The 55,955-nt window shown below is 54.7% G+C and carries 58 protein-coding genes, 1 pseudogene and 1 riboswitch (2 of these 60 cut by a window edge); of the genes and pseudogenes, 39 read left to right on the top strand and 20 right to left on the bottom strand.

Features of this window, described 5'->3' with window-relative positions:
* From prc to kdgR, 3 genes are all read left to right on the top strand, one after another.
* On the top strand, positions 1-306 hold the final stretch of the coding sequence (gene prc, locus ACWPW2_RS11420) for a carboxy terminal-processing peptidase (RefSeq protein ID WP_454123086.1). The gene continues 1,743 nt to the left of window position 1, outside the view; the window shows 306 of its 2,049 coding nt (coding positions 1,744-2,049); the start codon falls outside the window, past its left edge; it ends in the stop codon at positions 304-306.
* A gap of 195 nt (positions 307-501) precedes the next feature.
* The gene (gene htpX / locus ACWPW2_RS11415; protein ID WP_094419640.1) at positions 502-1,383 is read left to right on the top strand and encodes a protease HtpX; all 882 of its coding nucleotides are present in this window, start codon (positions 502-504) and stop codon (positions 1,381-1,383) included.
* 258 nt (positions 1,384-1,641) lie between these two features.
* On the top strand, positions 1,642-2,433 hold the full coding sequence (gene kdgR / locus ACWPW2_RS11410; protein ID WP_023480031.1) for a DNA-binding transcriptional regulator KdgR: 792 nt from the start codon (positions 1,642-1,644) through the stop codon (positions 2,431-2,433).
* Between the two features lie 48 nt (positions 2,434-2,481).
* Here the strand turns inward: kdgR and ACWPW2_RS11405 are convergent, their stop codons facing one another.
* The gene (locus ACWPW2_RS11405; RefSeq protein WP_023480149.1) at positions 2,482-2,721 is read right to left on the bottom strand and encodes a YobH family protein; all 240 of its coding nucleotides are present in this window, start codon (positions 2,719-2,721) and stop codon (positions 2,482-2,484) included.
* A 162-nt stretch (positions 2,722-2,883) separates the two neighbouring features.
* Here ACWPW2_RS11405 and mgrB point away from each other — a divergent pair, with 162 nt between their 5' ends.
* From mgrB to rlmA, 6 genes and pseudogenes are all read left to right on the top strand, one after another.
* Complete coding sequence (gene mgrB, locus ACWPW2_RS11400; RefSeq protein ID WP_023480134.1) at positions 2,884-3,027, top strand: PhoP/PhoQ regulator MgrB; 144 nt, start codon at positions 2,884-2,886, stop codon at positions 3,025-3,027.
* Positions 3,028-3,101: 74 nt separating this feature from the next.
* Positions 3,102-3,392, top strand: a complete 291-nt coding sequence (locus ACWPW2_RS11395; RefSeq protein ID WP_023480174.1) for a YebO family protein — start codon at positions 3,102-3,104, stop codon at positions 3,390-3,392.
* 18 nt (positions 3,393-3,410) lie between these two features.
* Positions 3,411-4,400, top strand: a complete 990-nt coding sequence (locus tag ACWPW2_RS11390; protein ID WP_454123082.1) for an MBL fold metallo-hydrolase — start codon at positions 3,411-3,413, stop codon at positions 4,398-4,400.
* Positions 4,401-4,911: 511 nt separating this feature from the next.
* A pseudogene (locus tag ACWPW2_RS11385) lies at positions 4,912-5,052 on the top strand (DUF2627 domain-containing protein).
* 12 nt (positions 5,053-5,064) lie between these two features.
* Positions 5,065-5,274, top strand: coding sequence for a transcription antiterminator/RNA stability regulator CspE (gene cspE, locus ACWPW2_RS11380; RefSeq protein ID WP_001062678.1), 210 nt, complete (start codon positions 5,065-5,067; stop codon positions 5,272-5,274).
* A 146-nt stretch (positions 5,275-5,420) separates the two neighbouring features.
* On the top strand, positions 5,421-6,236 hold the full coding sequence (gene rlmA / locus ACWPW2_RS11375; RefSeq protein ID WP_454123080.1) for a 23S rRNA (guanine(745)-N(1))-methyltransferase: 816 nt from the start codon (positions 5,421-5,423) through the stop codon (positions 6,234-6,236).
* On the opposite strand, the gene mntP is transcribed toward rlmA, so the two are convergent.
* The 5 genes from mntP to manX form a co-directional block, all read right to left on the bottom strand.
* Positions 6,233-6,799, bottom strand: coding sequence for a manganese efflux pump MntP (gene mntP / locus ACWPW2_RS11370; RefSeq protein ID WP_076770016.1), 567 nt, complete (start codon positions 6,797-6,799; stop codon positions 6,233-6,235). The two genes, rlmA and mntP, sit on opposite strands and share 4 nt — an antisense overlap.
* Before the next feature lie 6 nt (positions 6,800-6,805).
* Positions 6,806-6,980: riboswitch (yybP-ykoY riboswitch) on the bottom strand.
* A 196-nt stretch (positions 6,981-7,176) separates the two neighbouring features.
* A complete protein-coding gene (locus ACWPW2_RS11365) occupies positions 7,177-7,635 on the bottom strand; it encodes a DUF986 family protein (protein ID WP_023480119.1) in 459 nt (152 codons plus the stop codon).
* Between the two features lie 58 nt (positions 7,636-7,693).
* A complete protein-coding gene (locus tag ACWPW2_RS11360) occupies positions 7,694-8,545 on the bottom strand; it encodes a PTS mannose transporter subunit IID (RefSeq protein ID WP_023480044.1) in 852 nt (283 codons plus the stop codon).
* 12 nt (positions 8,546-8,557) lie between these two features.
* Positions 8,558-9,358 carry a PTS mannose/fructose/sorbose transporter subunit IIC gene (locus ACWPW2_RS11355; protein ID WP_454123077.1) on the bottom strand — a complete coding sequence of 267 codons (801 nt, stop codon included), beginning with the start codon at positions 9,356-9,358 and terminating at the stop codon, positions 8,558-8,560.
* A 63-nt stretch (positions 9,359-9,421) separates the two neighbouring features.
* Complete coding sequence (gene manX, locus ACWPW2_RS11350; RefSeq protein WP_023480026.1) at positions 9,422-10,396, bottom strand: PTS mannose transporter subunit IIAB; 975 nt, start codon at positions 10,394-10,396, stop codon at positions 9,422-9,424.
* A 309-nt stretch (positions 10,397-10,705) separates the two neighbouring features.
* Between manX and ACWPW2_RS11345 the strand changes: the two genes are divergently transcribed.
* Both ACWPW2_RS11345 and yoaE read left to right on the top strand, forming a co-directional pair.
* Positions 10,706-10,864, top strand: a complete 159-nt coding sequence (locus ACWPW2_RS11345; RefSeq protein ID WP_376748464.1) for a protein YoaL — start codon at positions 10,706-10,708, stop codon at positions 10,862-10,864.
* On the top strand, positions 10,852-12,411 hold the full coding sequence (yoaE, locus tag ACWPW2_RS11340) for a CNNM family cation transport protein YoaE (RefSeq protein WP_023480087.1): 1,560 nt from the start codon (positions 10,852-10,854) through the stop codon (positions 12,409-12,411). The genes ACWPW2_RS11345 and yoaE overlap by 13 nt, the downstream gene beginning before the upstream one ends.
* On the opposite strand, the gene ACWPW2_RS11335 is transcribed toward yoaE, so the two are convergent.
* The 4 genes from ACWPW2_RS11335 to pabB form a co-directional block, all read right to left on the bottom strand.
* Positions 12,393-14,006, bottom strand: a complete 1,614-nt coding sequence (locus ACWPW2_RS11335; protein WP_454123074.1) for an EAL domain-containing protein — start codon at positions 14,004-14,006, stop codon at positions 12,393-12,395. The two genes, yoaE and ACWPW2_RS11335, sit on opposite strands and share 19 nt — an antisense overlap.
* A gap of 165 nt (positions 14,007-14,171) precedes the next feature.
* Entirely contained in the window at positions 14,172-15,536 is a 1,365-nt protein-coding gene (sdaA, locus tag ACWPW2_RS11330) for an L-serine ammonia-lyase (RefSeq protein WP_279793260.1), read from the bottom strand.
* Between the two features lie 175 nt (positions 15,537-15,711).
* Positions 15,712-16,290, bottom strand: coding sequence for a CoA pyrophosphatase (locus ACWPW2_RS11325; RefSeq protein WP_023480029.1), 579 nt, complete (start codon positions 16,288-16,290; stop codon positions 15,712-15,714).
* Between the two features lie 3 nt (positions 16,291-16,293).
* Entirely contained in the window at positions 16,294-17,643 is a 1,350-nt protein-coding gene (gene pabB / locus ACWPW2_RS11320; protein WP_454123071.1) for an aminodeoxychorismate synthase component 1, read from the bottom strand.
* Between the two features lie 84 nt (positions 17,644-17,727).
* Here pabB and ACWPW2_RS11315 point away from each other — a divergent pair, with 84 nt between their 5' ends.
* Entirely contained in the window at positions 17,728-17,916 is a 189-nt protein-coding gene (locus tag ACWPW2_RS11315) for a YoaH family protein (protein ID WP_023480153.1), read from the top strand.
* Here ACWPW2_RS11315 and ACWPW2_RS11310 read toward each other — a convergent pair whose 3' ends face one another.
* Positions 17,917-18,261, bottom strand: a complete 345-nt coding sequence (locus tag ACWPW2_RS11310; protein WP_023480033.1) for a RidA family protein — start codon at positions 18,259-18,261, stop codon at positions 17,917-17,919. It lies immediately after the preceding gene.
* A gap of 112 nt (positions 18,262-18,373) precedes the next feature.
* Between ACWPW2_RS11310 and ACWPW2_RS11305 the strand changes: the two genes are divergently transcribed.
* The 5 genes from ACWPW2_RS11305 (at position 18,374) to rnd (ending at position 24,753) form a co-directional block, all read left to right on the top strand.
* Positions 18,374-20,284, top strand: coding sequence for an ATP-dependent DNA helicase (locus ACWPW2_RS11305; protein ID WP_023480085.1), 1,911 nt, complete (start codon positions 18,374-18,376; stop codon positions 20,282-20,284).
* Positions 20,285-20,342: 58 nt separating this feature from the next.
* Positions 20,343-21,038 (top strand): tRNA (adenosine(37)-N6)-threonylcarbamoyltransferase complex dimerization subunit type 1 TsaB, encoded by a 696-nt coding sequence (gene tsaB / locus ACWPW2_RS11300; protein ID WP_454123068.1) that lies wholly within the window; start codon positions 20,343-20,345, stop codon positions 21,036-21,038.
* 36 nt (positions 21,039-21,074) lie between these two features.
* On the top strand, positions 21,075-21,662 hold the full coding sequence (locus ACWPW2_RS11295) for a Slp family lipoprotein (protein ID WP_023480101.1): 588 nt from the start codon (positions 21,075-21,077) through the stop codon (positions 21,660-21,662).
* Between the two features lie 205 nt (positions 21,663-21,867).
* On the top strand, positions 21,868-23,553 hold the full coding sequence (gene fadD / locus ACWPW2_RS11290; RefSeq protein ID WP_023480068.1) for a long-chain-fatty-acid--CoA ligase FadD: 1,686 nt from the start codon (positions 21,868-21,870) through the stop codon (positions 23,551-23,553).
* 72 nt (positions 23,554-23,625) lie between these two features.
* Entirely contained in the window at positions 23,626-24,753 is a 1,128-nt protein-coding gene (gene rnd, locus ACWPW2_RS11285) for a ribonuclease D (RefSeq protein WP_454123066.1), read from the top strand.
* Between the two features lie 86 nt (positions 24,754-24,839).
* Here rnd and minE read toward each other — a convergent pair whose 3' ends face one another.
* The 3 genes from minE to minC are packed head-to-tail and all read right to left on the bottom strand — an operon-like array spanning position 24,840 to position 26,640.
* Complete coding sequence (gene minE / locus ACWPW2_RS11280) at positions 24,840-25,106, bottom strand: cell division topological specificity factor MinE (protein WP_004384978.1); 267 nt, start codon at positions 25,104-25,106, stop codon at positions 24,840-24,842.
* Between the two features lie 3 nt (positions 25,107-25,109).
* Positions 25,110-25,922, bottom strand: a complete 813-nt coding sequence (minD, locus tag ACWPW2_RS11275) for a septum site-determining protein MinD (protein ID WP_454123063.1) — start codon at positions 25,920-25,922, stop codon at positions 25,110-25,112.
* A 22-nt stretch (positions 25,923-25,944) separates the two neighbouring features.
* Complete coding sequence (gene minC / locus ACWPW2_RS11270) at positions 25,945-26,640, bottom strand: septum site-determining protein MinC (RefSeq protein ID WP_124968079.1); 696 nt, start codon at positions 26,638-26,640, stop codon at positions 25,945-25,947.
* Positions 26,641-26,762: 122 nt separating this feature from the next.
* Between minC and ACWPW2_RS11265 the strand changes: the two genes are divergently transcribed.
* The 3 genes from ACWPW2_RS11265 to ACWPW2_RS11255 all read left to right on the top strand — a co-directional run bounded on the left by ACWPW2_RS11265 (position 26,763) and on the right by ACWPW2_RS11255 (position 28,376).
* Positions 26,763-27,038 (top strand): YcgL domain-containing protein, encoded by a 276-nt coding sequence (locus ACWPW2_RS11265; protein ID WP_454123060.1) that lies wholly within the window; start codon positions 26,763-26,765, stop codon positions 27,036-27,038.
* 140 nt (positions 27,039-27,178) lie between these two features.
* Complete coding sequence (locus ACWPW2_RS11260; protein WP_023480083.1) at positions 27,179-27,838, top strand: fumarylacetoacetate hydrolase family protein; 660 nt, start codon at positions 27,179-27,181, stop codon at positions 27,836-27,838.
* A 91-nt stretch (positions 27,839-27,929) separates the two neighbouring features.
* Positions 27,930-28,376: a YcgN family cysteine cluster protein gene (locus tag ACWPW2_RS11255; RefSeq protein WP_023480182.1), complete on the top strand. Its 447-nt coding sequence runs from the start codon at positions 27,930-27,932 to the stop codon at positions 28,374-28,376.
* 59 nt (positions 28,377-28,435) lie between these two features.
* On the opposite strand, the gene dsbB is transcribed toward ACWPW2_RS11255, so the two are convergent.
* The gene (gene dsbB / locus ACWPW2_RS11250; protein ID WP_124968081.1) at positions 28,436-28,966 is read right to left on the bottom strand and encodes a disulfide bond formation protein DsbB; all 531 of its coding nucleotides are present in this window, start codon (positions 28,964-28,966) and stop codon (positions 28,436-28,438) included.
* Between the two features lie 306 nt (positions 28,967-29,272).
* Between dsbB and fadR the strand changes: the two genes are divergently transcribed.
* On the top strand, positions 29,273-29,992 hold the full coding sequence (gene fadR, locus ACWPW2_RS11245; protein ID WP_023480058.1) for a fatty acid metabolism transcriptional regulator FadR: 720 nt from the start codon (positions 29,273-29,275) through the stop codon (positions 29,990-29,992).
* A 35-nt stretch (positions 29,993-30,027) separates the two neighbouring features.
* On the opposite strand, the gene ACWPW2_RS11240 is transcribed toward fadR, so the two are convergent.
* On the bottom strand, positions 30,028-31,560 hold the full coding sequence (locus ACWPW2_RS11240; RefSeq protein WP_023480055.1) for a SpoVR family protein: 1,533 nt from the start codon (positions 31,558-31,560) through the stop codon (positions 30,028-30,030).
* 320 nt (positions 31,561-31,880) lie between these two features.
* On the opposite strand from ACWPW2_RS11240, the gene ACWPW2_RS11235 reads away from it, so the two are divergent.
* Positions 31,881-33,179, top strand: a complete 1,299-nt coding sequence (locus ACWPW2_RS11235; protein WP_076770002.1) for a D-amino acid dehydrogenase — start codon at positions 31,881-31,883, stop codon at positions 33,177-33,179.
* Between the two features lie 18 nt (positions 33,180-33,197).
* On the top strand, positions 33,198-34,268 hold the full coding sequence (gene dadX, locus ACWPW2_RS11230) for a catabolic alanine racemase DadX (protein WP_279793284.1): 1,071 nt from the start codon (positions 33,198-33,200) through the stop codon (positions 34,266-34,268).
* Between the two features lie 15 nt (positions 34,269-34,283).
* On the opposite strand, the gene ACWPW2_RS11225 is transcribed toward dadX, so the two are convergent.
* Complete coding sequence (locus ACWPW2_RS11225) at positions 34,284-36,017, bottom strand: potassium/proton antiporter (RefSeq protein ID WP_454123056.1); 1,734 nt, start codon at positions 36,015-36,017, stop codon at positions 34,284-34,286.
* 113 nt (positions 36,018-36,130) lie between these two features.
* On the bottom strand, positions 36,131-37,042 hold the full coding sequence (ldcA, locus tag ACWPW2_RS11220; protein WP_454123054.1) for a muramoyltetrapeptide carboxypeptidase: 912 nt from the start codon (positions 37,040-37,042) through the stop codon (positions 36,131-36,133).
* A gap of 101 nt (positions 37,043-37,143) precedes the next feature.
* Between ldcA and emtA the strand changes: the two genes are divergently transcribed.
* Entirely contained in the window at positions 37,144-37,758 is a 615-nt protein-coding gene (gene emtA, locus ACWPW2_RS11215; protein ID WP_023480169.1) for a membrane-bound lytic murein transglycosylase EmtA, read from the top strand.
* On the opposite strand, the gene ycgR is transcribed toward emtA, so the two are convergent.
* Positions 37,759-38,490, bottom strand: coding sequence for a flagellar brake protein YcgR (gene ycgR, locus ACWPW2_RS11210; protein WP_124968086.1), 732 nt, complete (start codon positions 38,488-38,490; stop codon positions 37,759-37,761).
* A 209-nt stretch (positions 38,491-38,699) separates the two neighbouring features.
* On the opposite strand from ycgR, the gene ACWPW2_RS11205 reads away from it, so the two are divergent.
* A complete protein-coding gene (locus ACWPW2_RS11205) occupies positions 38,700-38,951 on the top strand; it encodes a GlsB/YeaQ/YmgE family stress response membrane protein (protein ID WP_023480073.1) in 252 nt (83 codons plus the stop codon).
* 51 nt (positions 38,952-39,002) lie between these two features.
* Here ACWPW2_RS11205 and ACWPW2_RS11200 read toward each other — a convergent pair whose 3' ends face one another.
* Complete coding sequence (locus tag ACWPW2_RS11200) at positions 39,003-40,706, bottom strand: alpha,alpha-trehalase (RefSeq protein WP_454123051.1); 1,704 nt, start codon at positions 40,704-40,706, stop codon at positions 39,003-39,005.
* 967 nt (positions 40,707-41,673) lie between these two features.
* On the opposite strand from ACWPW2_RS11200, the gene ACWPW2_RS11195 reads away from it, so the two are divergent.
* The 14 genes from ACWPW2_RS11195 to ACWPW2_RS11130 all read left to right on the top strand — a co-directional run.
* Positions 41,674-42,165 carry a hypothetical protein gene (locus ACWPW2_RS11195; protein ID WP_023480118.1) on the top strand — a complete coding sequence of 164 codons (492 nt, stop codon included), beginning with the start codon at positions 41,674-41,676 and terminating at the stop codon, positions 42,163-42,165.
* 23 nt (positions 42,166-42,188) lie between these two features.
* The gene (gene tssJ, locus ACWPW2_RS11190; RefSeq protein WP_023480035.1) at positions 42,189-42,695 is read left to right on the top strand and encodes a type VI secretion system lipoprotein TssJ; all 507 of its coding nucleotides are present in this window, start codon (positions 42,189-42,191) and stop codon (positions 42,693-42,695) included.
* Between the two features lie 23 nt (positions 42,696-42,718).
* The gene (gene tssK, locus ACWPW2_RS11185; RefSeq protein ID WP_023480188.1) at positions 42,719-44,062 is read left to right on the top strand and encodes a type VI secretion system baseplate subunit TssK; all 1,344 of its coding nucleotides are present in this window, start codon (positions 42,719-42,721) and stop codon (positions 44,060-44,062) included.
* A 17-nt stretch (positions 44,063-44,079) separates the two neighbouring features.
* The gene (locus tag ACWPW2_RS11180) at positions 44,080-45,318 is read left to right on the top strand and encodes a DotU family type VI secretion system protein (protein ID WP_454123048.1); all 1,239 of its coding nucleotides are present in this window, start codon (positions 44,080-44,082) and stop codon (positions 45,316-45,318) included.
* 3 nt (positions 45,319-45,321) lie between these two features.
* Entirely contained in the window at positions 45,322-48,933 is a 3,612-nt protein-coding gene (tssM, locus tag ACWPW2_RS11175) for a type VI secretion system membrane subunit TssM (protein ID WP_454123046.1), read from the top strand.
* 18 nt (positions 48,934-48,951) lie between these two features.
* Positions 48,952-49,662, top strand: coding sequence for a type VI secretion system-associated protein TagF (tagF, locus tag ACWPW2_RS11170; RefSeq protein WP_023480097.1), 711 nt, complete (start codon positions 48,952-48,954; stop codon positions 49,660-49,662).
* An 11-nt stretch (positions 49,663-49,673) separates the two neighbouring features.
* The gene (tssA, locus tag ACWPW2_RS11165) at positions 49,674-50,690 is read left to right on the top strand and encodes a type VI secretion system protein TssA (protein WP_023480159.1); all 1,017 of its coding nucleotides are present in this window, start codon (positions 49,674-49,676) and stop codon (positions 50,688-50,690) included.
* A 74-nt stretch (positions 50,691-50,764) separates the two neighbouring features.
* Positions 50,765-51,289 (top strand): type VI secretion system contractile sheath small subunit, encoded by a 525-nt coding sequence (gene tssB, locus ACWPW2_RS11160; protein WP_023480163.1) that lies wholly within the window; start codon positions 50,765-50,767, stop codon positions 51,287-51,289.
* A gap of 3 nt (positions 51,290-51,292) precedes the next feature.
* Positions 51,293-52,795, top strand: coding sequence for a type VI secretion system contractile sheath large subunit (tssC, locus tag ACWPW2_RS11155; protein WP_023480123.1), 1,503 nt, complete (start codon positions 51,293-51,295; stop codon positions 52,793-52,795).
* A gap of 67 nt (positions 52,796-52,862) precedes the next feature.
* Positions 52,863-53,294: a Rap1a/Tai family immunity protein gene (locus ACWPW2_RS11150; protein WP_454123042.1), complete on the top strand. Its 432-nt coding sequence runs from the start codon at positions 52,863-52,865 to the stop codon at positions 53,292-53,294.
* On the top strand, positions 53,291-53,662 hold the full coding sequence (locus ACWPW2_RS11145; RefSeq protein WP_454123040.1) for a T6SS effector amidase Tae4 family protein: 372 nt from the start codon (positions 53,291-53,293) through the stop codon (positions 53,660-53,662). Before ACWPW2_RS11150 ends, ACWPW2_RS11145 begins: the two co-directional genes overlap by 4 nt.
* 326 nt (positions 53,663-53,988) lie before the next feature.
* On the top strand, positions 53,989-54,471 hold the full coding sequence (locus tag ACWPW2_RS11140) for an Hcp family type VI secretion system effector (RefSeq protein WP_023480099.1): 483 nt from the start codon (positions 53,989-53,991) through the stop codon (positions 54,469-54,471).
* A 201-nt stretch (positions 54,472-54,672) separates the two neighbouring features.
* On the top strand, positions 54,673-55,506 hold the full coding sequence (locus ACWPW2_RS11135) for a peptidoglycan-binding protein (protein ID WP_454123038.1): 834 nt from the start codon (positions 54,673-54,675) through the stop codon (positions 55,504-55,506).
* 3 nt (positions 55,507-55,509) lie between these two features.
* A protein-coding gene (locus tag ACWPW2_RS11130) for a lysozyme inhibitor LprI family protein (RefSeq protein ID WP_454123036.1) crosses the window boundary here: on the top strand, positions 55,510-55,955 show its 5' portion. The gene runs 349 nt beyond the window's last position; only the first 446 of its 795 coding nucleotides appear in the window; it begins with the start codon at positions 55,510-55,512; its stop codon lies off the right edge, out of view.

Raw genomic sequence — 55,955 nt, 5'->3', positions numbered from 1 at the left:
GATCCTGAATTCCAGTACATCAATAAGGACATCGCGCGTTTTGAAGCCCTGAAAGCGAAACGCGATATGGTCTCGCTGAACCTGGCGCAGCGTGAAAAAGAGAATGCTGAGGATGATGCTATTCGTCTTTCGCGTCTCAACGATCGCTTCAAGCGCGAAGGCAAGCTGCCGTTGAAGAAACTGGACGATTTGCCGAAGGATTATCAGGAGCCGGATCCCTATCTTGATGAGACGGTGCATATCGCGCTCGACCTGGCGCATCTTGAAAAAGACCAGCCCGCGGAATCAACCGCCTCTGCTAAGTAACTCTTCCCAACAGGCACAAGAAATTGTGCCTGTTTTTTTAACAACACCTCCTCCTCGTAAGCATCCTGCTACAAAGTGTAAAGTTGTGTTTTTCTCGTGACTTACGCGGCATTGTTGCTTGAAAATAGCCCGCACGCCCATACGATGTGGATAACCGCATAGTGCGTTTTGTTAAATCGAGGTTAAAAGAAAATTATGATGCGAATCGCGCTCTTCCTGTTGACTAACCTGGCTGTCATGTTGGTGTTCGGCCTTGTGCTTAGCCTGACGGGCATTCAGTCGAGCAGCGTTCAGGGGTTAATGATTATGGCGCTGCTGTTCGGTTTTGGCGGCTCGTTCATTTCGCTGTTGATGTCGAAATGGATGGCGCTGAAATCTGTAGGTGGTGAAGTGATTGAGCAGCCGCGCAACGATATGGAGCGCTGGCTGATGGAGACCGTTGCACAGCAGTCTCGCCAGGCAGGCATTGCGATGCCGCAGGTGGCGATTTATCACGCGCCGGATATTAACGCCTTCGCCACCGGTGCCCGCCGTGATGCTTCCCTGGTCGCCGTCAGTACCGGCCTGTTGCAAAACATGAGCCGCGATGAGGCCGAAGCGGTCATCGCTCATGAAATCAGCCATATTGCCAACGGCGACATGGTGACCATGACGCTGATTCAGGGGATTGTGAACACCTTTGTTATCTTTATCTCGCGCATTATTGCCCAGATTGCCGCAGGCTTCATGGGCGGAGACCGCGATGAGGGCGAAGAGAGCAACGGCAATCCGCTGGTCTACTTTGCCGTTGCGACGGTGCTCGAGCTGGTGTTTGGTATCCTGGCGAGCGTTATCACCATGTGGTTCTCCCGCTACCGTGAATTCCATGCCGATGCGGGTTCAGCCCGTCTGGTAGGACGCGAGAAGATGATCGCTGCGCTGCAAAGGCTGAAAACCAGCTATGAGCCGCAGGAAGCGAGCAGCATGATGGCGTTTTGCATCAACGGTAAGTCAAAATCGCTGAGCGAACTCTTTATGACACACCCGCCGCTGGATAAACGTATTGAAGCGTTGCGTTCGGGGGCATACCTGAAGTAATTACCGCCACCAATCATAAAGCGCGTCCATTGACGCGCTTTTTTTATTGTCATAAACAGCGCTGACCGGCAGGAATACCAGGAGTTGTACGCAGTGAATCCAGCAGATTATCGCGTAATACTTTCTGCCAACCTGGTATCAGGCGTAATGTCGCAGATTTGTAACGAACCAGGCATTCGCGCATTGCGGCGGATGGTCGACGAATTTATAATAAAAACCTATTCTGATTTTTATAAAACACAGGCGATGAGGTAATTAATGGCAATCGCGGATTTGGACAAGCAGCCAGATTCTGTCTCTTCTGTACTGAAGGTCTTTGGCATTCTGCAGGCTTTGGGCGAAGAGCGTGAAATCGGCATTACCGAACTTTCACAGCGCGTCATGATGTCAAAAAGCACCGTTTATCGCTTTTTGCAGACCATGAAATCGTTAGGCTATGTGGCACAGGAAGGGGAGTCAGAGAAATATTCCCTGACGCTGAAGTTATTTGAACTTGGCGCGCGTGCGCTGCAAAACGTTGATTTAATCCGTAGCGCGGATATCCAGATGCGTGAACTCTCTCGCCTGACGAAAGAGACCATCCATCTGGGTGCTCTCGATGAAGACAGCATCGTATATATTCACAAAATCGATTCGATGTATAACCTGCGCATGTATTCGCGTATCGGTCGTCGCAATCCGCTCTATAGTACCGCGATTGGTAAAGTGCTGCTGGCCTGGCGCGATCGCGATGAAGTGAAACAGATTCTGGAAGGTGTTGAATATAAGCGCAGCACCGATCGCACCATTACCAGCACCGAAGATCTGCTGCCGATGCTCGATATCGTTCGCGAGCAGGGCTACGGCGAAGATAATGAAGAGCAGGAAGAGGGATTACGCTGCATCGGTGTACCGGTGTTTGACCGTTTTGGCGTGGTTATCGCCGGTCTGAGCATCTCTTTCCCGACCCTGCGTTTCTCCGAAGAGCGTCTGCACGAATACGTTGCAATGCTGCATCAGGCAGCGCGAAAAATTTCTGAACAGATGGGTTATAACGACTATCCGTTCTGATAATTGTCAAAAAAGCCGCCCCTAAGGGCGGCTTTTTCATGGCAAAAATCAGCCGTTATCAATCACGTTTTCGCTTTTACGCATCAGCGGGCAGTTGGCAAGGCCAAAAAATCCGTTATTTGAATGAACATATTGCGCCGTGCTGGTGCCGCGCGCGGTCGCATATTTACACTGTAAACCAAGGCCTGCTGCATTCTCTTTACTGTTAATTAGCACGCCATAACCGCTCAGCAAGAGCCCGATCCACAACAGCGCGATAACGACAACGCCTCGAATAAGTGTACGCATGTTTGCTCCTTGCACATCGATTAAGTCTGGCATTAAGGCTACGTCTTTTATTGGCTGAAACAAGTCACACATTCCTAAAAATACCGAAAGGGGGTACAGTTACCCGCTGTTTAAGGAAGCCGTGTTAGTGTGGTTACACCTTGAAATGTTTCGGAGAGTGGAGTGAGAAAATTTAGATGGCTGTTGCTGATTGCCGTGGTGGTGGTCTGCCTGCTGCTATGGACTCAAATGATCAATGTGATGTGCGATCAGGATGTACAATTTTTCAGCGGCATCTGTGTCATCAATAAATTCATCCCCTGGTAAGCGCATTTCTGCAGTGAAAGATTTCCTTCCTGAGTGCCAGTGGTAAAATGCCGCGTCTACTTTGAGGGTGTGAAATGAACGAAATCTTAAATTCTGGCGCGTTAAATTTTGCGTCTATGCTGGTTTCTGTGGTGGTTCTGGTTATTGGTCTGGTGCTGTGGTTCTTTATCAATCGTGCCAGTTCACGTACGAACGAACAGATTGAACTGCTGGAAGCGCTACTCGATCAGCAAAAACGGCAAAATGCGCTGCTGCGCCGTCTTTGTGAAGCGAATGAGCCGGAAAAAGCTGCTCTCCCCGATGTCGAAAAAAGTAAGACTAAGGGTGAAGACGAGGAGTTTATCCGGCTGGTGGCTGAACGATAACCTGAAAGGAGGGGAGAGATGGCCTGGAAAAACCCCTGGTATGACCCCGCGCTCTCCCACCATACGCCCGATGGTTTTTGTAACCCGACGGCAGTAGCGCATCAACCCGGCGATGTAAAACGCTGGCGTCAGGAACGCAAAGCTGCCGGGCTTCCCCGTCCACCACTCGCAGGATATGACGCCTTTACTGAAGCCTGGTGGCAAAAAGCCGAGATTGCAGCGGGTGACGATGGCCTCTGGTGGCTTGGTCATGCCTCTGTGCTTTTACGCATGCAGGGAAAATATGTGCTCACCGACCCTGTGTTTTCCCGGCGCGCCTCCCCGCTGCGTTTCGCCGGGCCTCAGCGGCGTACGCCGCCGGCATTGGCCATTGACGATCTTCCCGCCCTGGATGCCATACTTATCTCTCACAACCATTACGATCATCTGGACCGCTGGACAATCCGCGCACTGCTTCGCCGGTTTCCTGAGGTAAGGCTTTTTGTCCCCCTCGGGTTGGGTGACACGCTTCGTCGTTTCGGCGCGCGTTTTGTCACTGAACTGGACTGGTGGCAGCAAGCCTCGCTTGATGACTTACATTTAACCGCTGTTCCCGCTCAGCACTGGAGTATGCGCACCCCGTGGGATCGTAACCGCTCGTTATGGTGCGGCTGGGTTGTTGAATCACGCGCATCGCGTTTCTGGTTTGCAGGTGACACCGGCTACAGCACCACGCTTCTGCAGATCCCGCAACGTCTTGGAAAAATTGATGCACTCGCGCTGCCCGTTGGTGCTTATGCACCGCGCTGGTTCATGTCGATAAACCATATGGATCCCCAAAGTGCGGTGTCGCTGTGGCAGCAATTAGGTTCACCGCTGGCTTTTCCCATCCACTGGGGCGTATTTGAACTGGCCGATGAATCACTGGATGAGCCGGTGCAGGAGTTACGCCGCGCTTTAAGCGAAGCGGGTGAAGAAAATGATAACTTCAGGATCCTGAAAATTGGTCAATATTTATCCCTGCCGTAATTTAAGCCGAGCGCCATAAAAAGTAAGCCGTATTAAAATTGTGCGCTTTTGTTTTACGCGAAACGTTTTATTGCCTTTAAATGATGCAGTGTCATCATAATTTCATTATTTTGGTGCACGCCTGCACTTATTCGCTCAGTAATTATTCATAGTTAACCTGAGCAATAGTTTCGTCCCGGCTCATTAATCATTTAAGAATCTTCCTAATCGAATAAACAGCATAACTATTCGCAGAAAGTTCTTAGCATATAAGCGAAACGCATGAGGGTTCCAGCTACCCTGTAAGTGCATGGAACTGCTTGATGAATAGAAAGAAATGGTCTACGTTTATCGGGTAAACCTGCTGGTGCAGCGGCTGCTATAACGGTCATTGAAGTGAATAAATGAACAGTGGTTGTTTCGATACCCTTAGAATTTGTGCGGTGGATCGAGACATATCTAAAAATGGCTTGCCATAGTTTACGTATTATGTGATAACACGTTGTGGGTCAATCGAGGTACAATTCTGTTTATGTGTGGCATTTTCAGTAAAGAAGTCCTGAGTAAAACGTTTCGTTGAATACAGCTTCTCTGCCGAACCTTATATTAGTGCCTCAAGCAGTAATGTCTCAGTTTTCTCAGTCAATGCCTGCGGGCGAAGTATATACATTAAGGAATTTTGCAAATGGCAAAGATTAAAGGTCAAGTTAAGTGGTTCAACGAGTCTAAAGGTTTTGGTTTCATTACTCCGGCTGACGGCAGCAAAGATGTATTCGTACATTTCTCTGCTATCCAGGGTAACGGCTTCAAAACTCTGGCTGAAGGCCAGAACGTTGAGTTTGAAATTCAGGACGGTCAGAAAGGCCCGGCTGCAGTTAACGTAACTGCTATCTGATTTCGACACCTCTGAGCTTGAGACGCGTTTCGCGTATCAATGTCAGTTATCAAGCCTCGCCACTGTGCGGGGCTTTTTATTTTCCCTGCCGCAACATTTGACGGTACACTTCGCCCTTTGAAAAAGTCTGTCTCCCCGGAGTGTTTATGCCATTCAGTTGCCCCCTTTGCCACGCACCGTTAAGCCGCCACGAGCGCGCATTTATCTGTCCGCAGCGGCATCAGTTCGATATCGCCAAAGAGGGCTACGTCAATCTATTACCCGTCCAGCATAAACGCTCGCGCGATCCCGGTGATAACGCTGAAATGATGCAGGCGCGCCGTGCATTTCTTGACGCCGGACACTATCAGCCGCTGCGCGATAAAATATGCAGCCTGTTTGAAGAGACGTTGCCAGCAGAGGCGACGGCGCTGCTTGATATCGGCTGTGGGGAAGGGTACTACACGCAGGCATTTGCCGCGGTAGGCCGCGCGCGCGGCGCGCAAACTGTAGGTCTCGATGTCTCGAAAGCGGCGATTCGCGCAGCAGCAAAACGCTATCCGCAGGTGATGTTTTGTGTCGCCTCCAGCCACCGCTTGCCCTTTGACGATAACAGCATTGATGGGCTGGTGCGCATTTATGCACCCTGTAAAGCGCAGGAGCTGGCCCGCGTGGTGAAACCGCAGGGCGTGGTAATCACCGCCGCACCCGGGCCGCGCCATTTAATGGAGCTGAAGGGGCTTATTTATGATGAGGTGCAGCTGCACGCGCCAAACAGCGGTGAGATCGAAGGGTTTACGCTTATTTCCGAACAGTCACTCGCTTATGAAATGGAACTGACCGGCGAAGAGGCGGTTGCGCTCCTGCAAATGACGCCGTTTACCTGGCGGGCAAAGCCGGAAGTGTGGCAACAGCTGGCGGCAACAAAAACGTTTCGCTGCCAGACGGATTTCACCATCCACTGCTTACGCCGGGAAAGCTAGCCAGCAAAGTGGCTGTAGAGGATCTGCACGCCGATACCAATAAGCACGACGCCGCCGAGGATCTCGGCGCGTTTGCCGAGTAGCGGGCCGATAAACCGGCCTACCATCATGCCAAGGGTCGACATGATCAGCGTTGCGCAGCCAATTGCCAGCGCGGTAGTGAGAATATTGACCTGCAGGAATGCGAGCCCGACGCCAACGGCCATTGCATCCAGGCTGGTAGCAATCGCGGTGGTGACCAGCAACCAGAAACCGTGGCGGTGCGGCATCTCCGCGTCGCAATCATCATTACCGCGTACGCCTTCCAGTACCATTCTGCTGCCAAGAAACGCCAGCAGCACGAAGGCTATCCAGTGATTCCACTCGAGGACAAATTGTGAGGCGAGCATCCCGAGACCCCAGCCCAGCAAAGGGGTTAAGGTTTCAATTGCGCCGAAGATAAGACCAGTGCGCAGGGCGTCGGAAAATTTAGGATTGCGGAGCGTCGCACCTTTACCGATAGAAGCGGCGAAGGCGTCCATCGACATACCAAAGGCGAGAAGCAGGGTGGCGGATAAATTCATCTGTGCGTCCTGACCGGGAGTTCCATATAACACACCACTGCCCCCAGTAAACAGCAGTTGGTGTGTCAATGGTCTCGCCTGACTGAAAATGTTCAGTCCGTACGTGCCACGTTTTGCAACGAGTATGTTGACACGTACATTTCCGCACGGCGGAAATCGGCTACTCCCCAACGACGGACGCACCTTACCATATTTTTAGAATATAAAACAACAGCAGAAAAATATTCATGGCGGAGCCCGCCGATAACGATTGTCATTTAGCTTGCGACGTGAAAATAACGTTAATAAACATAGGTAATTTCTTACAGGAAATATAGCAGAGGCTATATTAAAGCCTCTTTTTTGTGCAGGGTAAATCGAGAAGGGTATTGTTTAACTTATTGAGTTTTAACCATTACTCTGTAGATTTTTTCGAGGTCGTCTATATTTCGTACACGGATCAGTAATCGTCGCTGCTCTAATTGCATCACCAGTACGCCATCCTCCGATAAATTCATCTCTTTAATACGGTTATATTCAATCCATGCATTAGCAAAGAAGAAACCGTGTGATTTAAAGATGGCTTTCGGGGCGCGAATCCAAAAAAGGTAAATACCCAGCAGCGCCAGCGCAAATAATAACCACATGGTTAATGATGAACCACCGTTGACGCTGTTGTTATAAATCAGAATAACCAGCAGGCCGACAAAAATGGCACCATCGGTACGGCTTCTGCGCAGCAGCGGAACGGTGAGCAACGTTTCGCCTTTGCGACGGGGCATCACCACCTCGTCATACAGCGCAAAAGCCAGCAGGGCGGCGACAAACAGCAGCAGCACGCTATCCGTAATCGTCATCTCATCTCCTTAAATAAAAAACCGGGGGCAATCACGCCCCCGGTTATGACAACGTCGTTTAAAGGCCCAGCAGGCCGATAGCGTAGCCGACAATCCCAATCACGAAGAAGCCGACAATGATCCACAGCGGGTTCACTTTTTTACGCAGCAGCCACATACAGGCGAAGGTCAGCAGCAGCGGCACCAGACCCGGCATCAGCTGGTCGAGGATGGTCTGCACCGTGGTCACCGTGGTTTTACCGGTCTGGTCGGTAATTTCCGATACCACCAGCGGAATATTGACGTGTGTCCACTTGTTGACCAGCGCCCCCATCACAAACAGGCCGAGAATTGACGCCCCCTCGGTCAGTTTTTGCAGGAAACCACCGCCCATATCTTTAACGATATCGATCCCTTTGCGATAACCGTACGCAACGCCGTAATAACGGGTGGCAAGACGCACGATATTAAAGAGGAAGAAGAAGAGCAGTGGGCCGAGCAGGCTGCCGCTCATGGCGATCCCGGCACCGAGCGCTGCAAACACCGGACGCACGGTACCCCAGAAAATTGGGTCGCCAACGCCTGCCAGCGGCCCCATCAGACCCACTTTGATACCGTTAATGGCACCATCGTCGATCTCCGCGCCATTGGCACGCTGCTCTTCCATTGCCAGCGTCACGCCAAGCACCGGCGCTGCAACGTAAGGGTGAGTGTTAAAGAACTCCAGGTGACGCTTAATCGCCTGGCGGCGGGCTTCGTTATTTTCCGGATAGAGGCGTTTAATCGCCGGTACCATCGAGAAGCAGAAGCCGAGCGCCTGCATACGTTCGAAGTTCCATGAGCCCTGGAAGAGGTTAGAACGCAGGAACACGCTGCGAATATCACTCTGGGTGAGCTTTTTCTCAGTCGGAGTTTTCGTCATATCAACCATGTCGTTCACCTGTTAATCCAGTTCGTTATCAAGATCGTTGGTACCTGCGGCCGGCGCAGCGCCGCCTGCAGAGCGGTTATATTTCGGGCTAAGCTGAATGTAGAGGATGGCCATCACTGCGCCGATGACACCCAGTGAAACGAGGTTGAAGTTGGTAAAGGCCGCGGTCACGAAACCAAGGTAGAAGAACGGCATCAGATAGCCTGCGCGCATCATATTGATGACCATCGCATAACCGACCACCACGATCATGCCACCGGCGATATTCAGACCGCTGGTCACCACTTCCGGAATGGCGTTGAGCATGTTCTGCACTTCGCTGGTACCGACAGAGATAGCCACAATCACCGCCGGGATGGCGATACGCATCGCTTGCAGGAACAGGGAGGAGACGTGGATCCAGGAGAGGGCGGTAAGGTTACCGTTATCTGCGGCTTTATCTGCCGCGTGCTGGAAACCAACGGTAATGGTACGCACGATAATGGTCAGCACCTGGCCTGCCGCTGCCAGCGGGATCGCCAGCGCAATACCGGCACCAATACTCTGGTGGCCGCCAATGACCAGAATGGTGGAAATAATCGACGCCAGCGCGGCATCCGGCGCGACCGCCGCACCGATATTCATCCAGCCGAGGGCGATCATCTCAAGCGTACCGCCGATGATGATACCGGTTTTCATATCACCCAGAACGATACCGACTAACGTACATGCCACCAACGGACGGTGGAACTGGAACTCGTCAAGTATCGACTCCATACCGGCAATACATGCGACGACGAACACCAGCACAATCTGAAGAGTGGTAATCTCCATTGTACTTCTCCTATAGCTAAATCAGACGTAAGTGTGAAAACTGAGTCAATCAGGTCGTCGCGGTTACTTCGCCACTTTGCTGATCAAATCCATCATTTTCAGTTTCGGATCGTTTGAAACTTTACGGACTTCCAGCTCAATGCCGCGATCGTTGAGTTTGCGAAACGCCTCAATATCTTTCTCATCGACGGAAACAGCATTGTTTACCTGGGTTTTGCCCTGACGATACGCCATACCGCCAATATTAACCGAGGTAATTTTCACGCCGCCCTCGACGATGCGCTCGACATCGGTAGGGTTGGTGAAGAGCAGCATTACGCGTTCACCGGCATATTTCGGGTTGTTATAAACGCGGATCATTTTTGCGACGTCGACAACGTGAGCCGTTACGCCCGGCGGTGCGACCTGCGTCAGCAACGTTTTACGCACGTTATCTGCGGCCACCTCATCGCTGACAACAATAATGCGGTTGACGTTGGTCTCTTTCGTCCAGCGAGTGGCGACCTGGCCGTGGATTAAGCGGTCATCAATACGCGCCAGACCGATGACCATATAGTCGTTCGGGCCCATTGGTTTCGCGGGGGTAGCGGCTTTCGGGGCTGCCGTCGGCTGAACCGCAGCGGGAGCGGGTTTTTCCACCGGCTGCGCTTTCAGCGCCTTCACGCCTTCGCGTCCGGTCTCAACGGCCAGCGCTACCAGCTCATCGAAGGTTGGGTTGTCATCACGCGCCATCAGGGTTTCGACCAGCATCGGAATGTTGACGCCGGCGATCACTTCATAATGCTCTTTATCGACGACAATGCGGCTGGCGGCATTAAACGGGCTGCCACCCCATGTATCAACGAGAAACAGCACGCCCTGATTAGTATCCAGCTTTGCCAGCTGCGCCTGATACTTTTCGATCAGTGTTTCCGCGTTCTCGCCGGGAACAAAATCGATCCATCCGACATTCTCCTGCTCGCCGAGCAGCATCTCGGCGGTTTTAAGCAGTTGTTCTGCCGCCCAACCATGTGTGCCTATAACAATAGCAATAGTCACTTGCTACCTCCTTATTCTTGTCGTTAACATCCACGCGATGGATGTATTGTGAATCGGCACCAAAAAAGCGAATCGATTCAGAGATAAACTCAAAGAGAAGTTTAGGAACTTTCGCGAATTATTTTAGAGAGTGAAAAAATAATTTATGTGATGAAGATCCGTAATTTAGGTTTCATAAAATTGAAATTTTGTAGCGCAAAATATCCATACATTTTGCAAAGTCTGGTAAATCTTTGCCAGCTACCCAGGCTCTTTGCTATGTTTAACCTCCGTTTAAGTTACCAGGAGTAAAGGGCAGTAGCCCATCGTATGGATCGTCACCGACGTCAGTTCACTTTTTGGCCGTCCCGCGCCACGCATTCCGGTGAATTTCACCCCCTTTCAAATAGAGTCAATGTCATCACGCCTGCGCATTTTCGCGCGCCGTCTACTGTTTTCCTGAACAGGAGCCTGTCATGGAATTCTTAATGGATCCGCAGATTTGGATCGGTTTGTTGACGCTGGTTGTACTGGAAATCGTGCTGGGTATCGATAACCTGGTCTTTATCGCCATTCTGGCCGATAAACTGCCGCCGAAGCAGCGCGATAAAGCACGTTTGATCGGTCTGTCGCTGGCGCTGGTGATGCGGCTTGGCCTGCTGTCGTTGATCTCATGGATGGTCACGCTCACCCAGCCACTCTTCTCTGTGTGGAACCTTACCTTCTCCGGCCGTGATTTAATCATGCTGCTGGGCGGTATTTTCTTACTGTTTAAGGCCACTACGGAGCTTCATGAACGGCTGGAAAACCGCGATCACGATGGCGGGCACGGCAAAGGCTACGCTAGCTTCTGGGTGGTGGTGACGCAGATCGTTATTCTCGATGCGGTCTTCTCACTCGATGCGGTGATCACCGCAGTCGGTATGGTCAATCACCTGCCGGTGATGATGGCGGCGGTAGTGATCGCCATGGCGGTAATGCTGCTGGCCTCGAAGCCGTTGACAAGGTTTGTGAACCAGCATCCGACGGTCGTGGTGCTCTGTCTGAGCTTCCTGCTGATGATTGGTCTGAGCCTGGTCGCAGAGGGCTTTGGCTTCCATATTCCGAAAGGCTACCTCTACGCCGCGATTGGCTTCTCAATCATCATTGAGTTCTTTAACCAGGTTGCGCGCCGTAACTTTCTGCGCAACCAGTCGCGCCTGCCGCTGCGTGCGCGCACCGCAGATGCGATTGTGCGTCTGATGGGCGGTCGTCGTCAGAATACGACGCAAACCGAGACGGACAGCGATGCTTCCGTAACAGTGCCGGAAGGCGCATTTGCGGAAGAGGAGCGCTATATGATCAACGGCGTGCTGACGCTGGCTTCCCGTTCCCTGCGTAGCATTATGACGCCGCGCGGTGATATCAGCTGGGTGGATGCCAACCTGAGCGTTGATGAGATCCGCCAGCAGTTGCTCTCCTCCCCGCACAGCCTTTTCCCGGTCTGCCGTGGTGAACTGGATGAAGTGATCGGTATTGTGCGCGCCAAAGAGCTGCTGGTGTCGCTGGAAGAGGGCGTCGATGTTGCCGCGATTGCATCTGAATCGCCGGCGATTGTGGTGCCGGAAACCCTCGACCCGATCAAGCTGCTGGCGGTCTTGCGCCGCGCGCGCGGCAGCTTCGTGATTGTTACCAATGAGTTTGGTGTCGTGCAGGGACTGGTGACGCCGCTGGACGTGCTGGAGGCGATTGCCGGTGAATTCCCTGATGCGGACGAAACGCCGGAAATTATTGCCGACGGCGACGGCTGGCTGGTGAAGGGCACCACCGACCTGCACGCGCTGCAACACACGCTGGATCTCGATAACTTCGTCAATGAAGAGGAAGATATCGCTACCGTTGCAGGCCTTGTCATTGCCGCGCGCGGGCAGATCCCGCCGGTGGGCGAAACTTTTGCCATTGCGCCGTTGCATATCACCGTGATGGAAGCGAACGACTACCGGGTCGATCTGGTGCGTATTGTTAAAGAGCAACCGGCTCACGACGAAGAGGAGTGATCCTCAATCGTCATCAGCGGTGCCAGCCGGTCGTCATGCGCGGCTGGCGTCGCATTCCCGGCTAACCACGCCGGGAAATTCTCAATAGGCATCGGCTGTGCAAAGAGATATCCCTGCAATGACTGAACCCCCTGCTGACGCAAATATTGCGCCTGCTGCGGGGTTTCTACCCCTTCCGCCACCAGTTCAATATCCAGCCGCTGCGCAAGCGCGATAATAATGTCGGTCACCCTGGAGTTCACCGCATCGGTGCCGATCGCCGCGGTATAGGATTTGTCGATTTTCAGAATGTCCGGTTGCAGCTTCTCCAGCCAGCTCAGCGAGCTATTACCGGTGCCGAAATCATCAATCGCGATCTTCACGCCGTTATGATGCAGCTCGCGCATCATGCGCGGATCCACATCCTGCAACGCATCACGCTCGGTCAACTCAATAATCAACTGCTGAACAGGATGGTGAACAAACCACAACCGGTGCAGATCTTTCAGTAACTCGCCATCGCGCAGATGGCTGGGGGCGGCATTAATGCCGATATGAAAGTGGGCGTCGTCCGGAAAGAGGTGGCGGTGCGCCTGCACCTCAGTCAGCACATAGCGGGTCAGCGGGGCGATCAGGTGCTGCGCCTCGGCGATAGGAATAAACACCTCTGGCGAAATCGCGCCCTGGCGCGGGTTGTGCCAGCGCAGCAGGATCTCCACGCCGACGCACTTCAGGCTCTGGGCATGCAGTACCGGCTGGCAGAAGAGCGCAAATTCGCAGCCCGTTAAGCCAAGGTTAATCTCGCGGGCGAAGCTCATACGGCTGGCGGTGGTAAACCAGGTAATCACGCTGGTTAATAGCGCAATCATCAGCGCCAGCGGCAGTTGTGAAGGCAGGTGTTGCAGCGCCAGCCGCGTTGCACCCGGGCCGCTCACGCTCACTGAAAGAGGGAAGAATTGCGAGGTGCGCTGATAGCGCTTCTCATTTTCGGCCAGCGGTAAGCTTTCCAGCAGACCTTTTCCCTGTACCAGATGCCGCCCGGCGACGGAGATCGCAACACGGGTGATAAGCGGCGGCTGCGGCTCGAGCATTAAGCGGCTCAGCAGTTCAATATTGACCACTTCCATCACGCCGCTCTGCCCGTCGGCGGCCGTAGGGAACCAGACGATCAGCACCGGGCGATCTTTCAGCAGGGATTGATCCGTGGAGAGGACCAACAACGTGGTTTTCGCCGGCAGGCTCGGTTGCAACTGATGGACAGGAACATGACGATCGCCAAAGATGCTCGAGCAGTAGAGGATCCCATCGTGGACCAGCGTAATGGAGCGCACCGTCTGCAGGCTGGCGGCGATTTTGCGCAGTTGCAGATGCACCCCGTCACAGGGTTTGCCGACCAGCGGCGAAACCATCTTACGGGTCGATTCCAGCGGCAGCAGCAGGCGATCAAAATTCACCACCGCATGATGGGTAAAAGAGGCGACGCGCTGCTGGTTGAGGTTGCGCTCGGAAATAAAGCGAAAGGCGAGGGTCAATATCAGCGCGACAATGCCCGCCAGCACGCAAACCGTGGCGCGCCGCTGTCGATAGCTTTTGATGATCCGCTGAGCCGTTTGCATGCGCCGATCGCCCGTATTATCCCTGGCCTGATTGCCATGCCAGCACAGTTGAAGTGTAGCGGGGAATTGCTCAGCTTATGCACAAACGGCGGGGAATATTCTCGAACTGTGGCGTAGCGGGTAAAAAAAACGCCGTTCGGTTGAACGGCGCTGAGGGCGGTGAGTTTAGTCGCACTGCACTTTGATCGCCAGACCACCGCGCGAGGTTTCACGGTACTTGGCGTTCATATCTTTCCCGGTCTCGTACATGGTTTCGATAACCTTGTCGAGAGAGACGCGCGGCGCGCTGGTACGGCGCATCGCCATCCGCGCGGCGTTAATCGCTTTTACCGAGGCAATGGCGTTACGCTCAATGCAGGGAACCTGCACCTGGCCGGCGACCGGATCGCAGGTCAGACCGAGGTTGTGCTCCATACCAATCTCTGCGGCAACGCAAACCTGCTCCGGGCTGGCGCCCAGCAGCTCTGCCAGACCCGCAGCCGCCATCGAGCAGGCAACGCCCACTTCGCCCTGGCAGCCCACTTCCGCGCCGGAAATCGAGGCGTTCATTTTATAGAGCGCACCAATCGCTCCGGCGGCGAGGAAGTAGCGAATATAGATATCCGGGCTGACGGACTCAATAAAGTGGTCGTAATAAGCGAGCACCGCCGGCACGATACCGCAGGCACCGTTGGTCGGAGCCGTCACGACGCGACCGCCCGCCGCATTCTCTTCGTTAACCGCGAGGGCAAACATGTTCACCCAGTCCACGACGATCATCGGATCGTTGGAGAGCTTATCGCTGGAGACCAGCAAACGGCGCAGGGCTGAAGCACGACGCGGCACGCGCAGCGGACCCGGCAACACGCCTTCAGTGTTCATGCCGCGATCGATACAGGCGCGCATGGTGGTCCAGACGTTGGCGAAGTACTCTTCGATCTCTTTTTTCGAGTGCAGCGCCAGTTCGTTCTGCATCACCATCCCGGAGAGAGAAAGCCCGGTCTGTTTGCAGTACTCCAGCATCTGCGTCGCAGAGTTGAACGGGTAAGGCACAGAAACAGAATCGAGCGTCTCTTTGCCAAAATGCTCTTCATCAACGATAAAGCCACCGCCGATGGAGTAGTAGGTTTTGCTGTATACGGCCTCATCGCCGTTCAGGGCGGTAATGCGCATGCCGTTTTCGTGCAGCGACAGGTTATCGCTGTGAAAACGCATGCCGTCGTTCTGCGGGAAGTCGACTTCATGGCGACCCTGTGCCAGCAGCAAGCGCCCACGGTTTTCCACATCGCGGATAAAACCGGGGATCGCATCAATATCGACAGTGGCCGGCTCGTTGCCCGCCAGACCCATAATAATGGCGATATCGGTATGGTGTCCTTTCCCGGTAAGGGAGAGTGAGCCGTAAACATCCACCACTACGCGGGTGGTGTTTTCCAGCAATCCTTTTTCGACCAGATCATCGACGAACTGCTTCCCGGCCTTCATCGGGCCAACAGTGTGGGAAGAGGAGGGACCAATTCCCACTTTGAACATGTCGAATAGACTAATCACATTTACACTCCTGACAGGGTTACTGGGTTTCCAGTAACGATGTAATAACTGCGCATAGTGTAAGAGGGAAGGGTGCCAGCAGGTTAACTATTCACATGAATTAAACTAATCGCTGGCCTCTATTAAACTAATAGCGAGTGCGCCGTCACAAAGTGCGCAAAACAGAGTATAGCGCTTATGGACGCACGCCGATTTGCAGCGCCAGCGAGCGGATAATTCCCGCCGTCATGCCCCAGACAAAATAATGCTGATACCAGGATAACCATACCCGGTGGGCATTGCCGTGGCGATGTACATCCAGCGGATGATAACGCCCAAGCCGCAACGCTTCGGCAAGCGGCATTTCAAACACCGCCGCCACTTCATCTTCACTGGCGCGCCAGGGGAGATCCGGCGGAATAATGCCGACCACTGGCGTAACCTGAAAGCCGGTCACGCTATCAACCGGCGGCAGGACGCCAATCACCTCGACCGACTCCGGCGGGATCGCTACCTCTTCCTGCGCTTCACGCAGCGCGGCGGCGATTAGCGAGGCGTCGGTGCTGTCGACCGCGCCGCCGGGAAAGGCGACCTGGCCGGCATGTTTTCGCAGCATGGCTGAGCGCTGCGTCAGCAGCAGGCCCGGCTCTTCACGCCGCACAATCGGCACCAGCACCGCTGCCTGGCGCGCATTCAGGGTGGCGACATTAAGCTGCGGGCGCATCAGCTGAAAGCGTGATAAAAAGTTATCCAGAGTTAACACTGGTTGCTCCACGAATTACCTCTCAAGTTGCCGCAGGATACGGTTAACTTTATCAAAGGTTTCCTGATATTCCGCATCTTCGTCGCTGTCGGCGACAATTCCGCCGCCCGCCGAGCAGTAAAGTTGCCCGTCACAGGCGGTAATCGTACGGATGGTGATACTGGTGTCCATATTGCCGCAGACGCTGAGGTAGCCGATGCTGCCGCACCAGGCATTGCGGCGGTGCGGCTCCAGTTCATCGATAATCGCCATTGCCCGTACTTTCGGCGCACCGGTGATCGACCCGCCGGGAAACGCCGCGCGAAGCAGATCGCTGGCGTGTCGTCCGGGCGGCAGCTTCGCCGTCACGGTGCTCACCAGGTGATGCACCGCCGGGAAGGGTTCCACCACAAACAGCTCCGGCACCCGCACCGAGCCCGGCACCGCTACGCGACCGATATCGTTGCGCATCAGATCAACAATCATCACATTCTCGGCGCGATCTTTTGGCGAGGCGGCAAGGCGGGCGGCCTGCTCAGCATCCGCTTGCGGATCCGCAAGACGCGGCAGGGTGCCTTTAATCGGGCGGGTTTCAATCTCATCACCCGTCAGGCGAATAAAACGCTCCGGCGACAGGCTGAGGATCGCCCCCTGCGGCAAACGCAGGAAGGCGCTGAACGGCGCGCGATTCTCACTATTCAGGCGCACAAACGCCTGCCACTCATCGCCGCTATAACTCGCCTGAAAACGTTGTGCGAGGTTGACCTGATAGCAGTCGCCGCTGCGCAGCCAGGCCTGCACCTGGCGAAACTTTTCGCCATACTCTGCGCGGCTCATATTGGCCTGCCAGGCGGAGGTTAAGCGAAACCCGGGCTGTGGCGTCGCGCTCTGCGACTCAAGCCAGGCCAGGCGCGCATTGACATCTCCGTGACTCAACAGCGTTACGCGCTGTAATGTGTGGTCAACAATCAGCGCCCAGTCATAGATACCGACCGCCATATCGGGGATGGCAATATCCTTTGCGGCCAGTGCGGGCAGTTTTTCAAAGCGGCGGCCGAGATCATAACCAAACAGGCCCAGCGCGCCGCCCTGGAAAGGAAGGTCATTCCCGGGTTCAGCGTGCAGGCCGCACGCATCCAGCGCCTGTTGCAAGAGCCCAAGCGGATCGCCTTGCGAAGCGAGTCCGTCGTGATAAGTGATATGGCCCTGCGTTGTCAGCGTCGTGAGCGGATCGGCGACTAAAATATCAAAACGGTTATGGGGATGATCGGCATGCCCGGAATGGAGCAGCATCGCCCACGGCTGCGCGCTGAGCGGTGCGAAATAGAACTCCGCGGCGTCGCGGCGCCACGGAAGCGAGAGTTGGGCAGGCGTTAACTGTTTCATGATTCCTGGCTCTTGAGCGTCTTCGCTGGCGTAGTGCACAGACGCGTGGAATAATTAGCGCCGATAATTTATCAGGAGTTGACCATGTTTGCAGGATTACCCGCCCTCAGTCACGAACAGCAGCAGAAAGCAGTCGAACGTATTCAGGAGCTTATGGCCGGCGGCATGAGCAGCGGCGAGGCCATTACCCTGGTGGCGCAAGAGCTGCGCGCCAGTCATACCGGTGAGCGGATCGTGGCGCGCTTTGAAGATGAGGAAGACGAGGAGGAGTAATTACACCGCCGCGATAATCTTAATCTCAACTTTATAACGCGGATTCATCAGCTTCGCCTGCACGGTGCAGCGCACCGGTGCATGGCCCGCCACCACCCACGCATCCCAGGCCTTATTCATCGCTGCAAAATCATCGCTATCGGCAAGAAAAATAGTGGCGTCGAGGATCCGTGACTTATCGCTGCCCTGTTTTTCGAGCACCGCGTCAATCTGCGCCAGCGTGTTAGCCGTCTGCTCAAAGGCGTCGGCGTCGAGGTTTTCCGGCACGCCAGTGTAGTAAAGCGTCTGGTTATGGATCACCACATCAGACCAGCGGGCTTCCGCGTCAATACGCACAATTGTCATCACCTTTTCCTTCCTGGTTACATAGATTCGCCGGGAAGAGTGCCACAAAAACCTGGCTGGCGTAAATCCGCGCACCCTGACATAATCACTGGCGATTTAACCAGGGGGTAGTGTGACGGACGATTTTGCAACAGACGGCCAGCTTGCCAAAGCGATACCGGGATTTAAACCGCGCGAACCGCAGCGCCAGATGGCTTACGCCGTGACCGAAGCGATTGAAAAAACGCAGCCGCTAGTGGTGGAAGCGGGGACCGGGACCGGTAAAACCTACGCCTACCTTGCGCCCGCATTGCGCGCCGGGAAGAAAGTGATCATCTCCACCGGTTCGAAAGCCTTGCAGGATCAGCTCTATAGCCGCGATCTGCCCACCGTCTCAAAAGCGCTGGAGTACACCGGGCGCACGGCGCTGCTCAAAGGCCGTTCAAACTACCTCTGTATCGAGCGTCTCGAACAGCAAGCGATTGCCGGTGGCGATCTGCCGGTGCAGACGCTGAGCGATGTCATTCTGCTGCGCTCCTGGTCTAACCAGACCAAAGATGGCGACATCAGCACCTGCGTCAGCGTGGCCGAAGATTCTGCCGCCTGGCCGCTGGTCACTAGTACCAACGATAACTGTCTGGGCAGCGACTGCCCGATGTACAAAGAGTGCTTCGTGGTGAAGGCACGTAAAAAAGCGATGGAAGCCGACGTTGTCGTCGTCAACCACCACCTTTTTCTCGCCGACATGGTGGTGAAAGAGAGCGGTTTCGGTGAGCTGATCCCGGAAGCTGAGGTGATGATCTTTGACGAAGCGCACCAGCTGCCCGATATCGCCAGCCAATATTTTGGCCAGTCGCTCTCCAGCCGCCAGCTGCTCGATCTGGCAAAAGATTTCACCATCGCCTACCGCACCGATTTACGCGATACCGCGCAGTTGCAGAAGTGCGCCGACCGGCTGGCGCAAAGCGCGCAGGACTTCCGCCTGCAGCTCGGCGAGCCGGGTTATCGCGGCAACCTGCGCGAACTGCTGGCCGATGCGCGGATTCAGCGTGCGCTGCTGCTGCTCGATGACGCGCTCGAACTCTGTTACGACGTGGCAAAACTCTCCCTCGGTCGTTCAGCGGTGCTGGACGCCGCTTTTGAGCGCGCCACGGTTTACCGCGCCCGCCTCAAGCGGCTGAAAGAGTTCAACCAGCCGGGGTTCAGCTACTGGTATGAGTGCACCTCGCGCAACTTTACGCTGGCGCTGACGCCGCTGACCGTCGCCGATAAATTCCAGGAAGTGATGAAAGAGAAGAAGGGGAGCTGGATCTTTACCTCCGCGACCCTGTCGGTCAACGACGATCTGCACCACTTCACCGCGCGGTTAGGCATCGACGAAGCCGAGTCGCTGCTGCTGCCGAGCCCCTTCGATTACCCGCGCCAGGCGCTGCTCTGCGTACCGCGCAATTTGCCGCAGACCAACCAGCCCGGCTCCGCGCGCCAGTTGGCGGCGATGTTAAGGCCGATGATTGAGGCCAACAACGGTCGCTGCTTTATGCTCTGTACCTCGCACGCCATGATGCGCGATCTCGCGGAACAGTTCCGTGCCACTCTCAGCCTGCCGGTACTGTTGCAGGGTGAAACCAGTAAAGGGCAGTTGCTGCAACAGTTTGTTGACGCCGGTAACGCACTGCTGGTTGCCACCAGCAGCTTCTGGGAGGGCGTCGACGTGCGCGGCGATACGCTTTCGCTGGTGATCATCGATAAGCTGCCGTTTACCTCGCCGGACGATCCGCTGCTGAAAGCGCGGATGGAAGATTGCCGTCTGCGCGGCGGCGATCCCTTCGATGAAGTGCAGCTCCCGGATGCGGTCATCACGCTCAAGCAGGGCGTCGGTCGCCTGATCCGCGATATTGACGATCGCGGCGTGCTGGTGATTTGCGATAACCGGCTGGTGATGCGCCCCTACGGCGCGGTGTTTCTCGCCAGCCTGCCGCCGGCACCGCGCACGCGCGATATCCGCCGCGCGGTGGAGTTTCTTGCCCGGCCCGCAGCGGAGTAATTTTCCGCGAAGTGTGGTAAGATGCGCGCCATTTTGTTGAATCTGGACTGCTATACCCATGCGAATTCTGGCTATTGATACCGCCACAGAAGCCTGTTCTGTCGCCCTTTGGAATGACGGTACGACCTTCGCTCACTTCGAACTTTGCCCTCGTGAACATACACAACGGATTCTGCCGCTGGTCAGAGCCGCCCTTGCCGACGCCGATGTTAAGCTTACCGATCTCGACGCGCTGGCCTTTGGCCGCGGGCCGGGCAGCTTCACCGGCGTGCGTATCGGTATTGGTATCGCACAGGGCCTGGCGCTCGGCGCGGAGCTGCCGATGATTGGCGTTTCGACGCTGGCGACGATGGCGCAGGGTGCCTGGCGCAAAACCGGCGCGACCCGCGTGCTGGCCGCCATTGATGCCCGCATGGGTGAAGTCTACTGGGCTGAGTATCAGCGTGATGCCGATGGCGTCTGGCACGGTGAAGAGACGGAAGCGGTGCTGAAGCCTGAGGCGGTAAGCGAGCGTCTGCAGCAGCTTGATGGCAGCTGGGCGATGGTTGGCACCGGCTGGGGCGCATGGCCTGAATTAGCAGCGAATAGTCCTCTTACGCTGACCGATGGCGAGATGTTACTGCCCACGGCGGAAGATATGTTGCCCATCGCGCGCCAGCTATTTGCCGCGCAAAAATGGGTTGCCGTTGAACAGGCGGAACCGGTTTATTTGCGTAACGAAGTGGCGTGGAAGAAACTTCCTGGCCGGGAATGAATCTCAGTAGTACTAACTGAGTTAAGGGGTCGCATGATGGCGGGTCAAAAAGGGTTTATGCAGCTGTTGCTGGCAGGGCTGGTAACGGTAGCGTTGAGTGGGTGCGTGACGGTGCCCGATGCGATCAAGGGCACCAGCCCGACACCGCAGCAAGATTTAGTGCGGGTGATGAATGCGCCAACGCTCTATGTCGGCCAGGAAGGGCGTTTCGGCGGGAAAGTGATCAATGTGATCAATCAGCAGGGCAAAACCCGACTGGAGATCGCCTCTGTCCCGCTGGATGAAGGCGCCCGCCCGGTGCTGGGCGAGCCCTCTGTCGGGCGAATCTATGCCGACATCAACGGCTTTGTTGACCCGGTCGATTTTCGTAACCAGCTGGTCACCGTGGTCGGGCCGATTACCGGTACCGAAGCGGGTAAAGTGGGCAGCGCCTCCTACACCTACATGGTGATGCAGGTGAACGGCTACAAACGCTGGCGCTTGCAGCAGCAAATCATGATGCCGCCGCAGCCGCTCGACCCGTGGTTCTCCGGCCCGGGAGCCTATCCGTGGCGCACAGGCTACGGTCCATGGGGCTGGTATCCGCCCGAACCCGCTCGTGTACAAACGGTCGTAACAGAGTAATTTCTTGTTTTGACAGGAAAAATAAACAGCGGCCCGGCCGCTGTTTTTGTTTCCTGTATTAGATGACAAAAATAATTAGTGACGCGCTTCGCAACCTTCCGTCCGGTTAATTTTCAAACTGGTACGCTGAGTTAATATAATGTTAATTTCTTGTTTATTAACTGGGGCTGCGATGACAACAAACACTCATTTTAGAGGTGATGCATTGAAAAAGGTTTGGTTAAATCGTTATCCCGCCGACGTACCTGCGGAGATCAACCCTGACCGTTATCAATCCCTGGTTGAATTATTTGAACACTCAGCAGCCCGTTATGCCGATCAGCCGGCGTTTATCAACATGGGCGAGGTGATGACCTTCCGTAAACTGGAGGAGCGCAGCCGGGCATTTGCCGCCTACCTTCAGGAGGGGCTTGGCCTGCAAAAAGGCGATCGCGTAGCGCTGATGATGCCGAACCTGCTGCAATACCCCGTTGCGCTGTTCGGGATTTTGCGTGCCGGGATGATTGTGGTAAACGTTAACCCGCTCTACACACCCCGCGAGCTTGAGCATCAGCTTAACGACAGCGGCGCGGCAGCAATCGTCATTGTCTCCAACTTTGCCCACACGCTGGAGAAGATTGTCGACAAAACCCAGGTGCGGCACGTCATCCTGACCCGCATGGGCGATCAGCTCTCGACGGCGAAAGGGACGGTGGTCAACTTTGTCGTTAAATATATCAAACGGCTGGTGCCGAAATATCATCTGCCAGATGCCATCTCGTTTCGCCGCGCGCTGCAAAACGGCTACCGCATGCAGTATGTTAAGCCGGAGCTGGTACCCGAAGACCTGGCGTTTCTGCAATACACCGGTGGCACCACCGGCGTGGCAAAAGGGGCGATGCTGACCCACCGTAATATGCTGGCTAACCTCGAACAGGTGAACGCCACTTACGGGCCGCTGCTGCATCGCGGCAAAGAGTTGGTGGTCACCGCGCTGCCGCTTTATCACATCTTTGCCTTGACCATGAACTGCCTGCTGTTTATCGAACTGGGCGGGCAGAACCTGCTGATCACCAACCCGCGCGATATTCCGGGGCTGGTGAAAGAGTTGGGCAAATACCCTTTCACCGCCATGACTGGCGTGAACACGCTGTTTAACGCGCTGCTTAATAATGACGATTTCAGAAAGCTCGACTTCTCCTCGCTGCACCTTTCCGCTGGCGGTGGGATGCCGGTGCAGCAGGCGGTGGCGGATCGTTGGGTCAAACTGACCGGGCAGTATCTGCTCGAAGGGTATGGCCTGACCGAATGCTCGCCGCTGGTGAGCGTCAACCCACATGACATTGACTACCACAGCGGCAGCATCGGCCTGCCGGTGCCGTCGACCGAAGCGAAGCTGGTGGATGACGACAATAATGAAGTCGCGCCGGGCGAACCGGGCGAGCTCTGCATTAAAGGGCCGCAGGTGATGCTCGGCTACTGGCAGCGTCCTGATTCAACGGATGAGATCCTGCGTGATGGCTGGCTGCATACCGGTGATATTGCGGTGATGGATGACGAGGGCTTCCTGCGCATTGTCGATCGCAAAAAAGATATGATTCTGGTCTCCGGTTTCAACGTCTATCCGAACGAGATCGAAGATGTGGTGATGCAGCATCCCGGCGTGCTTGAAGTGGCTGCCGTTGGCGTGCCGTCCGCGAATAGCGGCGAAGCGGTCAAGCTGTTTGTGGTGAAAAAAGAGGCTTCCGTGACTGAGGAGGCGCTGATCGCTTTCTGCCGCCGACAGCTTACCGGCTACAAGGTGCCGAAGCAGGTGGAGTTCCGCCCGGAGCTGCCGAAATCGAACGTCGGAAAGATTTTGCGACGAGAATTACGTGACGAAGCGCGTGCCAAAGTGGACAATAACGCCTGAGCTATCCGTTAGCCTCCCGAACGCCGGTTAAAGCCGGCGTTTTTTATGGGCGCAAACTGAAGAGAAAATGATTTGAATTACCAGATGATAACGACGAACGACGCGCTGGCAGCGATATGTGAAGCCGCCAGTGCGTTTCCAGCCATTGCCCTCGATACAGAATTTGTCCGCACCCGCACCTACTACCCGCAACTGGGTCTGTTGCAGATGTATGACGGCGAGCGTGTCACGCTTATCGATCCGCTGACCATTACCGACTGGACGCCGTTTCGCGATCTGCTCACCAATACGGCAATCACCAAGTATCTGCATGCGGGAAGCGAAGATCTGGAAGTGTTCCTCAATACGTTTGGCGTGCAGCCGCAGCCGATGATTGATACGCAGATCCTCGCGGCATTCTGCGGTCGTCCGATGTCATGGGGCTTTGCCTCAATGGTGGAGGAGTTTACCGGAACGGCGATTGATAAAAGCGAATCCCGCACCGACTGGCTGGCGCGTCCGCTGACCGAGCGTCAGTGTGACTATGCGGCGGCGGATGTCTGGTATCTGCTGCCTATCGCCGGAAAACTGCTGGCGGAAACCGAGCAGGCGGGCCGACTGGCTGCCGCGCTCGATGAGTGTCGTTTAATGATGCAGCGCCGCCAGGAAGTACTGGCACCGGATGAGGCATGGCGTGAAATCACCAATGCCTGGCAGCTGCGCCCGCGCCAGCTGGCCTGTTTGCAACTGCTGGCATCCTGGCGTCTTCGCAAGGCGCGCGAACGCGACATGGCAGTGAATTTTGTCGTGCGCGAAGAGCATCTCTGGGCAGTGGCGCGCTATATGCCGGGCAGCCTCGGCGAGCTGGATAGCCTTGGTCTCTCCGGCAGCGAAATCCGTTTTCACGGTAAAACCCTGGTGGCACTGGTGGCGCAGGCGCAGGAGTTGCCGGAAGAATCACTGCCTGAACCGCTGCGTAATTTGATGGATATGCCCGGCTATCGCAAAGCGTTTAAAGCGATTAAAGCGCAGGTGCAGACAATCAGTGAAAGCGAAAATATTAGCGTTGAGCTGCTGGCTTCGCGTCGGCAGATTAATCAGTTATTAAACTGGCACTGGAAATTAAAGACGCAAAATAGCCTGCCGGAATTAATCAGCGGCTGGCGCGGTGAATTGATGGCCGATCGTCTGAACGCGTTATTAGCAGAGTATCCGCAATAAGGCTGTAAATAATTACAGTGTATTTGAGCGAATAAATAAAAAGGCAGAATCTCTTCTGCCTTTTTTTATTGCCCTTATTGCGAAGACTATTTCGTCTCTTCCGCTTCTGGCAACGTGACGTTCAACTCCAGAATAGAAATATCGTCCCCTTTCTGCTCCAGCTGTACGGTGACCATCTCCGGATCGATCTGTACATATTTGCAGATGACTTCCAGAATATCGCGCTTCAGCTGCGGCAAATAGTGGGGTTCAGCGTCGCTGCGGCGGCGCTCTGCAACAATAATCTGCAGGCGTTCTTTAGCGATGCTGGCGGTATTCTTTTTTCTGGAGAGAAAAAAGTCGAGTAATGCCATAACTTATCCTCCGAACAGGCGTTTGAGGAAACCTTTCTTCTCTTCTTCAATGAAGCGGAAAGGACGTTCTTCTCCCAGCAGACGTTCCACGGCATCGGCATACGCTTTACCGGCGTCAGCATTGGCATCCAGAATAACTGGCTCGCCCTGGTTGGAGGCCCGCAGTACAGACTGATCTTCCGGGATCACGCCAATCAGTTTGATGCGCAGAATTTCCAGCACATCTTCCATGCTCAACATGTCGCCACGGTTAACGCGGCCAGGGTTGTAGCGGGTGAGCAGCAGATGCTCTTTAATCGGCTCTTCACCTCTCTCCGCACGACGTGATTTGGAAGCCAGAATCCCCAGAATACGGTCAGAGTCACGCACGGACGATACTTCGGGGTTAGTGGTGATAATGGCTTCATCGGCGAAGTAGAGCGCCATCAGCGCGCCGGTTTCGATGCCAGCCGGTGAGTCGCAGACGATAAAGTCGAAGTCCATTTTTTTCAGATCTTCTAATACCTTATCAACGCCTTCACGGGTGAGGGCGTCTTTGTCGCGCGTCTGCGATGCCGGGAGAATATAGAGGTTTTCAGTGCGCTTATCTTTGATCAACGCTTGATTCAGCGTTGCGTCGCCCTGGATAACGTTAACGAAATCGTACACAACGCGGCGCTCGCAGCCCATGATCAGGTCAAGGTTACGAAGGCCAATATCGAAGTCGATAACGACCGTTTTCTTGCCCTTCTGGGCTAAACCAGTAGCGATGGCCGCGCTGGAGGTGGTCTTGCCAACGCCCCCTTTACCCGAAGTAACAACAATAATGCGTGCCATAGGAGTTCCTTGTTAAAAGGGCTTAATCTAAGGGTTGAATTGTCAAAGCGTTACCTGCCAGTTGCAGACGCGCCGCTTTGCCATAAAATTCGGCCGGGATTTGATCGCTCAGCCAGTACTCACCCGCAATGGAGACCAGCTCCGGCGTCAGGTGGGTACAAAATATTTGTGCTTCATCATCACCGCTTGCGCCTGCCAGCGCGCGCCCGCGCATCATGCCGTAGACGTGGATATTGCCATCGGCAATGAGCTCCGCGCCTGCGCTCACGTGGCTGGTGACAATCAGGTCGCAGTTCTGCGCATAAATGCGCTGACCGGAGCGCACCGGGGTATCAATCAGCCGTGTTTTAATCGCCGGCGTGGCGACGGATACCGGTTCAGCAACGGGCTCCTGACGCGGTTGCGCTTTCTCTTTGCCTTCCGACAGGATAGGAAAACCGGCGCGTTCAATTTCCGCTTTCAGTTCAGCGTCTTTGCAGCCGCTAATACCAACAACATGCAGGCCGGTGGCAGCAATGCTTTTTTGCAATTGCGGCCAGTCAATCGGACCTACCAGTGCTGAGACATTCACCACCACGGGAGCATGCTGCAAAAATGCAGGAGCCTGAGCGATTTTGTCTTCTAACGCCTGACGAATAACCTCGGGTTTTGCATCATGCAAATGAACCACAGATAAGGTAAAACTACTGCCTTTAAGCTCGATGGGCGTGTTTGACATCCTGACCTTACTCATTTTGCTCTAAACACCCGAAAACGGGGTGATATTCTGAAGACTACCGGGCATGTTATAGTCCCTGTTATATTCAGGCAAGTAACCACCTCCTAATTCCGAGTAAAAGTATGTTTTGTGTGATCTATCGAAGTGCCAGGCGTGAACAGACTTATCTGTATGTCGAGAAAAGAGACGATTTTTCCCGCGTGCCGGAAACATTAATGCAAAGTTTCGGCCAACCGCAGTTAGCAATGATTTTACCGCTCGACGGCAGTAAAAAATTAGCCGGCGCGGATCTGGAAAAAGTAAAAGCCGCGCTCAGCGAGCAGGGATATTATTTACAGATGCCACCGCCGCCGGAAAATTTACTTAAAGCCCATCTCGCGGCGAACGCTAAGCAATAACCCTCTCTAAAGGCGGCGGATTATTCCACCGCCTTTTTTTAACTCACTTAATCCCTCTCATTTTGCGATTTGACAAACCGCCGGGCGGCGCGGATAGTCATTTTTCGCTCATGTTCAACGTGTTACCGGAGAGGCAAAACATGTATCAACATCATAACTGGCAGGGCGCTCTGCTGGATTACCCGGTGAGTAAAGTGGTGTGCGTCGGCAGTAACTATGCGAAGCATATAAAGGAGATGGGCAGTGCGACGCCGGAAGAGCCGGTGCTGTTTATTAAACCTGAATCCGCATTGTGCGACCTTCGCCAGCCGCTGGTGCTGCCGACTGAGCTTGGCTCGGTGCATCATGAAATTGAACTGGCGGTGTTAATTGGTGCAACGCTGCGCCATGCCACCGAAGATCATGTTCAACAAGCGATAGCGGGCTACGGCGTGGCGCTGGATCTGACCGCGCGCGACCTGCAAAGCAAACTGAAAAAAGCAGGGCAGCCGTGGGAGAAAGCGAAAGGGTTTGATAACGCTTGTCCCATCTCGGGTTTTATCCCCGCCGCTCAGTTTGAGGGCGATCCGCAAAACAGCTCGCTGGAGCTGAAAATTAACGGCGAGATCCGCCAGCAGGGCAGCACTTCAGACATGATCCACAAAATCGTGCCGCTGATTGCCTATATGAGTAAATTTTTCACCCTGAAAGCCGGGGATGTGATCCTCACCGGTACGCCGGAAGGCGTCGGGCCGCTCAGCAGTGGTGATGAACTCGAGCTGCGTCTCAACGAACACTCTCTCTCGACCCGCGTGCTTTAATGCTTTTGCCGCTCATTCGGGCGGCAAAACTTGCATCCCTCTGCCAGAGTGGTTATAAGGTGCACCCTGGTTACCAACGGCGGATTTTATCATGAGCGACACTCCTTTCTGGCAAAGCAAAACTCTCGACCAAATGACGGACGCGGAGTGGGAGTCGCTCTGTGACGGCTGCGGGCAGTGCTGCCTGCACAAACTGATGGATGAAGATACCGACGAGATCTACTTCACCAACGTCGCCTGCCGCCAGTTAAATATCAAAACCTGCCAGTGTCGTAACTACGAGCGCCGTTTCGAATATGAACCGGACTGCATCAAGCTGACCCGTGAGAATCTGCCGACCTTCGAATGGCTGCCGCCAAGCTGCGCCTACCGCTTGCTGGCTGAGGGGAAAAATTTGCCGGTCTGGCACCCGCTGCGCACCGGGTCAAAAGCGGCGATGCACGCTGAACGTATTTCGGTTCGCCATATTGCGGTGAAAGAGTCAGAAGTGCGCGACTGGCAAGCCCATATCCTGAATAAGCCAGACTGGGCGGATTAAGGCTCTGCTTCCCATCACTGCTTTTATCAATAAAAAACGCTCCCGAAGGAGCGTTTTTTTTACCGGCCAAACAGGTCGCGTTTCTTCGGCTTAAAGAACTGCGCAATCAGCACCAGCAGTGCCACCACCAGATAGGCGACAAAGATCCCCAGCAGCCACTGTGGCATGTCGAGGTTCAGAAATTCCCACTGACGCTGCGCGCAATCGCCGGAGGCGACAAATACCTGCGGCAGCCATTTATCCAGCGGCAACCAGCTTGGGAAGCGCGCGGCGAAATCGCAGGTCATAAAAGGGGAGGGGTGAAGCTGGATCTGCGTGTGTTCCCACGCCAGCTGGATGCCGCGAATGGCGCTATAGATCCAGATGGCAAGGGCGGCAAAGCGAAGCGGCGTTTTTGGCGCAATGGCACCGACAATACCGGCACCCATCACACCAAACAGGGCGCAGCGCTCGTAAATGCATAACACGCACGGTTTCAGCAACATGACATGCTGGAACCACAGCGCTGTCATCTCAAGCGCAAAGGCGGTTAACGCCATCAGCAGCCAGGCGCCGCGCCCGTGTGAGCACTTATTTAAATATCGCAACATAATCATTTCCCTGGAGATGCGTAGAGACCGCAGTGTAAACGAAATCAATCTCAAGGCCACTAGCGGGGGCAAAATAATGCGTAATGGAATGTTTAGTCAGCAAAAAGTAAAACATCGCCTACGTCATTTTGGTCGATTTACAGTTAATTATTTGGATTTAAGGCATATTTGCGCGAAATATTCATGTAACAAATTCGCCAAAATAAAACGTTGATCGCCTTTTTTCTTCCACCCCTACGCTACCTGCCCACTGCATGCTTTGGTATGATGAGTGCTCATTGCTTAGCTGTGTTATGGAAATCTTATATGGTCATTAAGGCGCAGAGCCCGGCGGGTTTCGCGGAAGAGTACATCATCGAAAGTATCTGGAATAGTCGCTTTCCTCCCGGGTCGATTCTTCCTGCTGAACGCGAGCTCTCTGAACTGATTGGCGTCACTCGTACCACACTGCGTGAAGTTCTGCAGCGACTTGCCCGGGATGGCTGGCTTACTATCCAGCATGGCAAACCGACAAAAGTGAATAACTTCTGGGAAACCTCAGGTCTGAATATTTTGGAAACGCTGGCACGTCTGGATCACGAAAGCGTACCGCAGTTGATCGATAACTTGCTGTCCGTGCGTACCAACATTTCCACGATTTTCATTCGTACTGCGTTTCGCCAGCATCCTGAAGATGCGTTAAAGGTGCTCGCTACCGCGCGTGCAGTAGAAGATCACGCCGATGCGTTTGCTGAACTGGATTACAACATTTTTCGCGGGCTGGCGTTTGCTTCCGGCAACCCGATCTATGGTCTGATCCTGAACGGCATGAAAGGGCTCTATACCCGCATTGGTCGCCACTACTTCTCCAGCCCGGAAGCGCGTAGCCTGGCACTCGGGTTTTATCATCGGTTGGCAGAGATCTGCGAGCATGCCCAGCACGACCAGGTTTACGAACTGGTTCGTCGCTACGGTCATGACAGCGGAGAGATCTGGCATAAGATGCAGAAAACGATGCCTGGCGATCTCGCACTACAAAGTCGATAGTGACAAAAAACCCCTCACAAGAGGGGTTTTTTATATCACAGTACGTTGCTTCGCGGCGGACAGCGCTCCAGCAGCTCCACGCTGCCATCTTCGTTTTGCTGCTCCAGCAGAACATCAAATCCCCATAAGCGATGCACATGTTTCAGCACTTCGCGGCGACCTTTATCGAGCGGGGCGCGGTTATGCGGAATGTAGCGCAGGGTCAGCGAACGATCGCCGCGCAGATCGACGTTCCAGACCTGAATATTGGGCTCAAGATTACTCAGGTTGTACTGGGATGAAAGTTTCGAGCGGATCTCGCGGTAGCCCTCTTCGTTATGGATGGCGGCAATCTCCAGGTAGTTATTACGATCGTCATCCAGCACGGTGAAGAAGCGGAAGTCACGCATGATCTTCGGCGACATAAACTGGCTGATAAAGCTCTCATCTTTGAAATCACGCATGGCGAAATGGAGCGTCTCCAGCCAGTCGGAGCCGGCGATATCCGGGAACCAGTAGCGATCCTCTTCCGTTGGTGACTGGCAGATGCGCTTAATATCCTGGAACATGGCAAAGCCAAGGGCGTAAGGGTTAATGCCGCTGTACCACGGGCTGTTGTAAGGCGGCTGGAATACCACGTTGGTATGGCTGTGCAGAAACTCCAGCATAAAGCGGTCAGTCACTTTCCCTTCGTCATACAGGTGATTAAGGATGGTGTAGTGCCAGAACGTCGCCCAGCCTTCGTTCATCACCTGCGTCTGCTTCTGCGGATAAAAATATTGGCTCACTTTGCGCACAATACGCAGGATCTCGCGCTGCCACGGCTCCAGTAGCGGCGCATTCTTCTCCATAAAGTAGAGTAAGTTCTCCTGCGGCTCCGCCGGGTAGCGGCGCGCCTGGGCGACGGCCACCTCTTCATCGCGTTTTGGCAGGGTGCGCCACAACATATTTACCTGGCTTTGCAGATACTCTTCCCGGCTTTTTTGCCGTGCTTTCTCCTCCTGCAAGGAGATTTTCTGCGGACGCTTATAGCGGTCAACGCCGTAATTCATCAGTGCGTGACAGGAGTCGAGCAGTTTTTCCACTTCGACCACGCCATAGCGCTCTTCGCAATCGGTGATGTATTTACGCGCGAAGATCAGGTAATCGACAATCGAGCTGGCATCAGTCCAGCTGCGGAAGAGGTAGTTATTTTTGAAAAACGAGTTGTGCCCGTAGCAGGCGTGCGCCATCACCAGCGCCTGCATGGTGATGGTGTTCTCCTCCATCAGATAAGCGATACAGGGATTGGAGTTAATCACAATCTCGTAAGCCAGGCCTTGCTGGCCATGCTTATAGAGCCGTTCGGTTTCAATAAACTTCTTGCCGAACGACCAGTGGGGATAATTGATAGGCATGCCGACGCTTGAGTAGGCATCCATCATCTGTTCTGAGGTGATCACTTCGATTTGATGCGGATAGGTATCCAGCCGGTAGAGTTTCGCCACCCGGTCAATCTCTGCCAGGTAATCATCCAGCAGCTCGAATGTCCAGTCGGGTCCATCGCTCAGACGAATAGAATCCTTATTCATTGAGTCAATCGTAGCCATTAGCGCGCCCTCATTGTTCTCGACACTCTCTGTATGGAGCATCTCATTTCAAGCATAGAACACTGATTTAAAAGTGTACGCCAGCCCTCACCAAATCTTCACGATATTCCCGCTCGCTCACCGCGTAAAAAGGTATAGTGGCAAAATATTATGCTGCGGCGATAGAGTGCGCAGCAGGAGATGCTGAATATCCGCAGCCCTTACCGGGCGGCGATGTTGTGAGGAACATCACCATAAAAAAGCCATATGTTGAATAATATTTTCATCTGAGTTATCAATTTGTAATCAGATGATTGTGCTTTACTCACGGGAGAAGGGATATGCGAGTTGTTGTATTGGGCAGCGGCGTTGTTGGCGTCACCAGCGCCTGGTATTTACGCCAGGCCGGACATGATGTCACCGTAATCGATCGCCAGCCGGGGCCTGCACTGGAGACCAGCGCCGCCAACGCCGGGCAGATCTCGCCGGGCTATGCTGCACCGTGGGCTGCGCCCGGCGTGCCGCTGAAAGCGATCAAATGGATGTTTGAGCGCCACGCGCCGCTCGCCATCAAGCTCGACGGCTCCTCATCGCAGCTCAAATGGATGTGGCAAATGCTGCGCAACTGCGACACCCGGCACTATATGGAAAACAAAGGGCGCATGGTGCGTCTGGCTGAATATAGCCGCGATTGTCTGAAACTGCTGCGGGAAACCACCGGCATCCAGTATGAAGGCCGCCAGGGCGGGACGCTGCAACTCTTCCGCACCGCCGAACAGTATGAGAACGCCACCCGTGATATCGCCGTATTGCAGGAAGCGGGCGTGCCGTATCAGTTGCTGGAATCGGCGCGTCTGGCCGAGGTGGAACCAGCGCTGGGCGAAGTGGCGCACAAGCTGACCGGCGGTCTGCGACTGCCAAATGATGAAACCGGCGATTGCCAGCTCTTCACTCAACGGCTGGCGCAGATGGCCGAAGCCGCCGGGGTAGTCTTCCGCTTCAACACGCCCGTCGATCGCTTGCTTTACGAAGGCGAAAAGATCTACGGCGTGAAGTGCGGAGAAGAGGTGGTAAAAGCCGATGCTTACGTGATGGCTTTCGGCTCCTGGTCCACCGGCCTGCTGAAGGGGATTGTTGATATCCCGGTTTATCCGCTCAAGGGCTACTCGCTGACCATTCCGGTGGCGCAAGAGGATGGCGCCCCGGTTTCCACCATTCTTGATGAGACCTACAAAATCGCCATTACCCGCTTCGATCAGCGCATTCGCGTCGGCGGCATGGCAGAGATCGTTGGGTTCAATACCGAGCTTTTACAACCGCGGCGTGAAACGCTGGAGATGGTAGTGCGCGATCTCTTCCCGCGCGGCGGCCATGTTGAGGAGGCGACCTTCTGGACCGGCTTACGTCCAATGACGCCAGACGGCACGCCGGTGGTTGGCCGCACGCCGTTTAAAAATCTGTGGCTCAATACCGGACACGGCACGCTCGGCTGGACAATGGCCTGCGGCTCCGGGCAACTGCTCAGCGATCTGATGACCGGTAACACACCGGCTATCGCCGCAGACGATCTGAGCGTGGCGCGTTATCTTCCGGGGTTCACGCCTGCGCGTGCCCAGCATCTCCACGGCGTACATAGCTGACAGGCGTAAGGAATAGACATGTCTCGTCCGGTTCTGGCGACCCTGGATTTACAGGCGTTAGCCAATAATTTGCAAATAGTACGCCGCGCAGCTCCCGACGCCAAAGTCTGGTCGGTGGTTAAGGCAAATGCCTACGGTCACGGCCTGGAGCGCATCTGGTCAGCGCTCAATAAAACCGATGGCTTTGCGATGCTCAACCTTGAGGAGGCGATCCTGCTGCGCGAGCGCGGCTGGAAAGGGCCTCTTCTAATGCTGGAGGGTTTTTTTGATGCAGAGGAGCTGGCGCTTTATGACCAGTACCGTCTCACCAGCGGCGTTCACAGCAACTGGCAACTTAATTTACTGAAAAATGCGAAGCTGCAGGCACCCCTTGACGTCTACCTCAAAATCAACAGTGGTATGAACCGCCTCGGTTTTCTGCCGGAGCGCGTACACAGCGTCTGGCAGCAACTGAGCAGCTTTGCCAGCGTCGGCAATATCACTTTGATGTCGCACTTTGCTGAAGCGGAGCGTCCGGACGGTATTTCGCAACCGATGCGGCGCATTGAGCAGGCGGCAGAAGGGCTGCCGCTGCCGCGATCGCTCGCCAACTCTGCCGCGACGTTATGGCACCCGGAAGCGCATTTTGACTGGGTTCGCCCCGGCATTATCCTTTACGGTGCCTCACCATCGGGCAGATGGCAGGATGTGGCGAACAGCGGTATTCGCCCGGTGATGACGTTGAGCAGTGAGATCATTGCCGTCCAGACGCTGAAGAGCGGCGACGCCGTCGGCTACGGATGCCGTTACCGTGCGCAGACGGAGCAGCGTATCGGCGTGGTGGCGTGCGGTTATGCGGATGGTTATCCGCGCCAGGCTCCCACCGGCACACCGGTGCTGGTGGATGGCATTCGCACCACGGTGGTTGGTGCGGTCTCAATGGATATGCTGACGGTCGATCTCACGCCGTGCCCGCACGCCAGCATCGGCGCGCCAGTGGAGCTGTGGGGCAGGGATATCAAGATTGATGACGTGGCGGCGGCGGCCAATACGGTCGGGTACGAGTTGATGTGCGCGCTGGCACCGCGTGTACCCGTTGTGACAATGTAACTTTCAGCGAGGCGCTTACTCCGCCTCGCTTTCCACCACTTTAACACCCACTTTTGATACTAAATTTTCACTCTTCTCGGCGACTGTCCAGATCATGCCGGCAAACTCAACCTGATCGCCCACCACCGGAGCAGCACCCAGCAGTTGTTGCACAATCTCACCGAGGGTTTGCTGGTTATCGCGATGCTCAAGCCCCTCATCAAGACCATAAATCATCGCAATGTCGGCAAATTTGGCATTCGCTTCGAGGATAAAGTCACCAAAGAAGCGCTGATCCAGCGACACCGGCGGTGATTCACTGAAGAGCTTCCCGAGAGCCGGAAGATCTTTTTCGCGGCCAATCACGCAGAGCACATCGCCTTCGCGTAACCGGGTGCTGCCGGTCGGGTGCAGCAGGCTGTTATCGCGGAACAGTGCCGCAATGCGCGTCTCTTCCGGCATGTGCAAGTCGCGCAGCGCTGCGCCCACGCACCACTTGTCGGCACTCAGTTGATAGACGAACTGCTCGAAGGGGTTATCCGGGTGAATATCCAGCCCGACGCGCGAAACCGGCCAGCCCACCGGCGGCACCACCACTTTGGCTTTTTTCGCCGCCCAGCCCAGAGACGTTCCCTGGAATAGCAGCGAAATCAGCACCACGAAGAAGGCAACATTAAAGAAGAGGCGGGCGTTGTCCAGCCCGGCCATCATCGGGAAGGTAGCAAGAATAATCGGCACCGCGCCGCGCAGGCCGACCCAACTAATAAAGATGCGCTCGCGCAGGTTGAAACCGCGAAACGGCAGCAGGCTGGCGAACACCGAAAGCGGACGGGCAAAAAAGATCATCCATGCCGAGAGGATCAGCGCAGAGAGTGCAATCGGCATTAAATCAGACGGTGTCACCAGCAGGCCGAGCACGAGGAACATAGCAATTTGCGCCAGCCAGGCGAGACCATCGAAGTTTTGTAGAATGCCGAAGCGATTACGAATCGGGCGATTGCCCAGCACGAATCCGCATAAATAGACTGCCAGGATCCCGCTGCCGTGCAGCGCCGTAGTAACAGAGAAGATCAAAATCCCGCCGCTCAGCGCTAACAGAGGATAGAGGCCAGGCGGCAGAGCAATGCGGTTGATCATCTGTTGTAGCAGGTAGCCGCCCGCGCCGCCAAGCAGAATGCCAAGGCCGAACTCGCGCAGAATGTGCAGGAAGAAGGTGAAATCAATATTGGCGTGGTGGCTCTGGATCATCTCAATCAGCGTGATGGTCAGAAACACCGCCATCGGATCGTTGCTGCCGGACTCAATCTCAAGCGTTGAGCCAACACGCTCGTTCAGCCCTTTACCGCCGAGCAGCGAGAAGACCGCCGCCGCATCGGTTGAACCGACAATCGCGCCAATCAGGAAGCCTTCCATAATATTGAGCTTGAAGAGCCAGGCCGCCATCATGCCGGTCAGACCTGAAGTAATAAGCACCCCAATGGTCGCCAGCGAGAGCGCGGGACCGAGCGCAACGCGGAAAGAGCTGGCGCGCGTACGCATACCGCCGTCGAGCAGGATGATCGCCAGCGCCAGGTTACTGACCATATAGGCCAGCGGGTAGTTGTCGAAGGGAATGCCGCCGATGCCGTCAACGCCTGCCAACATACCAATCGCCAGAAAAATGACCAGAATCGGAATACCAAGGCGGGATGAGAACGAACTCAATAAAATACTGCAGGTTACCAGTACAGAACCCAGAATAAACAGACTAATTATCGCCCCAGCGTCCAATGGTATGCTTCTCCTTCTCTTCTCGGTGAGATCCCGGCACCGACCGGGATTTATTACGGCACATTATAATAACGGCAGAAAAAGCAATTTAATAAGGGCATTAAAGGCTTTTTTTACGCCGAGATTGTGGGATGGCCCGTGAGGGTCAGCGTTGATTTTTCAGCGTGTTGCAATATGGCGTGCGCACCCAGCGGCAACGTGACGGTTTTCGCTTCGTGTCCGAAGTCCAGCCCGGCGATCACCGGGATTGCCACCCGTGAACGTAACCAAGCCACCATCTTCTCTAAAGTGTAGCCCGCATCGTAATCGTTGGGTTGCGCATGGGAAAAACTGCCGAGGATCAGCGCGCGCTGCTGCGCGAGGATCCCGCTGTAGAGCAGTTGCAGCAGCATGCGTTCAACGCGGTAGGGATGCTCATTGATATCTTCAACCACCAGAATGCCGCCGGGCACCGTCGGCAGCCACGGAGTGCCAATCAGTGAAGTCAGCATGGCCAGGTTTCCACCCCATAACCTCCCTTCAACATGGCATTGCGGCCCGTCGCCGTCCCACTCAACGGTAAAGGTTTTATTGCGTATGGCCCGCCAGAAGTGCTCCTGCGTAAAGGCATTGAGCGGCTCGGCACCAAAATTGCCCGCCAGCATCGGGCCGCTAAAGGTGATGGTGCCGCCAGCCGCCAGCAGGCCGCACTGAATAGCCGTAAAGTCGCTGTGGCCGCAAATCACCAGCGGTTGCTGCTGCTGGCGTTTGACCAGCGCCTGCCAGTCAATGTCGGCCAGCAGACGGCTCGCGCCGTAGCCACCGCGCACCGGCATAACGATCAGATTATCCCCAACCAGGCGGGCCAGGTCATTGATGTCTGCCAGCCTTTCAGCTTCGCTACCGGCAAAACGCTCCTCGCGTCGCGTAATCACCTGTTGATTGTTGACCCGGTGACCCTCGCGGGTGAGCCGCTCAACGGCCAGCGCCGCAGCACGCTGATTAATGCAGTACCCGGAGGGGGCAATTAAATGGAAAGTGGACATGGCATTTCCTTGCTGACATCTCTAAACAAACAGTTATCATGCCGCTAACCCTGGTCATTGTCATCCGCCGTGATGTACAGCTTATATAAGGATTTTCTGGCGTGAAATTAAGATGGTTTGCCTTTTTAGTGGTGCTGCTGGCGGGCTGTAGCTCGACAAAACAGGATTATCGTAATCCCGACTGGAACCCGGAAGTGCCGGTTAAACGGGCGATGCAGTGGATGCCGATTAGTGAAAAAGCCGGCGCGTCGTGGGGCGTAAGCCCGGAACTGATTACGGCGATGATTGCCGTGGAATCCGGCGGCAACCCGGAGCTGGTCAGTAAATCGAATGCGGTGGGTCTGATGCAGCTGAAAGCGTCAACGGCGGGGCGCGAAGTCTATCGTCGTATGGGCTGGAGCGGGCAACCCTCGACGCGCGAGCTGAAAAACCCGGAGCGCAATATCTCAATGGGCGCGGCCTACCTGAGCATTCTTGAACATGGGCCGCTTGCCGGGATCAAAGATCCGCTGGTGATGCAGTATGCGCTGGTGGTCTCTTATGTGAATGGCGCGGGCGCGCTGCTGCGCACCTTCTCTTCGGACCGCCAGGAGGCGATTGACGAGATTAACTCGTTAAGCCCGAAGGGCTTTTTGCAGCACGTAGCGGAAAAACACCCCGCGCCGCAAGCCCCGCGTTATATCTGGAAAGTACAAAAAGCGATGGATGCGATGTAATTAGCGCACCCGGCTGGCGCGTTCGCGCGCCTCGCGCTCCAGCGCAAAGATGATGCGCTGGAGTTCGCGCTCGACGCCCGGGCTGACATTTAAAAAGCGGAAGCTCAGTCTCGGCGTGGCGATGGTGTCATTTTTACCATCCACAACTTTGCGCTCGCCCACGGCAATCAGCTGCGCATCAAAGTAGAACTGCCCCCACGAAGCCATATCCAGCTCAACCTGCGAGAAGCGCATGCCAGGCTCGACATTTTCCGGCAATTCACCATCCAGCAGTGCACCCATCCCACCGAGCGAGAGATCAAACAGACGAAAGCGCAGCTGGCTCTTATCGGGCAGTTTCGCTTTGCAGAAGTAAGCCGGGTGGAGCGGGGCGCTAATGCGGAAATATTCCCGACGTTGAATAAACCACAGCGTTTCCGGGAGCGGCGTGATAAACGCAGGCAGATCCTGATAATCGCCGGTGGTGAGCGCATTAAGCGTGAACTCAACCTTTGCGCCATGGGTTTCAGCGGTAATAGTCACTTTACCGGCACGTTGAACAGCGCTGTTCTCATACTCCTGACTGCCAAAATCCATCACCAGCGCCTCAGGGTTCACCTCAAGGATTTTGCTGATAAATTGACCGCTACCCCAGCTGATGCAAACCGGCACCTGCGTTTTTTGCAGGTCGCGCAACACACCCAGCACGGCCAGAGGATTTTGTTTCAGGAACTGCTCACTGTAATTGCTCACGCCGAATGGCTCCTCGATACTGACACAACGTCGATGGTTTATCGGCAATCTATGCCAGAACTTAATACAAATGGTAGAAATTATTTCATTAAATTATGAATTAAATCTGTGAGATGACAGCGCTTTTGCGCAAGACATCTATACTGTACGCAACGCACTACAGGGTAGGGCGTTCATTTACACGTCATAAACGAAAGGAGAAAGTGAATATGGGTATTCTCGCGTGGATTGTATTTGGCCTGATTGCGGGCGTAATCGCGAAATTCATTATGCCAGGACGCGACGGCGGCGGCTTTATTCTGACCTGTGTGCTGGGGATTGTCGGGGCAGTGGTCGGTGGTTGGCTGGCAACAATGTTCGGTTATGGCGGCGACATTACGGGCTTTGACATGCACAGTTTTATCGTCGCGGTGATCGGCGCGATTGTCGTGCTGGCGGTTTTCCGCCTTGTACGCCGGTAACGGATCTTCTCTGAAAAAAGGCCGCATTTTTATGCGGCCTTTTTTTATACTTTACTGCGCCACTTTCTGCGCCGTCGGCTCAGCGACAGGTGTGGCATTTTCCGCAGGCTGTTTTTGCGGCACGCTGTCGCACGGTTTCTCTTTCGGGCAGATGAGATCGAGCATTTTTAGCGTCACGCCGTTAGTCCAGCCAAAGCCATCCTGCAACGGATATTCACCGCCGCCGCCGCCCGTACCGGTGGAGCTGACATCATACTTTTCCACCAGCTTCTGCTCGCGATCGTAGGTGTGCTGAACGTTGGTCAGGAAGCGCCAGCTAACACTCATCGCCAGTTTTTGATGGTCATAGTTCTGCAATCCGGCGGCTGCGACCCATTGCAGTGGTGCCCAACCGTTCGGCGCATCCCACTGTTGACCGCTTTTAACAGTAGTCGTGGTGATGCCGCCCGCTTTTAACAGACGCGCTTCGGTCGCCGCTGCTACTTTGTCGGCGCGATCTTTTGCCGCCGCGTTAACAAACAGCGGATAGAGAGCCGCAGCGGTCAGCTGATTGCGCACCTTTTTGGTTTTCAGATCGTAATCGGCGTACCAGCCCTCTTTCGTATTCCACAGATTGGTCTCAATGGCTTTTTGCCGGGCGGTGGCCAGCGCGTCATAGTGGCTCGCTTTAGCACTATCGCCAGAGACCTGATAAGCGCGGGAGAGCATCTTCTCCATCTTAAACATCAGCGCATTGAGATCGACCGGCACAATGCTGGTGGTGCGAATCGTACCAAGCTGTTCAGGATCGTCCATCCAGCGGGAGCTGAAGTCCCAGCCGGAAGCTGCAGCGGCGCGTAAATCACGGTAGATCTCCGTTGCCGGGCGATTCGGGTTGTTTTTCGCTGTCGTAACATCTGCCAGCCACGACTCCGGTCTCGGCGTTGAGGAATCATCCCAGTAGCGGTTCAGAATGCTGCCATCGCTTAGTTTCACCACGCGCTTATTCGCCTCGCCCGGCTGTAGCGCATCGGTACCTTCCATCCAGTACTGATACTCTTTCTCCATCTGCGGTAACCAGGTTTTCAGTACCTCATCACCGTCATGCGTCGCCAGTAACTCCACCATCAAAGAGAAGAAGGGCGGTTGTGAGCGGCTGAGGTAGTAGCTGCGGTTACCATTCGGAATATGCCCCCAGGTATCAATTTCATAGCCGAAATTGGCGACCATATCCTCGATTTTGTCCCAGTGGCCGCTTTCGGCAAGGCCGAGCATGGTGAAGTAGCTATCCCAGTAATAGACTTCGCGAAAACGCCCGCCGGGCACGACATAGGGTTTAGGCAGCGGTAAAAGTGAGTCCCATTTGCCCGCGCTATCGGTGGTGCGCGTCAGTTCTGTCCATAAGCCGTCGATATGTTCACGCAGGTTTTGTCCGGCAGGCGGCACATAGGGCTTGCCTTTTTCCGGCAGCGTAAAGTTCACCTCGACAAAATGGCGCAGATCAAAGCTGCTCTGGTTCCGCTGCATGCGGTAATCCGCAAGGATCATCAGTGGGTCGCTCTTGGGAACCGCGTCGGCAAAGGTTTTTTGATCGGGGAAGAGTTTGGCGCTTTGCACATCACTGAATAACGGACCGAGAAGGATGTCGGGAGTTTGCGGCGGGTTTTGCGCTTCAGCCGCGAATGTTGGGGCATTTGCGGCAAGTAATGTTCCACCCAATGCAAGTTGCATGACCAGAAAGAGGGTGCGCGGCTGGCGCAAAACAGGTTTTATCATTGACGTCTCCTTAGCGAGCAAGCAGCGGGCCGCTGCATTCAACCTTGACCAAAACCATAGACGAATCTCAGACAATTCGTGTGCTGTGCCCGGCATTTTGTGTCAATCCGGAGAAATTACCTCTCGCCTCTGAGCGATCCGGCAGTTCGGGGCGGCCAGGGTAGCGAAGAGCTTTGTCTTACTGCAGAGAAGGCAGGTAGCAAAGAGAAGGTACAGCCGATTGCCTTATTTTTAATCAATGAGCTTTGGCTGAATGGATTCGGTTAAGCGCGCTTTATTAGAGTTTAGTCACACTGAATGAAATAAAGTGCGGCCGTCACCTTGTAAAAGCGATTTACTGCAGTAATAGTTTTGTCTGTAACTATCTTTTTCGAAGAATAACGGAACTAAAAGTCGATATATTTCGCAAAAAATCTGGTTGCAGCGAAGAAAAGTCCCAAATAAACATTCTTAGCGCAAAGGTTAGCCCGACAATGTGGAATATCAGCTACCAAATATTGTAGTATTGCTTCGCTCTTTTTGACTTTTAGGAATTGTCCTATCTCATATTTCGGTCTGTATACTACCGGATTATGCATATAAAATTTTTATTATTATTCATCACTTTAGGATTATAATTGGCGGCGAGGGATTCATCTCAGAACAAAATTTTGCCGTTTTTCTGCTTAAGTGAAATTAATTCTTGAGATTTATCCTAATTTGCAAAAGAATTAAGTAATAGTTTTTCAACGGCTCGGCAATGATATTGAATTGAATTATCCGATCTGTAAAATCATGTCACGATAGTCAATGAAAAGTAATATTGTTGCGGCGGTCCTTGCGGACAGGCTCGTGCGGTAGCTATGCCCTTAATTCATTAACAGGTCGTTTAACGGACAAGGAACTGAGTCATTCATAACGATTTCATTTCCCCTCTCCATAACGATGCACGTCAACACAGTAATATATTTGCAATGGAACAAACCCTATGAACATGCGAATCGTATTGGCACTTCTTTTTGTATTTGGCGTCTCTGGCTGTGTAAAACATCAGAAACCCGCACCTTCCGACGACACAATTGTTACCAGTGAAGTGAATGGCGTAACCCTGACCCACCGATATGCCGTACTGCCGCCGAAGGAGTTCGAACCGGTTAAACAAGACTACCGCGCGCTCTACCCGGCATCTGTCATGAGCAAACCTGATTTCGGCGGCAAAGTCATTCGCCAGCTGGAAGCGGGCAAAACCTACGTTGTGCTTGGTCAGGTTGAACACTTCTGGATGGCGCTGGCCGATGAAGGTCAGGAAGAGCTGATTGGCTATGTGCCGATGCGTGCGGTCGTTAAAAGCGAACTGTACGAAAAAACTCTGCGCAACGATCGCCGCAAAGTTCAGCGTAAAAAAGCGAACTGCGTAACGGTCGACGGCAGCGGTAAGGCTTGCAAAAACGTTAAATCCGGGACCTGGATCATCGATTAATCCAGCCGTGATGAGTACCTGCTATGAATAATAATTCGGTTGTACGCCAGATTAGCCTGGTGTTTTTCTTTGTGCTGGCCACCCTGGCCAGCGGTTGTGGATCGTCTTCACACAGCGTACCTACCAGCTATAACCTTCAGTTCAGGGCTCATCCGCAAATCAATGAGTCCGCTCCCCTTAAAGTCAGGGTGTTGCTGTTGAAATCGGACGCGACATTTATGTCCGCCGATTTCTGGTCGCTGCAAAACAACGCCGATAGCGCACTGGGCGGCAATCTGCTGAACAGTGATGAGTTCTTCCTGATGCCCGGTCAGCTGTCAAAAACGCTGACCGGCAACAGTTCGCCCGAAGCGCGCTACATTGGCGTGATGGCGGAGTATCAGGCGCTGGACGGCAAAAAATGGCGAATCTCCCTGCCGTTACCGGTACAGGGGGAGTCTCACTTCTATGAGTTCTGGAAATCGTCAGAAGATGCGCTGGAAGCCAACATCTTTCTCGACGTTAACGGAATACGCGTGATTTCCAAATAGCGCCATCCTGACAGGAATACAGTATGAATAAAGCAGAAAAGGTCGTCTGGACCGAAGGTATGTTTCTGCGTCCCCACCATTTTCAACGCGCGGAAAGCTATCTTCAGCACCATATTCGCGAGTGGGGAACCCTGCAGCGCCCCTATCTTTGGGGCTACCTTGATATCGAACTCGACGACGCGATGCTTCGCCAGGGGTGCATTGCCGTCAGTTATGCCAGCGGCTTACTGCCAGACGGCACCTTCTTCTCTTTCAACGATGCTCGCCAGGCACCAACCCCGCTGGTGATCCCGGATAACCTCACTAACGAACGTGTCGTGCTGGCGCTGCCAGCCCGTCGCGGCGGTCGCGATGAAGTGATTTTCAGCGAAGAGAAAGATTCGCTGGCGCGCTACGTCACCTGGGAGAGCGAAGTCGATGATGACAACGCCATGTCCGTTGGTCCCGCTGCGGTGCAGTTTGGGCGCCTGCGCCTGAAACTGATGCTGGAGAAGGACCTCAGCGCAGAGTGGACGGCAATTGGTGTGGCGCATGTGCTTGAAAAGCGCAACGACAACCAGGTGCGCATCGACAACCGCTATATTCCGCCCATGTTAAACGCGGTCAATAATCCTTCGCTCTACGCGGTGATGAACGATCTGCAGAGCCTGCTGATGCAGCGCAGCCAGCAGATTGGTCAGCGTCTGCGCCAGCCTGGACGTTTCAACACCTCTGAAATGGTGGAGTTCTCGCTGCTGGCACTGATTAACCATCACGTCGGGCAGATGTCGCACCTGAAATCGCTGCCGATGATCCACCCGGAAGAGTTATGGCGCAGCTGGCTGGCGTTTGCCACCGAGCTCACCACCTGGACCGCGGCACGCTCGCCGGAAGAGACGTTGCCGATTTATGACCATGACGATCTCGCCGGCTGCTTCAGTAAATTGCAGCTGATGCTGCGCCAGGGGCTGTCGCTGGTAATGGAAGAGCATGCCATCCAGTTGCCGCTCACCGAGCGTACTCATGGCCTGAACATCGCCACGCTGCCAACCACCACCATGGCGCGCGAGTTTGGTTTTGTGCTGGCGGTGAAGGCCAGCGTCCCGGGCGAAATTCTGCAAACCCACTTCCCGGCGCAGATGAAAGTCGCGCCAGTGACCAAAATCCGCGATCTGGTGCAGCTTCAGCTGCCTGGCATGAAGCTTCGCAGCATGCCTGTTGCACCGCCGCAAATTCCATGGCACGCCGGTTATAACTATTTTGAACTGGAAAAGGGCGGCGAGCTCTGGAACGAAATGGAAAAATCGGGCGCTTTCGCACTGCATCTGGCGGGCGAATTCCCCGGTCTTGATATGGAATTTTGGGCCATCCGTAGCCCGACGGAATAACACAGCGAGCGCACACTATGCAGCAACAACACGCCTCCGGCAGCGATGCCGTCCTGGCAGGAGCAAGTGGTAACAATGCGTTGGTGGCGGCCGCAAATCCGCTGCTCAATGCGATACCGCAGATCCGCTACTCGGTCTCTCATGACGATCAGAGCGGGCTACGTCAGCACCTGATAGATGAAATTCGCCGTTTTGAAGTGCGCTGCCAGCAATCCGGCCTGGCGTACGAAGTCATCGTGGGCGCACGCTACTGTCTTTGCACCGCTCTGGATGAAGCCGCCGCGCTCACACCGTGGGGCAGCCGCGGCGTGTGGTCCGGCAGCGGCCTGCTGGTAACGTTTCATAATGAAACCTGGGGCGGGGAGAAGTTCTTCCAGCTGCTGGCGCGTCTGTCGCAAAACCCGCGCGAGCATATCGCGCTGCTGGAGTTAATCAACTTCTGCCTGCTGCTGGGTTTTGAAGGGCGTTACCGCGTGATGGACAACGGCCGTACGCAGCTTGAAACCATCAAACAGCGTTTATGGCAGATGATCCGCGGCGTGCGGGGTAACTACCCACCGCCGCTCTCGCCGCACCCGGAAGATCAGCCGGTAATGCGCAAATTGTGGCGCCCGGTGATCCCAGTGTGGGCCTGCGCCGGGCTGGCCGGTTTCCTCGCCTGCCTCTTCTATATCGTGCTCAACTGGCGATTGGGCGATAACACCAATCCGGTGCTGGCGAAGATCTACCAGACGCAGCTGCCGGAAGTTTCAGTTCAACAGCCGGTACAGCATGTGCAGCCGGTGCTTAACCTGCGCGAGTTTCTGCGTCCTGAGATCAAGGCCGGCCTGGTGGCGGTACGTGATGAGGCCGATCGCAGCGTCGTGACCCTGAAAGGTGACGGGCTGTTTGCCTCTGCCTCCACGGTTGCGCGCGATAGCTACGAGCCGGTCATCGACCGCGTTGCGCAGGCAATGAACAATGTCAGCGGTAAGATCCTGGTGGTCGGCTTTAGCGATAACGTGCCGATTCGCAGCGCACGTTTCGCCTCCAACTATGAACTGTCGCTTGAGCGCGCGCGCTCTGTGCAGTCGCTGCTGCAAAAACACCTTTCGCAGCCGGAGCGTGTGAAAGCCGAAGGGCGAGGGGAGATGGATCCCATCGCGCCGAACAACTCGGCCGAAAACCGCGCGCGTAACCGCCGTGTCGAAATTACCTTGCTTGTGTCGCCGGAAAATACGGCCGCCGAGCTGAACGGACTGCCGCAAGGAAACTAATGGATGAACATGTTGCTTTCATTGCTGACTAACCGCATTTTGTGGGGTTTCCTTGGCGTTACCGGGCTGGCTGCGGTTATCTGGATGATCGGGCCGCTGCTGTCGGTCGTCGACTCCCGACCGCTGGAGTCCGAGCAAAACCGCATGATCGCCATTGCGGTGATGTACCTGATTTGGGTTCACAGCCACATTGTGCCGCGTCTCTATAATGCGTGGCTCAACCGCAAGCTGATGGACAACCTTAAAAGCGAAGAGGCGAAGGATCCTGCTGAGCGTCAACGTCTGACCAGCGACGACCAGGTGCTGAATGACCGTTTCGAAGAGGCGGCACAGGTACTGAAAAAAGCGCACTTTAACCAGCCGGGCCAGCGTGGCCTCTGGACCCAGCGTTTCAGCACCCAGTACCTCTATCAGCTGCCGTGGTATGTGATTATCGGCGCGCCAGGCTCTGGTAAAACCACCGCGCTGGTAAACTCCGGCCTGCAATTTCCGCTCGCCGACCGCTTTGGCAAAACCGCGCTGCGCGGCATTGGCGGAACGCGCAACTGCGACTGGTGGTTTACTAATGAAGCCGTCCTGCTTGATACCGCCGGACGCTACACCACGCAGGAGAGCGAGCAGGTTCAGGACGCCAGTGAATGGAATAAATTCCTCGGCCTGCTGCAGAAATACCGCCGCCGTCAGCCGATCAACGGTGTGATTATTACCATCAGTATCGCCGACCTGCTGACCCAGTCGGCCGAAGCCTCGCGCGAGCAGGCGCTCAATCTGCGTAAACGTCTCACCGAACTGCATGAGCAGCTGGGCATTCGTTTCCCGGTCTATGTGCTGGTAACAAAAGCTGACCTGCTTAAAGGCTTCCGCGCCTATTTCTCCGGCTTTGATAAAGCGCAGCGCGATCAGATTTGGGGCTTTACCTTCCCGTGGGAAAAAGCGAAGCTCGCCGATTTCGATCTGCAGGGCAGTTTTATTCAGGAGTTTGCGCTGCTGCAACAGCGTCTGGACGCCGGTCTGCCGGATACGATGCTGCGCGAGAGCGATCCGCAGGTGCGCGCCGAGTGCTTCCTCTTTCCGCAAGAGTTTGCCGCGCTGCGTCCGCTACTGTCGGACTATCTGGATACGATTTTTGCCCGCTCCAACTTTGAAACCGAGTTCTCGCCGCGCGGTATCTATTTCGCCAGCGGTACGCAGGAAGGTTTGCCATTCGATCGGGTGATGGGTGAGCTTAACCGCGCGCTCTCTCTGCCGCAGGGCAAATCGGGCGATAACTGGGATTCCGTCAGCAAAGATGAACCGGTGCCGGGTGGTAAAGGGCAGAGCTTCTTTATCAAGCACCTGCTGCAGAACGTTATCTTCCAGGAAGCGGGGATCGCCGGGCAGAACCGCTGGTGGGAGCTGCGCAGCCGTGCAGTGATCTGGTCTGGTTATGCCGCACTGCTGGCGCTGCTGGTCATCCTCAGCGCGCTCTGGTTCACCAGCTACGGCAACAACAAAGATTACCTTGATGAAGTCCAGGCGAAAGTGCCGGCGCTCGATCAGGAGATTAAAGCGCTGCGTAACCGACAGCAGGGCGATCTGTTTGCCTTACTGCCCCTGCTGAATGGCCTTGCCGAGCTGCCGCAGAGTGAAGAGTTCGACATCAATCATCCGCCGATTACCCGCCGGATGGGGCTCTATCGCGGTAACGATGTCTCGGATGCCTCGCAGGCGCTCTACCGAAAAGCGCTGGAGCAGATGCTGCTGCCGGAAGTAGCAATGCGAGTCACCACCTGGCTGCGTAACGACAACGGCAGTGACGTCGAGTACAGCTATGAAGCGCTGAAAGCGTATCAGATGCTCTACCAGCCGAAACATTACGATGGCAAATTCCTGCACTCATGGGTGATGCTCAACCTGGAACGCAATCTGCCTCAGAACGTAACCAAAGCACAGATCCGCCAGCTGGAGTGGCACCTGACGCAGTTGCTGGAGGAGCAGATTGTCGCTTCGCCCTATGCAAAAGATGACGCGCTCATCAGCCGCGAGCAGGCGTTGATTAACCAGCAGCCACTCTCAACGCGCGTGTATGGACGCCTTAAACGCCTGCTGGAGCGTGATGAAAACCTCAAGCCGGTGTCGCTGGCTACGCTGGGTGGTCCGCAGAGTGAACTGGTCTTCTCGCGTAAAAGCGGCAAGCCGGTGAACGATGGCATCCCGGGTCTCTATACGCCAAATGGTTACTGGAACAGTTTCAATGCGCAGATAGCGCCGGTGACCGCCTCCCTGCATGAAGATGACGCCTGGGTATTAGGCTCAACCACGCAGCCGGAAGATAAACAGCAGACCGATAATGCGGTGCGTCAGCTCTACGCTCGCGACTTCATTACCATCTGGGACAGCTTCTTAAGCGACATTCAGCTGAATAACAGCGCCGATCTCAATCAGCGCATCAATACGGCGCGCGTTCTCTCCAGCAACAACTCACCGCTGCGCCGTCTGGTGGTTAACCTCAGCCAGCAGCTGACGCTGGTGCGCGATGACCCTGCTGCGGCGGAGAAAGAGAAAAACCCTGAAAGTAGCAATCGCGGTACACAGATGCTGGAGTCGCTCTTCAGCAATCGTGAAAACAACGCTGCGGGCAACGCGGCCGCTAACCAGACGCCTGAACAGCGCGTGACCGAGCACTTTGCACCGATCATTGAGCTGGCGCAGCCGCTGGAGAAAGGCGGTAAAACCATCGTCTTTGATGATTTCCTCAAGCAGGTTGATGAACTCTATCGCTACCTGACGGCGGTGCAGGATGCAGCCAACAGCGGCATGCCAGCGCCGGGCGGAGAGGCGATCAGCCGTCTGCAGGCGAGCGCAGGGCGCTTGCCGGGCGGCCTGCAAACCATGTTCAGCAACATGGCGGTGGGTGCCAGCAGCGATACGCAACGCCGTGATATGGAGAATGTGCGTAAGCGTATCAGCGTTGAAGTGGGCAGCTTCTGCCGTCAGGCAATCGCCGGGCGTTACCCGCTGGTGCGTTCTGCCAGCGCTGAAGTGACGCCGGACGATCTGGCGCGTATGTTTGCCCCTGGCACCGGTCTGATGGATGTCTTCTTTCGCGATAACCTGACCAATAAAGTTGATACCACGCAGGCCACATGGCGCTTTATGCCGGGGATCGATGGTAAAACGCTGCCGGGAAGCGAAGGGGTGCTGGTCCCGTTCCAGCAGGCACAGTCGATTCGCGATGCCTTCTTTGCCAATGGCAGTGCAACACCCTCTTTTCGTACCACGGTGCGTACAGTGCGGATGGATAACACTATCCTCAATATGACGCTGGATGTGGACGGGCAGATCCTGCGCTACAGCCATGGGCCGCAGGCGGTACAAATTGTTAGCTGGCCGGGAACAGGCGGCACCAACCAGGTGCGCATGCAGTTGGGTCTGGCCAATGGTACAACCGCAACACTGGTGACCAACGGCGCCTGGGCGCTGAACCGCTTTTTCGATAAAGCGCGCGTAAGCCCTGGCAGCAGCAGCCTGAGCCGCCAGGCGACATTCACGGTTGACGGGCATCAGGTCACGCTGGAGTTTGCGCCTAACAGTATCCGCAATCCGTTCCAGCTTCCACGATTCGCATGTCCTTGATCCGCAAAGGAACGCCTAATGACTACGACTTCTGCAATTAGCTGGTATGGAAAATTGCCCAGTGCGGGTGATTTTCTCCAGCGCCGCTTTCCCGACGCTCTGCAGCGTCAATGGTCCCACTGGTTTCAGGTGGGATTGATGAACTGGCAAAAAGAGGAGCAGCGCGGCGGTGAACGGCAGTTCAGCAATGCGCCAATCTGGAACTTCGTTGTTCCGCCGATGCTGGGCGGACAGCAGGTTCAGATGGGATGCCTGCTTCCGGGGCGTGACAGCGTTGGCCGCCAGTATCCGCTCTGCGCGCTGATGGCGATTAACCCACTGGAGTGGTCGCCGCGTCACCTGGCGCAAGCGGGTGACTGGTATCAGCAGCTCGGTCGCACCATGCTGCACGCCGTGCGCAACGGCTATTCACCGGAGCAGCTCGATCAGGCGCTGCTTGCTATCCCGCCGGTGCAGCTGGCGGAGCCGGAAGCGCGGTCGGAAATTCTTGATGTGATTGGTTATGAAGGCGATGGCGAATCATCGATCGGCTGGCAGCAGGCCGCCGAATGCTTTGATCCGCAGCGTCAGATCAGTTTCTGGTGGACCAACCGTAGCGATGGGTATCCGCTCTACACGCATGTGCACAGCGGCAACTTTACCGGTCAACTTTTTACGCTACTGTTTGAACCGGCAGGCGGCGCAAGACCCGGTCGTCACGGTCTTTACCCACCGATGTTTGATGAATAAGCAGGTTGCGGATGACTATTGAAACGTTACTGGCTCCGGTTACTGCGGAGCAGCCGTGCGGCGAAAACCTTGAGTACGACGCCGATTTCCAGGCGATGGAGCAGGCGAGCCTTGGCAAAGCCGAGCAGCAGTTTGGCAGCACCATTATTCCGGCTGAACCGGCTGACTGGACGCGCGTGGAAAAACTGGCCACCGGCTTGCTTTCACGCACCAAAGATATCCGCGTGATGATGGCGTTGACCCACGCATGGACACGCCGCCGCGGCCTTGAAGGGTATGCGGACGGCTTGCTGTTGCTGGGCCAGGCGCTCTCCCTGTACTGGGATCAGCTCTGGCCATCCCTGACCGACGGCGGCGAGTTTGATCCCTTCTTTCGCATTAACGCGCTGGCCGGGTTAAGCGATAAATCATCGCTAACCACCACGCTTCGCCAGTCCGTATTACTGCGCAGCAACGGCGATGAGATTATCGTGCGTGATGCGCAGTCGCTGCTCGACGGCAGCAAAACCGAGTGTGCAGGCTACCCTGGTGGACGGGTGCGCCTGATTGATGAGTTGACGCGCGGCGGTCAGCCTGGCATTGAAGCTATCGGGCAAATCGAAGGGCGTCTGCAAACCATCCGTACATGGCTGCTGGAACAACTGGGCGAAAGCGGGGTGCCGGAAATGGAACAGTTACTCAAGACCGTGGGTATGATTGCAGGTGTCAGCCGTGCTTCCCGCTCCGATGAGCCTGTGGAGAGCACATCGGAGCCGCAACCAACGCAGAGCGCTGCGCAACCTGCGGCTGCCGTTCCGTTACCGGCGATGACCGACTGGCGTACCGCGCAGGTCGCCACGCGTGCAGATGCCCAGTTAATGCTGGAGAAGGTAAAACAGTACTTTGCCCAGCATGAGCCGAGCCACCCCGCACCGCTGATGATCGACCGCGTGCAGCGGTTAATCGAGCTGGACTTTATGGAGATCATTCGCGATCTGGCGCCGGACGGCGTCAATCAGCTACAAAATATTTTTGGGCGTCAGGAGTGACGCAAACCGCGTTATGACGGCAGGCGTGTTGCCTGTCATCAAACCTTCACCGCGTATATTCGATGGAGAACATCATGGCAATGAGTAACAGTGGTCAGAAATTTATCGCCCGCAACCGCGCGCCGCGCGTACAGATCGAGTACGACGTGGAAGTTTACGGCGCGGAGCGCAAAATCCAGCTTCCGTTTGTGATGGGCGTAATGGCGGATCTGGTAGGGAAACCGGTGGAGAACTTACCTTCTATTGAAGAGCGTAAATTCCTCGAAATCGACGTCGACAACTTCGATGAACGTATGAAAGCGCTGAAACCGCGCGTCGCGTTCAACGTAGACAACACCCTGACCGGTGATGGCCGTCTGAACGTGGATTTAACCTTCGAAAGCATGGATGACTTCCTGCCGGACGCCGTTGCCCGCAAAGTCGAACCGTTGAATAAGCTGCTGGAGGCGCGTACCCAGCTCTCTAACCTGCTGACCTATATGGACGGTAAAAACGGTGCTGAAGAGCTGATTGCAAAAGTGCTGCAGGATCCGACCCTGCTGAAATCACTCAGCCAGATGCCGAACAGTGACGAGAGTGCGCAAGGTAAAGAGGAATAATTGATGAGCAATCCTTCTCAACAACAAGAACTGCAGCAGGGTGCCCAGTCCTTTAGCCAGGACGAATTCAGCTCTCTGCTCAATAAAGAGTTTCGTCCTAAAACCGATCAGGCGCGTTCCGCGGTCGAAAGCGCGGTGAAAACCCTGGCGCAGCAGGCGCTGGAGAACACCGTTACTTTCTCGTCCGACACCTATCGCACCATTCAGAACCTGATTGCCGGTATTGACGAGAAGCTGTCGCAGCAGATCAACCAGATTATTCACCACGAAGATTTCCAGAAGCTTGAGAGCGCATGGCGCGGCCTGAGCCACCTGGTGAATAACACTGAAACTGATGAGATGCTGAAGATCCGCTTTATGAGCATCTCCAAGCAGGAGCTGGGTCGCAACCTGAAGCGCTATAAAGGCGTCGGCTGGGATCAGAGCCCACTGTTCAAAAAAATCTACGAAGAAGAGTATGGCCAGTTCGGTGGCGAACCGTTCGGCTGCCTGGTCGGCGACTACTACTTCGACCACAGCCCACAGGATGTGGAGCTGCTGGGTGAAATGGCGCGTATCGGCGCGGCCTCACACTGCCCGTTCATTACCGGTACCGCACCAAGCGTGATGCAGATGGAGTCCTGGCAGGAGCTGGCGAACCCGCGCGATTTGACGAAGATCTTCCAGAACACCGAGTACGCTGCATGGCGTTCGCTGCGTGAGTCTGAAGATGCGCGTTACCTGGGCCTGGTTATGCCGCGTTTCCTCGCGCGTCTGCCGTACGGTATTCGTACCAACCCGGTCGACAGCTTCGATTTTGAAGAAGAGACCGATGGTGCTAACCACAACAACTACACCTGGTCGAATGCCGCTTACGCAATGGCGACCAACATCAACCGCTCCTTTAAAGAGTACGGCTGGTGCACCTCCATCCGCGGCGTTGAGTCCGGCGGTGCGGTAGAAAACCTGCCTTGCCACACCTTCCCGAGCGATGACGGCGGCGTGGACATGAAGTGTCCGACCGAGATTGCCATCAGCGATCGCCGTGAGGCGGAACTGGCGAAAAACGGCTTTATGCCGCTGATCCACCGCAAAAACTCCGACTTTGCTGCCTTTATTGGTGCTCAGTCACTGCAAAAACCGATGGAGTACCACGACGCTGATGCCACCGCCAACGCGCGCCTGGCTTCCCGTCTGCCGTATCTCTTCGCCTGCTGCCGCTTTGCGCACTACCTGAAGTGCATCGTGCGTGACAAGATCGGCTCCTTCCGCGAGCGTGATGAGATGGAACGCTGGCTGAACGACTGGGTGATGAACTACGTCGACGGTGACCCGGCAAACTCCTCGCAGGAGACCAAAGCGCGTAAACCGCTGGCTGCTGCAGAAGTGCAGGTGCAGGAGATCGAAGACAACCCGGGCTACTACGCGGCGAAGTTCTTCCTGCGTCCGCACTACCAGCTGGAAGGTCTGACCGTTTCTCTGCGTCTGGTTTCAAAACTGCCGTCGCTGAAAACTAAAGAGGCGTAAGGCTGTAAGACCGTAAGCGCGCTGCGCTTACGGTCAACTAATACTTTTCGTAACAGAGGGATTTGTGATGAAAATGAGAGCACTACTTGTCACTATTTTAATAACAGTGCCTGTGATGGTTTTAGCGGAAACTAAAACGTATGAATATCCCAGGGCTGAATCTTTACCAGAAGATGACACTTCTGTATTCCCACGCGATCCTGCGCTTTTAACCGGGCATGATGTTAAGCTCACCGCCGAGCGTTTTTTCAACGCCTGGAATAATAAAAAAAACGAACGTGAGCGCATTAAGGCTGATATGTATTTTTTAGGCGTGCTGGATGCAACCGAAGGTAAAACGTGGTGTAACTACAAAAAAATCCTTCCCAGCTCCGCGCATGAATATATTTATTCAAGCTTATCAAAAATGAAACCAGAGGAAAGAGAACAACCTGCAGCTGAGTATATTGCAAATTCCATGGCTGACATTCTTCCTTGCGCCAAAAGGAGTGAAAAATGAGACCATTATATGAGCAGTTGAAAAGGCAGCATTACTCTTCAAATGATGTGCGAGCAGGTTTCGTGGACTCTGATGCTCTGTTTTCAGAAATAGGCTATGATTTTAAGGCCTTACTGCGACAAGGTGACCAGTACGAAAACACTTGTGCAGTAAGAATGAGCCTGGCGCTGCTAAAATGTAATATTGAGTTTTCAGGACGGTTTACGATCAGAAAAGGCCCATTAAAAGGTAAAAAATTTGAAATGGGAGCCAAACTTTTGGCCGACCAACTCAATAAATCCCATATTTTTGGTAGTGCGGAAATTTACACTGACAAAGTCGAGGGTGGTCGGGCCCTTTTAAAACGCCGTGGTGTCGTTTTTTTTTAATAGAATTGATGGTTATGGCGGTGGGCATATTGATATGCTTGAGCCCCTGACAAGTAATTCTTTTATTTGTAACTCAAACTGCTTTCCGCATTGCAAGGAAATCTGGTTCTGGGAATTAAACTGATTCACAGTAATCAAATTATCACTTTAAAAGATTAAATTTCTCTGTGTGAGAGAAAACGAATTTCTGAAGAAACAACCGTTTTTTCGGAATGTAAAGAGGCAGAGGTAAAATATGGACGGTTTTATTCAGCCCCATTCTTACCCATTTGCCATATAAGCGCTTTTTCGAAAGCAATATTTATCATTAACGAAGAGTAAATATTATGGCTATTGATATGTTTCTGAAGGTCGATGGAGTTACGGGCGAGTCTAAAGACTCTAACCACACCGGCTGGACTGATATCACATCTTTCTCCTGGGGTGCTTCACAGCCAGGGAACATGAGCGTTGGCGGTGGCGGCGGTGCCGGTAAAGTGAATTTCAACGACCTGCATGTAAATGCACTCATTGACAAATCTACTACCGCTATCCTGAAGCACTGCTCCAGCGGCAAGCATCTGACCAAAGTTGAACTCTCTGTCTGCAAAGCAGGTGGTCAGCAGGTTGAATATGCTCGCATCACTCTGGAAGACGTGCTGGTGACCTCCGTTCAGTACACCGGTGCTGACAACGGCGACACCGTAGGTGTGACCTATGCGTTCCAGGCTGCGAAAGTGAAACAGCAGTACTGGGAGCAGTCCTCTTCCGGCGGTAAAGGTGCTGAAACCAGCGCTGGCTGGAACATCAAAGAAAACAAAGAAGCGTAATTGCTTCGGTGAGCCCGCAAGGGCTCACCCTGTTTTCTTGCTACTAAACACCACACATTTCCTCTTTAGTTTTGACTTCCTCTTATCAAATAGCGTGTTTCCTGCAACAGAGAGCTATTGCTACTCAAACGCAGCAGCTTTGCTGAAAGCTGTGTCGTTTGAATGCGTATAAATATTAAAGAATATTTTGAGGATGAACGAATGAGTGTTCTGCGCAAGGGTGATCGTGGTACGAATGTCAAAGAGTTACAACAACTGCTGAGTAAGGCAGGGTTTAACGTCGGTGATGATGGTATTTTCGGCTTAAAAACGGAAATGGCTGTCAAACAATTCCAGGCAAAACAGAATCTCCATGTGGACGGTATTGTCGGGCGTCGTACGCTCGCTGCATTGGGTAAACCCGTGACAACCCGCGCACCGCAGCCGCCGATCTCCGGTAGCGCAGGGCGTCAGGCGGTTGGCGCAATGGATATTTCCGCAAGTGGCATGAGCTTCATTTTTCATCGCGAAGCCTGGGTGAACAAAAGCTGTTATCTGCACTGGCCAGGCGGCGCAAGCGGCGTTACGCTTGGGCCGGGCTACGATATGAAAGAGCGATCTGAGCAGTCCATCAAAGCTAAAATGATGGAAATTGGTATCGATGCCATTACAGCAGAGAAGATCAGTAAAGCCGCCGGGCTGAAGGACGACAAAGCGAGCCAGTTTGCGAAAGATAACGCCACCCTGGTGCGCCTGACTGACGAGCAGGAGACAAACTTACTGCGTGCAACGGTTCCCCCGTATGTCAACAAGGTGAGAAATGGTATTTTTGTGCAGCTCAAACAGTATGAGTTTGATGCCCTGGTCTCCTTCGCTTATAACCCGGGAGGACGCCTGAGCAACGTGTTTGGCTTTATCAACCGCGGGCAGATCTCTGACGCGATGACGGAAATTAAGCGCGCCAATACCAGTAAGCATAAGGTGATGAAGGGCTTGATCAATCGTCGTAACTTTGAAGTGAATTTGTACTTAAACGGCGACTATGGGAACAACTGACCGATGAAGACGCATAAAATTGTGATGCTGGCGGCGGCAATCTCCGCAGCGACCCTGATGCCGTCACTTGCGCTGGCGGCTAAGTCGCCGGTTACGGGCGAGTGGCAGGTTAAGCAAGCTTTTATCAATACGGAATCTGAACGTACTCTGAACTACCAGTTCAATGACGATCGCCTGGTGGGGCGCTTTCTTAGCGTGACCGATAAAGGGATCTCCACGTCGCTGCCGGGCGGGTCAAACTGCCAGTCACCGACGATAAAAGAGAACGGTTCTACGCTTAACGCCTGGATTGCGGCAACGCAATCTATTCCGGAGAAAGACGCAGCTAAAACCTATGAGCTGGGCTTAGACGGTAAAGCGAAGGCGCAGGTTGAGAACATTACCTGTGCATCAGGAAACTTCTCTAACGGCGATCCGGGCGCTGATGCCAGTTTCGCTGTGGTCAACAA

The organism is Kosakonia sp. Marseille-Q7440, assembly GCF_965119485.1.
This window is presented reverse-complemented; position numbering and strand designations above follow the sequence as displayed.

Excerpts from the sequence above, each read along its gene's own strand:
- ACWPW2_RS11295 (WP_023480101.1), top strand. The coding sequence starts at position 21,075 with ATGGCGGGTCAAAAAGGGTTTATGCAGCTGTTGCTGGCAGGGCTGGTA.
- tssJ (WP_023480035.1), top strand. The coding sequence starts at position 42,189 with ATGAATAATAATTCGGTTGTACGCCAGATTAGCCTGGTGTTTTTCTTT.
- ACWPW2_RS11365 (WP_023480119.1), bottom strand. The coding sequence starts at position 7,635 with ATGACGATTACGGATAGCGTGCTGCTGCTGTTTGTCGCCGCCCTGCTG.
- pabB (WP_454123071.1), bottom strand. The coding sequence starts at position 17,643 with ATGAAACAGTTAACGCCTGCCCAACTCTCGCTTCCGTGGCGCCGCGAC.
- ACWPW2_RS11195 (WP_023480118.1), top strand. The coding sequence starts at position 41,674 with ATGAACATGCGAATCGTATTGGCACTTCTTTTTGTATTTGGCGTCTCT.
- ACWPW2_RS11235 (WP_076770002.1), top strand. The coding sequence starts at position 31,881 with ATGCGAGTTGTTGTATTGGGCAGCGGCGTTGTTGGCGTCACCAGCGCC.
- ACWPW2_RS11345 (WP_376748464.1), top strand. The coding sequence starts at position 10,706 with ATGGATCGTCACCGACGTCAGTTCACTTTTTGGCCGTCCCGCGCCACG.
- ACWPW2_RS11360 (WP_023480044.1), bottom strand. The coding sequence starts at position 8,545 with ATGGTTGATATGACGAAAACTCCGACTGAGAAAAAGCTCACCCAGAGT.
- minE (WP_004384978.1), bottom strand. The coding sequence starts at position 25,106 with ATGGCATTACTCGACTTTTTTCTCTCCAGAAAAAAGAATACCGCCAGC.
- tssM (WP_454123046.1), top strand. The coding sequence starts at position 45,322 with ATGAACATGTTGCTTTCATTGCTGACTAACCGCATTTTGTGGGGTTTC.
- kdgR (WP_023480031.1), top strand. The coding sequence starts at position 1,642 with ATGGCAATCGCGGATTTGGACAAGCAGCCAGATTCTGTCTCTTCTGTA.
- rlmA (WP_454123080.1), top strand. The coding sequence starts at position 5,421 with ATGCCATTCAGTTGCCCCCTTTGCCACGCACCGTTAAGCCGCCACGAG.
- tssC (WP_023480123.1), top strand. The coding sequence starts at position 51,293 with ATGAGCAATCCTTCTCAACAACAAGAACTGCAGCAGGGTGCCCAGTCC.
- ACWPW2_RS11140 (WP_023480099.1), top strand. The coding sequence starts at position 53,989 with ATGGCTATTGATATGTTTCTGAAGGTCGATGGAGTTACGGGCGAGTCT.
- ACWPW2_RS11260 (WP_023480083.1), top strand. The coding sequence starts at position 27,179 with ATGTATCAACATCATAACTGGCAGGGCGCTCTGCTGGATTACCCGGTG.
- dadX (WP_279793284.1), top strand. The coding sequence starts at position 33,198 with ATGTCTCGTCCGGTTCTGGCGACCCTGGATTTACAGGCGTTAGCCAAT.
- ACWPW2_RS11395 (WP_023480174.1), top strand. The coding sequence starts at position 3,102 with ATGAACGAAATCTTAAATTCTGGCGCGTTAAATTTTGCGTCTATGCTG.
- ACWPW2_RS11180 (WP_454123048.1), top strand. The coding sequence starts at position 44,080 with ATGCAGCAACAACACGCCTCCGGCAGCGATGCCGTCCTGGCAGGAGCA.
- ACWPW2_RS11145 (WP_454123040.1), top strand. The coding sequence starts at position 53,291 with ATGAGACCATTATATGAGCAGTTGAAAAGGCAGCATTACTCTTCAAAT.
- ACWPW2_RS11405 (WP_023480149.1), bottom strand. The coding sequence starts at position 2,721 with ATGCGTACACTTATTCGAGGCGTTGTCGTTATCGCGCTGTTGTGGATC.
- yoaE (WP_023480087.1), top strand. The coding sequence starts at position 10,852 with ATGGAATTCTTAATGGATCCGCAGATTTGGATCGGTTTGTTGACGCTG.
- fadR (WP_023480058.1), top strand. The coding sequence starts at position 29,273 with ATGGTCATTAAGGCGCAGAGCCCGGCGGGTTTCGCGGAAGAGTACATC.
- ACWPW2_RS11335 (WP_454123074.1), bottom strand. The coding sequence starts at position 14,006 with ATGCAAACGGCTCAGCGGATCATCAAAAGCTATCGACAGCGGCGCGCC.
- ACWPW2_RS11205 (WP_023480073.1), top strand. The coding sequence starts at position 38,700 with ATGGGTATTCTCGCGTGGATTGTATTTGGCCTGATTGCGGGCGTAATC.
- tsaB (WP_454123068.1), top strand. The coding sequence starts at position 20,343 with ATGCGAATTCTGGCTATTGATACCGCCACAGAAGCCTGTTCTGTCGCC.
- dsbB (WP_124968081.1), bottom strand. The coding sequence starts at position 28,966 with ATGTTGCGATATTTAAATAAGTGCTCACACGGGCGCGGCGCCTGGCTG.
- ACWPW2_RS11200 (WP_454123051.1), bottom strand. The coding sequence starts at position 40,706 with ATGATAAAACCTGTTTTGCGCCAGCCGCGCACCCTCTTTCTGGTCATG.
- tssB (WP_023480163.1), top strand. The coding sequence starts at position 50,765 with ATGGCAATGAGTAACAGTGGTCAGAAATTTATCGCCCGCAACCGCGCG.
- ACWPW2_RS11135 (WP_454123038.1), top strand. The coding sequence starts at position 54,673 with ATGAGTGTTCTGCGCAAGGGTGATCGTGGTACGAATGTCAAAGAGTTA.
- tssA (WP_023480159.1), top strand. The coding sequence starts at position 49,674 with ATGACTATTGAAACGTTACTGGCTCCGGTTACTGCGGAGCAGCCGTGC.
- ACWPW2_RS11310 (WP_023480033.1), bottom strand. The coding sequence starts at position 18,261 with ATGACAATTGTGCGTATTGACGCGGAAGCCCGCTGGTCTGATGTGGTG.
- mntP (WP_076770016.1), bottom strand. The coding sequence starts at position 6,799 with ATGAATTTATCCGCCACCCTGCTTCTCGCCTTTGGTATGTCGATGGAC.
- ACWPW2_RS11255 (WP_023480182.1), top strand. The coding sequence starts at position 27,930 with ATGAGCGACACTCCTTTCTGGCAAAGCAAAACTCTCGACCAAATGACG.
- ACWPW2_RS11355 (WP_454123077.1), bottom strand. The coding sequence starts at position 9,358 with ATGGAGATTACCACTCTTCAGATTGTGCTGGTGTTCGTCGTCGCATGT.
- ACWPW2_RS11150 (WP_454123042.1), top strand. The coding sequence starts at position 52,863 with ATGAAAATGAGAGCACTACTTGTCACTATTTTAATAACAGTGCCTGTG.
- tssK (WP_023480188.1), top strand. The coding sequence starts at position 42,719 with ATGAATAAAGCAGAAAAGGTCGTCTGGACCGAAGGTATGTTTCTGCGT.
- ACWPW2_RS11390 (WP_454123082.1), top strand. The coding sequence starts at position 3,411 with ATGGCCTGGAAAAACCCCTGGTATGACCCCGCGCTCTCCCACCATACG.
- ACWPW2_RS11265 (WP_454123060.1), top strand. The coding sequence starts at position 26,763 with ATGTTTTGTGTGATCTATCGAAGTGCCAGGCGTGAACAGACTTATCTG.
- ACWPW2_RS11240 (WP_023480055.1), bottom strand. The coding sequence starts at position 31,560 with ATGGCTACGATTGACTCAATGAATAAGGATTCTATTCGTCTGAGCGAT.
- cspE (WP_001062678.1), top strand. The coding sequence starts at position 5,065 with ATGGCAAAGATTAAAGGTCAAGTTAAGTGGTTCAACGAGTCTAAAGGT.
- ldcA (WP_454123054.1), bottom strand. The coding sequence starts at position 37,042 with ATGTCCACTTTCCATTTAATTGCCCCCTCCGGGTACTGCATTAATCAG.
- ACWPW2_RS11315 (WP_023480153.1), top strand. The coding sequence starts at position 17,728 with ATGTTTGCAGGATTACCCGCCCTCAGTCACGAACAGCAGCAGAAAGCA.
- tagF (WP_023480097.1), top strand. The coding sequence starts at position 48,952 with ATGACTACGACTTCTGCAATTAGCTGGTATGGAAAATTGCCCAGTGCG.
- minC (WP_124968079.1), bottom strand. The coding sequence starts at position 26,640 with ATGTCAAACACGCCCATCGAGCTTAAAGGCAGTAGTTTTACCTTATCT.
- htpX (WP_094419640.1), top strand. The coding sequence starts at position 502 with ATGATGCGAATCGCGCTCTTCCTGTTGACTAACCTGGCTGTCATGTTG.
- minD (WP_454123063.1), bottom strand. The coding sequence starts at position 25,922 with ATGGCACGCATTATTGTTGTTACTTCGGGTAAAGGGGGCGTTGGCAAG.